This window comes from Pseudomonas sp., from assembly GCF_051660785.1.
Taxonomy (GTDB): domain Bacteria; phylum Pseudomonadota; class Gammaproteobacteria; order Pseudomonadales; family Pseudomonadaceae; genus Aquipseudomonas.
Map to the genome: position 1 here is coordinate 1 of NZ_JBOFQE010000056.1, position 56,754 is coordinate 56,754.

The 56,754-nt window shown below is 60.6% G+C and carries 51 protein-coding genes and 3 pseudogenes (1 of these 54 only partly in view); 32 read left to right on the forward strand and 22 right to left on the reverse strand.

The window, feature by feature from the left end:
• A pseudogene (locus ACRC4F_RS13210) lies at positions 1–184 on the forward strand (hypothetical protein); the annotation flags it as partial.
• 196 nt (positions 185–380) lie between these two features.
• Here the strand turns inward: ACRC4F_RS13210 and ACRC4F_RS13215 are convergent.
• Together ACRC4F_RS13215 and ACRC4F_RS13220 are read right to left on the reverse strand one after the other, a co-directional pair.
• Positions 381–1,874, reverse strand: coding sequence for a CoA-acylating methylmalonate-semialdehyde dehydrogenase (locus tag ACRC4F_RS13215; protein WP_438659693.1), 1,494 nt, complete (start codon positions 1,872–1,874; stop codon positions 381–383).
• 64 nt (positions 1,875–1,938) lie between these two features.
• Positions 1,939–3,288, reverse strand: coding sequence for an aspartate aminotransferase family protein (locus ACRC4F_RS13220; protein ID WP_438659694.1), 1,350 nt, complete (start codon positions 3,286–3,288; stop codon positions 1,939–1,941).
• A 124-nt stretch (positions 3,289–3,412) separates the two neighbouring features.
• Between ACRC4F_RS13220 and ACRC4F_RS13225 the strand changes: the two genes are divergently transcribed.
• From ACRC4F_RS13225 to ACRC4F_RS13250, 6 genes are all read left to right on the forward strand, one after another.
• Complete coding sequence (locus tag ACRC4F_RS13225) at positions 3,413–4,333, forward strand: LysR family transcriptional regulator (protein ID WP_008006295.1); 921 nt, start codon at positions 3,413–3,415, stop codon at positions 4,331–4,333.
• Positions 4,334–4,476: 143 nt separating this feature from the next.
• Positions 4,477–5,127 carry a TetR/AcrR family transcriptional regulator gene (locus ACRC4F_RS13230; RefSeq protein ID WP_438659695.1) on the forward strand — a complete coding sequence of 217 codons (651 nt, stop codon included), beginning with the start codon at positions 4,477–4,479 and terminating at the stop codon, positions 5,125–5,127.
• Between the two features lie 7 nt (positions 5,128–5,134).
• Positions 5,135–5,716 carry an IMPACT family protein gene (locus tag ACRC4F_RS13235; protein WP_438659696.1) on the forward strand — a complete coding sequence of 194 codons (582 nt, stop codon included), beginning with the start codon at positions 5,135–5,137 and terminating at the stop codon, positions 5,714–5,716.
• Positions 5,717–6,247: 531 nt separating this feature from the next.
• On the forward strand, positions 6,248–7,813 hold the full coding sequence (locus ACRC4F_RS13240) for an ABC transporter ATP-binding protein (RefSeq protein WP_438659697.1): 1,566 nt from the start codon (positions 6,248–6,250) through the stop codon (positions 7,811–7,813).
• An 11-nt stretch (positions 7,814–7,824) separates the two neighbouring features.
• Positions 7,825–8,931: an ABC transporter permease gene (locus ACRC4F_RS13245; protein WP_438659698.1), complete on the forward strand. Its 1,107-nt coding sequence runs from the start codon at positions 7,825–7,827 to the stop codon at positions 8,929–8,931.
• Complete coding sequence (locus ACRC4F_RS13250) at positions 8,931–9,857, forward strand: ABC transporter permease (RefSeq protein ID WP_438659699.1); 927 nt, start codon at positions 8,931–8,933, stop codon at positions 9,855–9,857. The genes ACRC4F_RS13245 and ACRC4F_RS13250 overlap by 1 nt, the downstream gene beginning before the upstream one ends.
• A gap of 44 nt (positions 9,858–9,901) precedes the next feature.
• Here the strand turns inward: ACRC4F_RS13250 and ACRC4F_RS13255 are convergent, their stop codons facing one another.
• Positions 9,902–10,336 carry a hypothetical protein gene (locus tag ACRC4F_RS13255; protein WP_438659700.1) on the reverse strand — a complete coding sequence of 145 codons (435 nt, stop codon included), beginning with the start codon at positions 10,334–10,336 and terminating at the stop codon, positions 9,902–9,904.
• Between the two features lie 83 nt (positions 10,337–10,419).
• Here ACRC4F_RS13255 and ACRC4F_RS13260 point away from each other — a divergent pair, with 83 nt between their 5' ends.
• The 3 genes from ACRC4F_RS13260 (at position 10,420) to ACRC4F_RS13270 (ending at position 13,046) form a co-directional block, all read left to right on the forward strand.
• Complete coding sequence (locus ACRC4F_RS13260) at positions 10,420–10,770, forward strand: MerR family transcriptional regulator (protein ID WP_438659797.1); 351 nt, start codon at positions 10,420–10,422, stop codon at positions 10,768–10,770.
• 25 nt (positions 10,771–10,795) lie between these two features.
• Positions 10,796–11,482, forward strand: a complete 687-nt coding sequence (locus tag ACRC4F_RS13265; protein WP_438659701.1) for an SDR family oxidoreductase — start codon at positions 10,796–10,798, stop codon at positions 11,480–11,482.
• A 205-nt stretch (positions 11,483–11,687) separates the two neighbouring features.
• Positions 11,688–13,046 (forward strand): 8-oxoguanine deaminase, encoded by a 1,359-nt coding sequence (locus ACRC4F_RS13270; protein ID WP_438659702.1) that lies wholly within the window; start codon positions 11,688–11,690, stop codon positions 13,044–13,046.
• Between the two features lie 127 nt (positions 13,047–13,173).
• Here the strand turns inward: ACRC4F_RS13270 and ACRC4F_RS13275 are convergent, their stop codons facing one another.
• The gene (locus ACRC4F_RS13275; protein ID WP_438659703.1) at positions 13,174–14,262 is read right to left on the reverse strand and encodes a calcium:proton antiporter; all 1,089 of its coding nucleotides are present in this window, start codon (positions 14,260–14,262) and stop codon (positions 13,174–13,176) included.
• A gap of 295 nt (positions 14,263–14,557) precedes the next feature.
• Between ACRC4F_RS13275 and ACRC4F_RS13280 the strand changes: the two genes are divergently transcribed.
• From ACRC4F_RS13280 to ACRC4F_RS13290, 3 genes are all read left to right on the forward strand, one after another.
• Entirely contained in the window at positions 14,558–15,640 is a 1,083-nt protein-coding gene (locus ACRC4F_RS13280) for a BMP family ABC transporter substrate-binding protein (protein WP_438659704.1), read from the forward strand.
• Positions 15,641–15,802: 162 nt separating this feature from the next.
• Positions 15,803–16,768, forward strand: a complete 966-nt coding sequence (locus tag ACRC4F_RS13285) for a 2-oxoglutarate and iron-dependent oxygenase domain-containing protein (RefSeq protein ID WP_438659705.1) — start codon at positions 15,803–15,805, stop codon at positions 16,766–16,768.
• A 79-nt stretch (positions 16,769–16,847) separates the two neighbouring features.
• Complete coding sequence (locus ACRC4F_RS13290; protein WP_438659706.1) at positions 16,848–17,801, forward strand: adenosine deaminase; 954 nt, start codon at positions 16,848–16,850, stop codon at positions 17,799–17,801.
• Positions 17,802–17,958: 157 nt separating this feature from the next.
• Here the strand turns inward: ACRC4F_RS13290 and ACRC4F_RS13295 are convergent, their stop codons facing one another.
• Together ACRC4F_RS13295 and ACRC4F_RS13300 are read right to left on the reverse strand one after the other, a co-directional pair.
• The gene (locus ACRC4F_RS13295) at positions 17,959–18,693 is read right to left on the reverse strand and encodes an ArsR/SmtB family transcription factor (protein WP_438659707.1); all 735 of its coding nucleotides are present in this window, start codon (positions 18,691–18,693) and stop codon (positions 17,959–17,961) included.
• 317 nt (positions 18,694–19,010) lie between these two features.
• Positions 19,011–19,940 carry a LysR family transcriptional regulator gene (locus ACRC4F_RS13300; protein ID WP_438659708.1) on the reverse strand — a complete coding sequence of 310 codons (930 nt, stop codon included), beginning with the start codon at positions 19,938–19,940 and terminating at the stop codon, positions 19,011–19,013.
• A 118-nt stretch (positions 19,941–20,058) separates the two neighbouring features.
• On the opposite strand from ACRC4F_RS13300, the gene ACRC4F_RS13305 reads away from it, so the two are divergent.
• From ACRC4F_RS13305 to ACRC4F_RS13315, 3 genes are all read left to right on the forward strand, one after another.
• A complete protein-coding gene (locus tag ACRC4F_RS13305) occupies positions 20,059–20,352 on the forward strand; it encodes a putative quinol monooxygenase (RefSeq protein WP_438659709.1) in 294 nt (97 codons plus the stop codon).
• Between the two features lie 32 nt (positions 20,353–20,384).
• Positions 20,385–21,398, forward strand: coding sequence for a zinc-binding alcohol dehydrogenase family protein (locus ACRC4F_RS13310; RefSeq protein WP_438659710.1), 1,014 nt, complete (start codon positions 20,385–20,387; stop codon positions 21,396–21,398).
• Between the two features lie 150 nt (positions 21,399–21,548).
• Positions 21,549–21,719, forward strand: coding sequence for a hypothetical protein (locus ACRC4F_RS13315; RefSeq protein ID WP_438659711.1), 171 nt, complete (start codon positions 21,549–21,551; stop codon positions 21,717–21,719).
• 8 nt (positions 21,720–21,727) lie between these two features.
• Here the strand turns inward: ACRC4F_RS13315 and ACRC4F_RS13320 are convergent, their stop codons facing one another.
• Complete coding sequence (locus tag ACRC4F_RS13320; RefSeq protein WP_438659712.1) at positions 21,728–22,924, reverse strand: multidrug effflux MFS transporter; 1,197 nt, start codon at positions 22,922–22,924, stop codon at positions 21,728–21,730.
• Between the two features lie 219 nt (positions 22,925–23,143).
• Entirely contained in the window at positions 23,144–23,341 is a 198-nt protein-coding gene (locus tag ACRC4F_RS13325) for a cation transporter (protein ID WP_438659713.1), read from the reverse strand.
• Positions 23,342–23,488: 147 nt separating this feature from the next.
• Here ACRC4F_RS13325 and ACRC4F_RS13330 point away from each other — a divergent pair, with 147 nt between their 5' ends.
• From ACRC4F_RS13330 to cueR, 3 genes are all read left to right on the forward strand, one after another.
• Entirely contained in the window at positions 23,489–23,872 is a 384-nt protein-coding gene (locus ACRC4F_RS13330; RefSeq protein WP_074873510.1) for a hypothetical protein, read from the forward strand.
• Positions 23,873–24,137: 265 nt separating this feature from the next.
• Positions 24,138–26,531 (forward strand): heavy metal translocating P-type ATPase, encoded by a 2,394-nt coding sequence (locus ACRC4F_RS13335; protein WP_438659714.1) that lies wholly within the window; start codon positions 24,138–24,140, stop codon positions 26,529–26,531.
• A complete protein-coding gene (gene cueR / locus ACRC4F_RS13340; protein ID WP_438659715.1) occupies positions 26,528–26,941 on the forward strand; it encodes a Cu(I)-responsive transcriptional regulator in 414 nt (137 codons plus the stop codon). The genes ACRC4F_RS13335 and cueR overlap by 4 nt, the downstream gene beginning before the upstream one ends.
• On the opposite strand, the gene ACRC4F_RS13345 is transcribed toward cueR, so the two are convergent.
• Complete coding sequence (locus ACRC4F_RS13345; protein WP_438659716.1) at positions 26,895–28,112, reverse strand: MFS transporter; 1,218 nt, start codon at positions 28,110–28,112, stop codon at positions 26,895–26,897. The genes cueR and ACRC4F_RS13345 overlap by 47 nt on opposite strands.
• A 220-nt stretch (positions 28,113–28,332) precedes the next feature.
• Positions 28,333–29,226, reverse strand: coding sequence for a PA4780 family RIO1-like protein kinase (locus ACRC4F_RS13350; protein ID WP_438659717.1), 894 nt, complete (start codon positions 29,224–29,226; stop codon positions 28,333–28,335).
• A 447-nt stretch (positions 29,227–29,673) separates the two neighbouring features.
• Between ACRC4F_RS13350 and ACRC4F_RS13355 the strand changes: the two are divergent.
• A pseudogene (locus ACRC4F_RS13355) lies at positions 29,674–30,762 on the forward strand (cache domain-containing protein); the annotation flags it as partial.
• 129 nt (positions 30,763–30,891) lie between these two features.
• Complete coding sequence (locus tag ACRC4F_RS13360) at positions 30,892–31,620, forward strand: methyl-accepting chemotaxis protein (protein ID WP_438659798.1); 729 nt, start codon at positions 30,892–30,894, stop codon at positions 31,618–31,620.
• 205 nt (positions 31,621–31,825) lie between these two features.
• Here ACRC4F_RS13360 and ACRC4F_RS13365 read toward each other — a convergent pair whose 3' ends face one another.
• Positions 31,826–32,617: an AraC family transcriptional regulator gene (locus tag ACRC4F_RS13365; RefSeq protein WP_438659718.1), complete on the reverse strand. Its 792-nt coding sequence runs from the start codon at positions 32,615–32,617 to the stop codon at positions 31,826–31,828.
• 84 nt (positions 32,618–32,701) lie between these two features.
• On the opposite strand from ACRC4F_RS13365, the gene ACRC4F_RS13370 reads away from it, so the two are divergent.
• Complete coding sequence (locus ACRC4F_RS13370; protein ID WP_438659719.1) at positions 32,702–33,730, forward strand: bile acid:sodium symporter family protein; 1,029 nt, start codon at positions 32,702–32,704, stop codon at positions 33,728–33,730.
• Here ACRC4F_RS13370 and ACRC4F_RS13375 read toward each other — a convergent pair.
• The gene (locus ACRC4F_RS13375) at positions 33,717–34,994 is read right to left on the reverse strand and encodes an acetyl-CoA C-acetyltransferase (RefSeq protein WP_438659720.1); all 1,278 of its coding nucleotides are present in this window, start codon (positions 34,992–34,994) and stop codon (positions 33,717–33,719) included. The two genes, ACRC4F_RS13370 and ACRC4F_RS13375, sit on opposite strands and share 14 nt — an antisense overlap.
• 282 nt (positions 34,995–35,276) lie before the next feature.
• Here ACRC4F_RS13375 and ACRC4F_RS13380 point away from each other — a divergent pair, with 282 nt between their 5' ends.
• Positions 35,277–36,629: a 3-oxoacyl-ACP reductase gene (locus tag ACRC4F_RS13380; RefSeq protein ID WP_438659721.1), complete on the forward strand. Its 1,353-nt coding sequence runs from the start codon at positions 35,277–35,279 to the stop codon at positions 36,627–36,629.
• Positions 36,630–36,631: 2 nt separating this feature from the next.
• Positions 36,632–37,486, forward strand: coding sequence for a MaoC family dehydratase (locus ACRC4F_RS13385; RefSeq protein WP_438659722.1), 855 nt, complete (start codon positions 36,632–36,634; stop codon positions 37,484–37,486).
• Between the two features lie 206 nt (positions 37,487–37,692).
• Here ACRC4F_RS13385 and ACRC4F_RS13390 read toward each other — a convergent pair whose 3' ends face one another.
• Genes ACRC4F_RS13390 through ACRC4F_RS13405 form a run of 4 tightly spaced genes read right to left on the reverse strand, consistent with a single transcriptional unit; the run spans position 37,693 to position 40,004 of the window.
• Positions 37,693–38,250 (reverse strand): DUF4136 domain-containing protein, encoded by a 558-nt coding sequence (locus ACRC4F_RS13390; protein WP_438659723.1) that lies wholly within the window; start codon positions 38,248–38,250, stop codon positions 37,693–37,695.
• Between the two features lie 54 nt (positions 38,251–38,304).
• The gene (locus ACRC4F_RS13395; RefSeq protein WP_438659724.1) at positions 38,305–38,940 is read right to left on the reverse strand and encodes a DUF4136 domain-containing protein; all 636 of its coding nucleotides are present in this window, start codon (positions 38,938–38,940) and stop codon (positions 38,305–38,307) included.
• 12 nt (positions 38,941–38,952) lie between these two features.
• Positions 38,953–39,702: a methyltransferase domain-containing protein gene (locus ACRC4F_RS13400; RefSeq protein WP_438659725.1), complete on the reverse strand. Its 750-nt coding sequence runs from the start codon at positions 39,700–39,702 to the stop codon at positions 38,953–38,955.
• A complete protein-coding gene (locus tag ACRC4F_RS13405; RefSeq protein ID WP_438659726.1) occupies positions 39,702–40,004 on the reverse strand; it encodes a MazG-like family protein in 303 nt (100 codons plus the stop codon). Before ACRC4F_RS13405 ends, ACRC4F_RS13400 begins: the two co-directional genes overlap by 1 nt.
• Before the next feature lie 260 nt (positions 40,005–40,264).
• Between ACRC4F_RS13405 and ACRC4F_RS13410 the strand changes: the two genes are divergently transcribed.
• Both ACRC4F_RS13410 and ACRC4F_RS13415 read left to right on the forward strand, forming a co-directional pair.
• Positions 40,265–40,558, forward strand: a complete 294-nt coding sequence (locus ACRC4F_RS13410) for a hypothetical protein (RefSeq protein WP_010463857.1) — start codon at positions 40,265–40,267, stop codon at positions 40,556–40,558.
• 251 nt (positions 40,559–40,809) lie between these two features.
• Complete coding sequence (locus ACRC4F_RS13415) at positions 40,810–42,159, forward strand: MATE family efflux transporter (protein WP_438659727.1); 1,350 nt, start codon at positions 40,810–40,812, stop codon at positions 42,157–42,159.
• A 47-nt stretch (positions 42,160–42,206) separates the two neighbouring features.
• Here the strand turns inward: ACRC4F_RS13415 and ACRC4F_RS13420 are convergent, their stop codons facing one another.
• The 6 genes from ACRC4F_RS13420 to ACRC4F_RS13445 form a co-directional block, all read right to left on the reverse strand.
• Entirely contained in the window at positions 42,207–43,004 is a 798-nt protein-coding gene (locus tag ACRC4F_RS13420; RefSeq protein ID WP_438659728.1) for a DUF4123 domain-containing protein, read from the reverse strand.
• On the reverse strand, positions 43,001–44,323 hold the full coding sequence (locus ACRC4F_RS13425; protein WP_438659729.1) for a contractile injection system protein, VgrG/Pvc8 family: 1,323 nt from the start codon (positions 44,321–44,323) through the stop codon (positions 43,001–43,003). Before ACRC4F_RS13425 ends, ACRC4F_RS13420 begins: the two co-directional genes overlap by 4 nt.
• Before the next feature lie 233 nt (positions 44,324–44,556).
• Complete coding sequence (gene speA / locus ACRC4F_RS13430; RefSeq protein ID WP_438659730.1) at positions 44,557–46,470, reverse strand: arginine decarboxylase; 1,914 nt, start codon at positions 46,468–46,470, stop codon at positions 44,557–44,559.
• Positions 46,471–46,693: 223 nt separating this feature from the next.
• Positions 46,694–47,065, reverse strand: coding sequence for a translation initiation factor Sui1 (locus ACRC4F_RS13435; protein WP_010463867.1), 372 nt, complete (start codon positions 47,063–47,065; stop codon positions 46,694–46,696).
• A gap of 178 nt (positions 47,066–47,243) precedes the next feature.
• Positions 47,244–47,801 (reverse strand): NUDIX hydrolase, encoded by a 558-nt coding sequence (locus ACRC4F_RS13440; RefSeq protein ID WP_438659731.1) that lies wholly within the window; start codon positions 47,799–47,801, stop codon positions 47,244–47,246.
• A 3-nt stretch (positions 47,802–47,804) separates the two neighbouring features.
• Positions 47,805–48,872 carry a DUF2333 family protein gene (locus tag ACRC4F_RS13445; protein WP_438659732.1) on the reverse strand — a complete coding sequence of 356 codons (1,068 nt, stop codon included), beginning with the start codon at positions 48,870–48,872 and terminating at the stop codon, positions 47,805–47,807.
• Positions 48,873–49,308: 436 nt separating this feature from the next.
• Here ACRC4F_RS13445 and gcbA point away from each other — a divergent pair, with 436 nt between their 5' ends.
• From gcbA to accC, 6 genes and pseudogenes are all read left to right on the forward strand, one after another.
• The gene (gene gcbA, locus ACRC4F_RS13450) at positions 49,309–50,979 is read left to right on the forward strand and encodes a diguanylate cyclase GcbA (RefSeq protein ID WP_438659733.1); all 1,671 of its coding nucleotides are present in this window, start codon (positions 49,309–49,311) and stop codon (positions 50,977–50,979) included.
• Positions 50,980–52,471: 1,492 nt separating this feature from the next.
• Positions 52,472–52,978 (forward strand): annotated as a pseudogene (locus ACRC4F_RS13455) (methyl-accepting chemotaxis protein); the annotation flags it as partial.
• A 162-nt stretch (positions 52,979–53,140) separates the two neighbouring features.
• On the forward strand, positions 53,141–54,892 hold the full coding sequence (locus ACRC4F_RS13460) for a protein-disulfide reductase DsbD (RefSeq protein WP_438659734.1): 1,752 nt from the start codon (positions 53,141–53,143) through the stop codon (positions 54,890–54,892).
• Between the two features lie 131 nt (positions 54,893–55,023).
• A complete protein-coding gene (gene aroQ / locus ACRC4F_RS13465) occupies positions 55,024–55,476 on the forward strand; it encodes a type II 3-dehydroquinate dehydratase (protein WP_438659735.1) in 453 nt (150 codons plus the stop codon).
• Positions 55,477–55,524: 48 nt separating this feature from the next.
• The gene (gene accB, locus ACRC4F_RS13470; RefSeq protein ID WP_121733746.1) at positions 55,525–55,986 is read left to right on the forward strand and encodes an acetyl-CoA carboxylase biotin carboxyl carrier protein; all 462 of its coding nucleotides are present in this window, start codon (positions 55,525–55,527) and stop codon (positions 55,984–55,986) included.
• 17 nt (positions 55,987–56,003) lie between these two features.
• Positions 56,004–56,754 carry the 5' portion of an acetyl-CoA carboxylase biotin carboxylase subunit gene (gene accC / locus ACRC4F_RS13475; RefSeq protein WP_010463885.1) on the forward strand. The gene runs 608 nt beyond the window's last position, so 751 of the gene's 1,359 nt are visible here — the first part of the coding sequence; the start codon lies at positions 56,004–56,006; its stop codon lies off the right edge, out of view.

The window sequence follows — 56,754 nt, forward strand, 5'->3', positions numbered from 1 at the left end:
CAAAGTTTCCTTTGCAACTTCAACCACTTGCGCTTCCGATCTCTCGTTAGCGGGAGGCGAATTCTACAGCGTTACTCGCTGCTGTCAACACCTCTTTTTCTCCGCTTTCGACCGAGAAGATCGAACCGTCAATCAAGCCACACAACCCCGCCTGATCAACTCCTTCTGGGCTTCGATGACCTGAAGCAACTCGCTGTCGAAAACTGCGTAACTCTTTGTTTACCAAGGAGTTTTCCGTTTCGACTGCGCCGGAAGTGGGGCGAATTATAGACTTCCAGAATCTGCCGTCAACACCTATTTTCACAATTCTGTCATATAGGTCAAAAATCCCGAAAACAAGAAGGCCGAGCCCCACGGAGCTCGGCCTTCTTCCCTTCTGCTTACAAGCTAGGGAATGCGAATTGCGACGCTTCATGGCTCGCACGCTGTGGCCAGCGCTGGGTAATGGCCTTGCGACGAGTATAGAAACGCACACCGTCCGGACCATAAGCATGCAGATCGCCAAACAGCGAGCGCTTCCAGCCACCGAAACTGTGATAAGCCACCGGCACCGGCAACGGCACGTTGACGCCGACCATACCGACTTCAATCTCGTCACAGAACAACCGCGCCGCTTCCCCGTCACGGGTAAAGATGCAGGTGCCGTTGCCATACTCGTGATCGTTGATCAGTTGCATCGCCTCTTCCAGGCTGTTAACCCGGACAACGCACAGCACCGGCCCAAAGATCTCTTCTTTATAGATGCGCATCTCGGGCGTGACGTTATCGAACAGGCAGCCACCCAGGAAGAAGCCTTCCTCATGACCGGCAACGCTCAGGCCACGACCATCCACCACCAAGGACGCACCCGAAGAAACGCCGTCTTCTATATAGCCACTGACTTTGTCGCGAGCCTGACCGGAAACCAACGGCCCCATGTCCAGACCGCAAGTTGTCCCGGCACCGATTTTCAGCGCCTTGATTTGCGGTACCAACTTGGCCACCAGCGCATCCGCCACCTGATCGCCCACACACACGGCCACCGAGATCGCCATGCAACGCTCACCACAAGAACCGTAGGCCGCGCCCATCAGTGCGCTGACGGCGTTATCCAGATCCGCATCCGGCATCAACACCGCATGGTTCTTCGCCCCGCCCAATGCCTGAACGCGTTTGCCGCGCTTGGTGCCTTCGGCATAGATGTATTCTGCAATCGGCGTCGAACCCACGAAACTCAGCGCCTTGACTTCCGGCGCTTCGATCAGTGCGTCCACCGCAGCCTTGTCGCCATGCACCACACTCAGTACACCTTTAGGCAGACCGGCTTCCAGCAACAATTGAGCAATCAGCAACGTCGAGCTTGGATCACGCTCGGACGGTTTGAGGATGAAGCAGTTACCGCAGACGATTGCCAGCGGATACATCCACAGCGGCACCATCGCCGGGAAGTTGAACGGCGTAATACCGGCCACCACACCCAACGGCTGGAAGTCTGACCAGGCATCAATATTCGGGCCAACGTTACGGCTGTATTCGCCTTTGAGAATTTCCGGCGCCGCGCACGCAAACTCGACGTTCTCGATGCCGCGCTTCAACTCGCCTGCCGCATCTTCCAGAGTCTTGCCATGTTCTTCACTGATCAACTGAGCGATACGCGCTTCGTTCTGCTCCAGCAGTTGCTTGAAGCGAAACATCACCTGCGCACGCTTGGCCGGCGGAGTATTGCGCCAGGCCGGGAACGCGGCCTTGGCCGAGTCGATAGCTTTCTGAATGGTTTCGCGGCTGGCCAACGGCAGCTTGTGGATAGCCTGGCCAGTGGACGGGTTGAACACGTCAGCCGTGCGACCATCTTCGGTCACCAGTTCGCCATTGATCAAATGCGGGATAAGGCTCATGCGGGGCTCCTGAAAAGTTGTCCACAGGCACGCTATAAAGGGTGCCTCTATATAGAAGGGAAAATCAGTCGATCTTGTTCAGCACTTCGCCGACCGCATCGAACAGACGATCAAGGTCTTGCGGCTTGCTGTTGAAGGTTGGGCCGAACTGCAGGGTGTCGCCGCCAAAGCGTACGTAGAACCCGGCTTTCCACAGCGCCATGCCCGCTTCGAACGGACGCACAATGGCGTCGCCGTCACGTGGTGCGATCTGGATCGCGCCGGCCAGACCGTAGTTACGAATGTCGATAATGTTTTTCGAGCCCTTCATGCCGTGCAGCGCATTTTCGAAATGCGGCGCGACTTCAGCCACGCTCTGCACCAGGTTTTCCTTTTGCAGAAGGTCGAGTGCGGCCAGGCCGGCGGCGCAAGCAACAGGGTGCGCGGAGTAGGTGTAACCGTGCGGGAACTCGACCGCGTACTCCGGCGTCGCCTGGTTCATGAAGGTTTGATAGATCTCGGAGCTGGCAATCACCGCGCCCATCGGGATCGCGCCGTTGGTGACTTGCTTGGCGATGCACATCAGGTCCGGGGTCACGCCAAAGCTGTCGGCGCCGAACATCGAGCCGGTACGGCCGAATCCGGTGATCACTTCGTCGAACACCAGCAGGATGTTGTGCTGATCACAGATCTCGCGCAGACGCTTCAGGTAACCCTGCGGCGGAACCAGCACGCCAGCGGAACCGGCCATTGGCTCGACAAATACAGCGGCAATGTTCGATGCGTCATGCAGTTCGATCAACTTGAGCAGCTCATCGGCCAGGGCGATACCGCCCTCTGTCGGCATGCCACGGGAGTAGGCATTGCTCGCCAGCAACGTGTGCGGCAAGTGATCGACGTCCATCATCGCCTGACCGAACATTTTACGGTTGCCGTTCACACCGCCAAGGCTGGTGCCGGCGATGTTCACACCGTGATAACCACGGGCACGGCCAATCATTTTGGTCTTGGTGGCCTGGCCTTTCAGACGCCAGTAAGCACGAACCATCTTCACTGCCGTGTCAGCGCACTCGGAACCCGAGTCGGTGAAGAACACGTGGTTCAGATTGCCCGGGGTCAGGTCAGTGATTTTCTCGGCCAGTTGAAACGACAAAGGATGGCCGTACTGGAAACCTGGCGAGTAATCGAGCGTGCCGAGTTGCTTGGCAACCGCTTCCTGGATTTCCTTGCGAGTGTGCCCGGCGCCACAGGTCCACAGACCCGACAGCGAATCGTAGACCTTGCGACCCTTGTCGTCCGTCAACCAGCTTCCTTGCGCCGCCACAATCAGTCGCGGATCGCGCTGGAAATTGCGGTTCGCAGTGTAGGGCATCCAGTGGGCATCGAGCTTGAGCTGGCTGGCCAGGGAAGTCGGGGCGTTTTCGGGCAAGTTCATGGGCAAAACCTCGCAGGGCAATAAGCGGCATAGAGATCAAAAGCGTTCTTGCAGCTAAATTGCCACGAGGATAAAGTCGGTGAAATCCAACTCTTCTAACGTTCAGTCAGGCCACCACTAAACTATGAGTAGCCGTCGCCCCGATCCACTCGCGCAAGTCAGCGACTTTGATATCCGCCTGCTTCGTATTTTCCGCAGCGTGGTGGAATGCGGCGGCTTCTCCGCGGCGGAATCGGTATTGGGAATCGGTCGCTCGGCCATTAGCCAACAGATGAGCGATCTGGAACAACGCCTCGGCCTGCGTTTATGCCAACGCGGTCGCGCCGGGTTTTCCCTGACCGAAGAAGGTCGCGAGGTTTACCAATCGGCGTTGCAGCTATTAAGTGCGCTGGAAAGCTTCCGCACCGAGGTCAACGGTCTGCACCAGCATCTGCGCGGTGAATTGACCATCGGCCTCACCGACAACCTCGTCACCCTGCCCCACATGCGCATCACCCACGCCTTGGCACAATTGAAGGAACGCGGGCCTGACGTGCAGATTCAGATTCGCATGATCGCGCCCAATGAAGTCGAACAAGGCGTGCTCGACGGTCGCTTGCACGTCGGCGTGGTACCGCAGGCCAGCGCGCTGTCCGGGCTGGAATATCAGCCGCTCTACAGCGAACGTTCGCTGCTGTATTGCGCGGTCGGCCATCCCTTGTTTTATGTCGACGATAAACAACTGGACGACGAGCGCCTCAACAGTCAGGACGCCATCGCGCCGACCTTCCGTTTGCCGGCCGAAATCCAGGCGCATTACCAGGCGCTCAATTGCACGGCCAGTGCCTCGGACCGGGAGGGCATGGCGTTCCTGATCCTCACCGGGCGCTACATCGGCTACCTGCCGGACCACTACGCCAGCCTCTGGGTGCAGCAAGGTCGATTGCGCGCGCTAAAACCCAAGGCGCGTTTTTATGACCTGAGCCTCGCATCGGTCACACGCAAGGGTCGTCGCCCGCATCTGGTGCTGGAAAGCTTCCTCGAAAGCCTGGCCGCGACCCGTTGAACAACCGAAGAAACTGTGGGAGCAGGCTCGCTCCCACAGGGGTTTTTGGTGTTCAGGTTTTATCGCGTCGGGACTTGTCTGGAGCCTGTGGGTGCGCTATCAACGCACTTGGTTGCACCCACCCATCCTGTCCGGAAGTGCCTATGACCTTTGAAGTCCCCGCTCACGGCGGCAAACCTGCCAGCCGCATTCGTCAGAAGAACGAAGAGACCATCATCAAAGCCGCCGAAGACGAGTTCGCCCGTCACGGATTCAAAGGCACCAGCATGAACACCATTGCCCTGAATGCCGGGTTGCCCAAGGCAAACCTGCATTACTACTTCACCAACAAACTCGGTTTGTACGTGGCGGTGTTGAGCAACATCATCGAGTTGTGGGACAGCACCTTCAACACCCTGACCGCCGAGGATGATCCGGCCGAAGCACTGGCGCGTTACATCCGCGCCAAAATGGAATTCTCCCGTCGCCAGCCGCAAGCCTCACGCATCTTCGCCATGGAAGTGATCAGTGGCGGCGAGTGCCTGACCGAGTATTTCAACCAGGACTATCGCGCCTGGTTCCAGGGCCGTGCGGCAGTGTTTCAGGCTTGGATCGATGCCGGCAAGATGGACCCGGTCGACCCGGTGAATCTGATTTTTCTGCTGTGGGGCAGCACCCAGCACTATGCCGATTTTGCCACACAGATCTGCCGTGTCAGCGGCCGCACCAAGCTGACCAAGCAAGACATGGAAGACGCCGGCAACAACCTGATCCGCATCATCCTCAAAGGCTGCGGCCTGACGCCAGCTATCTAAGACTCCTATGCCTTTTACCCTAAGCGGCTTTTGCGAATACCGCGAAGAGATTCGCAAAAGTCGTTTCATCACTTTCGCCGCGCCGATCTCCAGCCCAGCTGAAGCCCAGGCGTTCATCGATCAGCACAGCGACTTGAATGCCTCGCACAACTGCTGGGCCTGGAAGCTCGGCGATCAATACCGCAGCAATGACGATGGCGAACCGGGCGGCACCGCAGGTCGACCGATTCTGGCGGCCATCGAAGCGCAGGATTGCGATCAGGTCGCGGTGCTGGTTATTCGCTGGTATGGCGGCATTCAACTGGGCACCGGCGGCCTCGCCCGGGCCTACGGCGGCGGCGCGAACAAGTGCCTGCAAGGCGCGGCGAAAGTTGAACTGATCAGCCGGGTGCCGGTGAGTTGTGCCTGTGCATTTGGCGAGTTGGCCCTGGTGAAACTGCGCGTCGCGGAATCGGGCGGCCTAGTGGTGGAAGAAACGTTCACCGCCAATGGCGTGGAGTTGCAATTGGCGATCGGCAAAGAGCAGATCACTGCCTTGCAAACGCAACTGGCAGACTTGAGTCGCGGGCGCATTGTGTTGCAGCACTGATCGCACCAACAACGTTCACTGGCCTTTCGCAGGGCCCGTTCATTTGCCCACATCTGCTGTGCACCCGGCTGTGGATAACCTGCGCATATCCTGCTGTAACCCTTCTGTCATGCGGCTTTGCGGGCTTTGCTCATTTTTCGTCCAATCTTCTCCAAGAAACTTTAATTCCACTGAAAAACAATTAGTTAGAGTCGGTTATCACCTTTAGAAGATAGCCGCACAGTGCTTATGCCCATGCTTTCAGCTTGCGCACAAATACTGTGGAACAACCTGTGGATAACCCGTTCATGGCTGGCGCAGCCCTATACCCGGCAAAGGTTGCCGCGAGTTGCTCGTTTTTTGACCAACTCCCAACGAGCAAAATAAGAGCCTGATCAAAGGCTTTGCCCCCAAGTAGTGCCTGATCGGCTTTCAAAAATGGCGAGGCCCTGTCTCCAATGCCTTTGCTACCAAGGATTTTCGGTTTTCCTGACTCAATGGCCAGGAAATTGCTTTATCCACAGGCATAACTCCTGTCGATCCGAGTCAGTCATGCCCAACCCCGTGCCGATCCCCGATCAAACACCCCGCCTGCAACTGCGCAAAATCAGCAAACGTTATCCCGGCTGCCTGGCCAACGACGCCATCGACTTGAACATTGCTCCCGGTGAAATCCACGCCCTGCTCGGCGAAAACGGCGCGGGCAAAAGTACGTTGATGAAAATCATCTACGGCGTCACCCACGCCGACTCAGGCGAGATGATCTGGCAAGGCCAGCGCGTGAACATGCGCAATCCGGCACAGGCTCGCGCATTGGGGATCGGCATGGTGTTCCAGCATTTCTCGCTGTTCGAAACCCTCAGCGTGGCGCAGAACATTGCCCTGGCGATGGGGGCTGCGGCCGGTACGCCGAAACAGCTTGAGCCAAAGATTCGTGAAGTCTCCCGGCGCTACGGCATGGCGCTGGAACCGGAGCGACTTGTCCACAGCCTGTCGATCGGCGAGCGACAACGGGTGGAAATCATTCGCTGCCTGATGCAGGACATTCGCTTGTTGATACTCGATGAGCCGACTTCGGTGCTGACCCCGCAGGAGGCCGACGACCTCTTCGTCACCCTGCGCCGACTCGCGGCCGAGGGCTGCAGCATTCTGTTTATAAGCCACAAACTCGGTGAAGTGCGTGCGTTGTGCCACAGCGCCACGGTGCTGCGCGGCGGTCGAGTGGCCGGGCATTGCGTGCCGGCCGAGTGTTCTGATCAGCAATTGGCAAAGCTGATGGTGGGTGAAGCGGCTGAACTGATTACTGATTATCCGAAAGTGATTGGCGGCGATGCATGTTTGAACGTGAACGGCTTGTCGTGGCACAACCCCGACCCGTTCGGCTGCTCCCTGACGGACATTGACCTAGAAGTGCGCAGCGGCGAAATCGTCGGTATCGCCGGCGTTGCAGGCAATGGTCAGGATGAGTTGCTGGCCCTGCTAAGCGGCGAAGAGCGGCTGGCCCGAAACGATAACGCGACGATTCGTTTCGGCGGGCAACCGGTCGCCGATTTGCGCCCCGACGCACGACGCAAACTTGGTCTCGCCTTCGTTCCCGCCGAGCGGCTGGGCCACGGTGCAGTGCCCGAATTGAGCCTCGCCGACAACGCCCTCCTGACTGCGTTTCAACAAGGACTGGTCAGCAATGGGCTTATCCAGCGCGCCAAGGTCGAGACGTTGGCGCAAGACATCATCCGCCGCTTTGGTGTGAAGACGCCCGACACTCAAGCGTCTGCCCGCAGCCTGTCCGGCGGCAATTTGCAGAAATTCATCCTCGGCCGCGAGATCCTCCAGCAACCGAAATTGCTGGTGGCCGCGCACCCGACCTGGGGCGTGGACGTCGGCGCCGCCGCGACCATTCACCGCGCGCTGATTGCCTTGCGCGATGCCGGCGCGGCGATTCTGGTGATCAGCGAAGACCTCGACGAATTGTTCCAGATCAGCGACCGGCTCGGCGCCTTGTGCAGCGGACGCCTATCGCCGCTCAGCGCCACGGTCGACACGCGTCTGATCGATGTCGGCGGCTGGATGGCCGGCCAGTTCGACGCCCCTCAACCACTCGCATCCGCAACGGTTTAACGGAGTTTCACATGCTGCTTTCTCTCGAACCCCGTGGCCAGCAATCGCGCCTGATGCTGTGGTGCTCGCCGTTGCTGGCGGCGGTCCTGACATTGGGCTGCGGCTCACTGCTGTTTATCGCCTTGGGCCATGATCCGCTGCTCACCCTGCACACCTTGCTGATCGCACCGGTCAGCGATTTGTATGGCGTCTCCGAACTGTTGGTCAAAGCCCTGCCGATTTTGCTTTGCGCGCTGGGGTTGGCCGTGGCGTATCAGGCGCGGATCTGGAACATCGGCGCCGAAGGCCAGTTGCTGCTTGGCGCCCTGGCCGGCAGTGCACTGGCGGTGAACATCATCGACATGCAAAGTCGCTGGGCGCTGACGCTGATCCTGCTCGTCGGCACCTTCGCCGGAGCTGCGTGGGCCGGGCTGACGGCGTGGTTGCGCACGCGCTTCAACGCCAACGAAATTCTCACCAGCATCATGCTCAATTACATCGCGCTGAACCTGCTGCTGTTCTGCGTGCATGGGCCGCTGAAGGACCCTGCCGGGTTCAACTTTCCAGAGTCGGCGATGTTCGGCGATGCCAGTCGTTTGCCGCTGCTGATGGAGGACGGCCGGGTTCACGCCGGGGTGTATTTCGCCCTGCTTGCGTTGGTGGCGGTCTGGGTTTTATTGCAGAAAAGCTTTGTCGGCTTCCAGATCAAAGTCCTCGGCCTGGACAAGCGTGCGGCGGGCTTCGTCGGGTTTCGCGAGAAACAGCTGATCTGGCTGGCGCTGCTGATCAGCGGCGGATTAGCTGGGCTGGCCGGTGTTTGTGAAGTCACCGGACCGATCGGCCAATTGGTGCCGCAAGTCTCGCCGGGGTATGGCTATGCCGCGATCACTGTGGCGTTTCTCGGGCGACTCAACCCCATCGGCATTCTGTTTTCCAGCCTGCTGATGGCGTTGCTGTACATCGGCGGCGAGAACGCGCAGATGAGCATGAATCTTCCGCAGGCGATCACCCAATTGTTCCAGGGAATGATGCTGTTTTTCCTGCTGGCCAGTGACGTACTGATTCTCTACCGGCCGCGCTTGAACCTGCGCTGGACTCGCCGCGCGCAAGCCACCGCCGTACACGCAGGAGCGCTTTGATGGATATCGATCTGCTGAGCAATATTTTTTTCGCCATGGTTCGTTGCGGCACGCCTTTGCTGCTGGTGGCTTTGGGGGAACTGATCTGCGAGAAAAGCGGCGTCCTCAATCTGGGCCAGGAAGGCATGATGCTGTTTGGCGCGGTGATCGGTTTTATCGTCGCGCTGAACAGCGGCAACCTGTGGCTCGGCGTGTTGCTGGCGATGCTCGCCGGGATGCTGTTGTCGTCGTTGTTTGCGCTGGTGGCCCTGGTGTTCAACGCCAATCAGGTGGCCACCGGGCTGGCGCTGACGATTTTCGGCGTGGGCCTGTCGACGTTTGTCGGCGCGGTGTGGGTCGGTAAACCGCTGGCGGGTTTTGAGCCGGTGGCGATTCCCTGGTTGAGTGAGATTCCGCTGATCGGGCGGATGCTGTTTGCGCAGGATCTGCTGGTGTATCTGTCGTTCGCACTGTTTGCGCTGGTGGCGTGGGTGAGCCTGAAAAGTCGTGTCGGGTTGATCATTCAGGCCGTTGGGGAAAGCCCCGATGCCGCCAGTGCGATGGGCTTGCCGGTGTTGCGTGTGCGCACGTTGGCGGTGCTTTTTGGAGGGGCGATGGCCGGTCTGGCCGGGGCGTATTTGTCCCTGGCTTACACGCCGATGTGGGCGGAAAACATGAGCGCCGGCCGTGGCTGGATTGCCTTGGCGCTGGTGGTGTTTGCCAGTTGGCGGGTGTGGCGATTGTTGCTGGGCGCGTACCTGTTCGGGCTCGCCAGCATCCTGCACCTGGTGGCGCAGGGGTTGGGGCTGGCGATTCCGTCGAGCCTGCTGGCGATGTTGCCGTATGTCGCGACGATTGTGGTGTTGGTGCTGTTGTCGCGGGATGCACTGCGCACACGGTTGTATGCGCCGGTGTCGTTGGGACAGCCGTGGCGAGCTGGGCATTAGCGGTCGTCTGCACTGGCATCATCCCGAGCAGGCTCGGTCCCACATTAGACCGCGTTCCCCTGTGGGAGCGATCCTGCTCGCGATGACTGCCTGACAGGCAACACCTGAACCACGCCCCACGCCAATTCAAAGACCAGGAAAATCACCAACAATGAACTGGCGCCGTGGAGCAAGGCATAGAGCTGCCAAGTAGAGAACAGGAATCTGCCGACTGCGTCATACCGCCCAAACACCTGCTGCGGATCCCGAATCCGCAGCACCGCCCAGACACACACAATCGACCCCAGCAGATTTGCCATCAGCATGTGCATCGGCTCGAACGGCGGCAACTCTCCAGGCAAATCGAAAGCCCGGCTCACACTCATCAACACCCCATGCAACGCCGCAAAACTCCACGGCGTGATAAACGCCGCCGTCACGATCAAGTCGTACCAGGCGCTGCCCCGCACCAACCGGCGATATTGCGTTGAAGTCCACATCGGCCTTGCTCCGTAAATTCAGGGAGCAACAAGGCTAAAGCCTGGAGTATGCTCCAGGGTCAAGCCCCTCTCGAGACGTCATGATGCGCATCGGTGAATTAGCCCAGGCCAGCGCGGTCAGCCGCGACACACTGCGTTTTTACGAGCAGCGCGGACTGATCGCCGCGCAACGCAGTGCCAACGGCTATCGCGACTACCCGCCAGACATGGTGCAACTGGTGCTGTACATCAAGACGGCTCAGCGGTTGGGCTTTACGCTCGGCGAGATCGGCAACAGCGTCGCCGCGATATGGCAATCGCCCGACCCTGACACCGCCGTCACGCAATTGCTGCAAGACAAGCTCAAGCTGATTGAAACCCGTATGGACGAACTCGGTGCATTGCGCCACGAGTTGCAACAACGGCTCGGGCAACGCTGTCCACTGCGTCCATGATCCTCATTTATCAAGGAAGCTACTCATGTCCAAGGCAAAAACCGCACTCATCATCGGTGCCTCCCGGGGCCTGGGCCTCGGCCTGGTGAAAACCCTGCTGGCCGACGGCTGGCAAGTCACCGCCACCGTGCGCAACCCGCAGAACGCCGAGGCGCTGCAAGCGTTGGGCAAGGTGCGGATCGAAAAACTCGACATGGACGATCAGCAGGCCGTCATCGCCCTGAGCCAACAGCTCAAGGGTGAAGTGTTCGACCTGCTATTCGTGAATGCCGGGGTCAAGGGGCCGGAAGTGCAGACGCCGGGGGGCGCGACACTGGCCGAGGTCGGTCAGTTGTTCTTCACCAACGCCGTGGCGCCGATCAACCTGACGCAGCGTTTTGCCGGGCAGATTCGCCCGGACACCGGCGTACTGGCGTTCATGAGTTCGGTACTCGGGAGCGTGACCATGCCGGACGCGCCGGAGCTGGCGTTGTACAAGGCCAGCAAAGCGGCGCTGAACTCCATGACCAACAGCTTCGTCACTCAATTGGGCGAACAGAAACTGACCGTGCTGTCGTTGCATCCGGGTTGGGTGAAGACCGACATGGGCGGTGAAGGCGCTGATATCGATGTGGAAACCAGCACGCGCGGGTTGGTTGATCAGGTGAATGCTTATGTCGGCAAGGGTGGGCATCACTTCGTGAATTACAGAGGCGAAACCATTCCCTGGTAAACACCACTGTCCCTGTGGGAGTGAGCCTGCTCCCACAGGGTTTCATTTCATATTGGGATCTGTACCGTCTGGTCGGGCCGGGCTTGCTCACAGTCCGGTTTTGTTCGAAACTCCGCACCTCGCCCCCGCGGCGACCCTGGATCAGCAGACAGGGTAATCACTGAGCTGGCTAACCTGAACCCAACTTTCAGAGGAGCCGGCCAACATGCCTGCGACCCGTACCTGGTTAAAAAATCCCCTCGCGATCTTTACTGCCAATGGCCTCGATGCCCGTGGCGGTCTGGTTGTGCAAGACGGTGTGATCGTCGAAGTGCTCGCCGCTGGCCAGCAACCGTCCGCGCCCTGTGGACACGTCTTCGATGCCCGCGAGCATGTGATTCTGCCGGGGCTGATCAACACCCATCACCACTTCTATCAGACCCTGACCCGCGCCTGGGCACCGGTGGTCAATCAGCCGTTGTTCCCGTGGCTGAAAACCCTCTACCCGGTCTGGGCACGCCTCACGCCTGAAAAACTCGCCCTCGCCACCAAAGTCGCTTTGGCCGAATTGCTGCTGTCCGGCTGCACCACCGCCGCTGATCACCATTACCTGTTTCCCGAAGGTCTGGAAAACGCGATCGACGTGCAAGTCGAGAGCGTCCGCGAACTGGGCATGCGCGCCATGCTGACACGTGGTTCCATGAGCCTGGGCGAAAAGGACGGCGGACTGCCACCACAGCAGACCGTGCAGGAAGGCGAAGTGATCCTCGCTGACAGCCAGCGCTTGATCGCCGAGTACCACGAGCGTGGCGATGGCGCGCAAATCCAGATCGCCCTGGCGCCGTGCTCGCCGTTTTCGGTGACGCCGGAAATCATGTCCGCCAGCGCCGAACTGGCGAACAAACTCGACGTACGCCTGCACACGCACCTGGCCGAAACCCTCGACGAAGAAGACTTCTGCCTGCAACGCTTCGGCTTGCGCACTGTGGATTATCTGGACAGCGTCGGCTGGCTCGGCCCGCGTACCTGGCTGGCCCACGGCATCCACTTCAACCCGGATGAAATCGCGCGCCTCGGCGCTGCGGGCACCGGGATTTGCCATTGCCCGAGTTCGAACATGCGCCTGGCCTCGGGCATTTGCCCGACGCTGGACCTGACCGCTGCCGGCGCGTTGCTCGGCTTGGGCGTGGACGGTTCGGCGTCCAACGATGCGTCGAACATGATGCTCGAAACCCGTCAGGCGCTTTACATTCAGCGGCTGCGTTATGGCGCGGAGAAGATCACCCCGGAACTGGTTTTGGGCTGGGCGACCAAGGGCTCGGCCAGTTTGCTGGGCCGTACCGACATCGGCGAACTGGCAGTGGGCAAGCAGGCGGATCTGGCGTTGTTCAAGCTGGATGAGCTGCGTTTCTCCGGCAGCCATGATCCGGTGTCGGCGTTGCTGCTGTGCGGCGCGGATCGGGCGGATCGGGTGATGATCGGTGGCAAGTGGCGGGTAATTGATGGGCAGGTCGATGGGCTAGACCTCAAAGGGTTGATTGCCGATCACAGCCAGGCGGCTCGACAACTGATCGCCGGTACCTGACACAACACAAATCAAAAACTGTGGGAGCGAGCCTGCTCGCGATAGCGGTGTGCCAGACTCTATCAATGTTGACTGACACTCCGTCATCGCGAGCAGGCTCGCTCCCACAATTTGTTTTGTGGTGTGTTCAAAGGCCCAACAGCGACAACATGATAAACGTCGCAAACAACACAAAATGGGTCATGCCTTCGATCGCATTGGTTTCGCCGTCGTTGAGGTTGATCGCGCTGACGATCAGCGTCAGGAAGATCATCACCGTTTGCACCGGGGTCATCGCCATCTGGAACGGCTGGCCGGTGTAGAGCGCCATCGCTTCCATCACCGGCACCGTCAGGATCACCGTCGACAGTGACGCGCCCATGGCGATGTTGACCACCGACTGCATGCGATTGGCCAAGGCCGCGCGTAACGCGGTCAGAATCTCCGGCGCAGCGGAAATGGCCGCCACCAGAATCGCCGTGATCACCGGCGGTGCACCCGTGCCTTCCAGGCCCAGATCAAGGGTCTTGGACATCACTTCGGCCAAGGCGCCAATGACCACCACACCGAACACCAACGTGCCGATACTCAGCGCCAGATTGACCGGTTCAGGTTCTTCCTCCGGGACTTTCCTGCGACGTTTTTCCGGGTAGCTGTAACTGAAGAAATAACTGTGCGGCCCGACCTGCATACGCAGGAACAGGGCGTAGAGCACGACCATCGCGCCGATGGTGAATGCCGAATACAGCTTCCAGTTGGCCTCGGGGATGAACTCCGGCACCACCATGGAAACGCCCATGGCGGTGAGGATCATCACGCTGTAGCTGCGGGCCGAGTCATCGTTGTAAGACTGTTCGCCATGCTTGATCCCGCCCATCAACGCGGCCAGGCCGAGGATGCCGTTGATGTCGAGCATCACCGCCGAATAAATCGTGTCGCGCACCAGCGTGGGTGAGGCTTCGTTGCTCATCATGATCGCCAGGATCACCACTTCCACCAGCACCGCGGCCAAGGTCAGGATCATCGTGCCGTAAGGGTCACCGACTTTTTCGGCGAGCAGTTCAGCGTGATGGGCGACGCGCATGGAGGCGGCGACGATGAACGCGATCAACACCAGGCCGGCGGTCAGCGCGACGGGTTGGCCGCTGTGCAGCATCCAGTGTTCCAGCGGGTAGGCGATGAAGGCGGCAATCAGGGCCAGCAGCAGAAACTTTTCTTGCTTGAGGAGTGTGAGCATCGCGGGCCTTTTTGCCGAGTGGAGCGAATTGAGTGATGAGCTACTGACTGCGGGGCGGCGCTAACGTTTCGTTACACCTTAGCGCACCAGTGGATGGCGGCTGTGCTCGGCGATGCACTTTTATCGACCTTACCGGCCTTATCGCGAGCAGGCTCACTCCCACATTGGAATGCGGTCTTCTGTAGGAGCGAGCCTGATCGCGATGGCCTCGACACGGTTCCGGCTTGTTTGTTGTCCTGTTGGTCAGCAATTTGCATTGCCCCTGCCAACCTCACAACAACAGGGAGTCGAATTCATGCACAAACGTCCGTTGAAGAAGCTGCTTTGCGCCGTCGCCGCGGCCATCGGTCTGAGCGCGAGCCTGACCGCCAGTGCCGCCGACCCGCTGAAAGTCGGCTTCGTCTACATCGGTCCGATTGGTGACCACGGCTGGACGTATCAGCATGAACAGGGGCGCAAGGCGCTGGCCGAGAAGTTCGGCAACCAGATCACCACCAATTACGTAGAGAACGTCGCTGAAGGGGCGGATGCCGAGCGGGTGATCCGCAACATGGCCAAGGACAACTACGACCTGATCTTCACCACGTCTTTCGGCTACATGAACCCGACCCTGAAAGTCGCCAAGCAATTTCCCAAGGTGACTTTCGAACACGCCACCGGCTACAAGCAGGACAAGAACCTCGGCACCTACCTGGCGCGCACCTATGAAGGTCGCTACGTCGGCGGGTTCCTTGCGGCGAAGATGACCAAAAGCAAAAAGATCGGTTACGTCGCGTCCTTCCCGATCCCGGAAGTGATCCGCGACATCAACGCCATTCAACTGGCCCTGAACAAATACAACCCCGGCACCGAGATCAAGGTGGTGTGGGTCAACTCGTGGTTCGATCCGGGCAAGGAAGCCGACGCAGCCAACGCGCTGATAGACCAGGGCGTCGATGTGGTGTTCCAGCACACCGACAGCCCGGCGCCGATTCAGGCGGCTGAACGTCGTGGCGTGTACGCCGTCGGCTACGCTTCGGACATGGCGCACTTCGGGCCGAAAGCGGTGCTGACTTCGATCGTCAATGACTGGGCCCCGCATTACATTCAGGCGACCCAAAGCGTGCTCGACCACGCGTGGAAGTCGCAGGATTATTGGGGCGGGTTGAAAGAAGGCACGGTTGAACTGCCAATCAGCGACCTGGTGCCAGCGGCGGTGAAAACCGAAGCCGAGCAGATCATCGCAGACATCAAGAGCGGCACCTTCCACCCGTTCACCGGGCCGATCAAGGATCAGGCCGGCACCGAGAAAATCGCGGCAGGCGCGACGGCCAGCAATGCGGAACTGGCGTCGATGAACTACTACGTTGAAGGCATGAAGGCCGACATCCCCAAGTAATCTTCTTCATTTGAAACACAGTATCTGTGGGAGCGAGCCTGCTCGCGATGTCGGTGTGTCAGTCAATATCTTAGTCAACTGAGAGACTGCAATCGCGAGCAGGCTCGCTCCCACAATGGATCTCCACTGTTCCTAAGCCAGTGGCACTTTCAGGACAGCAGCATGAACCAACTCCCGATCATCGACATCGCCCCGCTCTACAGCGACGACCAAACCACCTGGCAATCCGTCGCCAAGCAAATCGACCTTGCCTGCCGCGAATGGGGCTTTTTCTATATCAAGGGTCACCCGATCTCCGCGTCGCGCATCAACGCCGTACTCGACCACGCCCAGCGCTTCTTCGCCCTGCCTGCCGCCGAAAAACTCAAGATCGACATTACCCAGACCCGCCATCACCGCGGCTACGGCGCCATCGCCACCGAGCAACTCGACCCGAGCAAACCCAGCGACCTGAAAGAAACCTTCGACATGGGCCTGCACCTGCCGGCCGACCATCCTGAGGTGCTGGCTGAAAAACCGTTGCGCGGTCCCAACCGCCATCCATCAATCCCGGGATGGGAAGCGTTGATGGAGCAACACTACGTCGACATGCAGGCACTTGCGCAAACCCTGTTGCGTGCCATGACCCTGGCGCTGAACATCGAGCGCGACTTCTTCGACACCCGATTCGTTGAGCCGGTCAGCGTACTGCGGATGATTCACTACCCGCCGCGCCACACCGCCAGTTCCGAAGAGCAACAAGGCGCCGGCGCCCACACCGATTACGGCTGCATCACCCTGTTGTACCAGGACGCCGCCGGCGGCCTGCAAGTGCGCAACGTCAAAGGCGAGTGGATCGACGCGCCGCCGATCGAAGGCACGTTCGTGGTGAACCTCGGCGACATGATGGCGCGCTGGAGCAACGACCGTTACCTGTCGACACCGCACCGGGTGATCAGCCCGCTGGGCGTCGATCGTTATTCGATGCCGTTCTTCGCCGAACCCCACCCCGACACGCCCATTGAATGCCTGCCCGGTTGCCAGGACGAATCGCACCCGGCGAAGTACCCGGCCACCACCTGCGCCGAATTCCTGCTCTCGCGCTTCGCCGAGACCTACGCCTATCGACGGGAACAGCCCGCGGTGTGAACCGGCTGGTCAGGTTTTGCTAATTGTTTCTACTGGCATCTGTAGAATGCTCGCCATCTGCACCTGATGAGAAAAGACTATGTACGACTGGCTGAACGCCCTGCCCAAGGCAGAACTGCACCTGCACCTCGAGGGTTCGCTGGAGCCTGAGTTGCTGTTCGCCCTGGCCGAACGCAACAAGATCGCCCTGCCGTGGAGCGATGTCGAAACCCTGCGCAAGGCCTACGCCTTCAACAACCTGCAAGAGTTTCTCGACCTGTATTACCAGGGCGCCGACGTGCTGCGCACCTCGCAGGATTTCTACGACCTGACCTGGGCCTACCTGTTGCGTTGCAAGGCGCAGAACGTGATTCACACCGAACCGTTCTTCGACCCGCAGACCCACACCGACCGTGGCATCCCTTTCGAAGTGGTGCTCAACGGCATCGCCGCCGCACTGAAGGATGGCGAGCAGCAACTGGGCATCACCAGCGGTTTGATCCTGAGCTTCCTGCGACACTTGAGCGAAGAAGAAGCCGAAAAAACCCTCGACCAGGCGCTGCCGTTCCGCGAGGCGTTTGTGGCCGTGGGCCTGGACAGTTCGGAAATGGGTCATCCGCCGAGCAAGTTCCAGCGCGTGTTCGACCGTGCCCGTCACGAAGGTTTCCTGACCGTCGCCCACGCCGGTGAAGAAGGCCCGCCCGAGTACATCTGGGAAGCCCTCGACCTGCTGAAAATCCAGCGCATCGACCATGGCGTTCGCGCCATCGAAGACGAGCGTTTGATGCAGCGGATCATCGACGAGCAGATCCCGCTGACCGTGTGCCCGTTGTCCAACACCAAGCTCTGCGTGTTCGACCACATGTCTCAGCACAACATCCTCGACATGCTTGAGCGTGGCGTGAAAGTGACTGTGAACTCGGATGACCCGGCGTACTTCGGCGGGTATGTGACCGAGAACTTCCACGCGCTGTACACCGATCTGGGCATGACCCAGGATCAGGCCAGGCGACTGGCGCAAAACAGCCTGGATGCCAGATTGGTCAAACCATAAGCCTCACCGCAAAACCCTTGTGGGAGCGAGCCTGCTCGCGATTGCAGTCTGTCAGTCGACTTAGATATTAACTGACACACCGCCATCGCCGGCAAGCCGGTCTCGCTCCCACAGGTACGGTGCTCAGCCGGCTGCCGGGCTAGTTTATCAAATAGCGCTAAAGCGCCATTTCCAGCTCGGTTTCCCTGGCGAAACGATTGATCTCTCGCTGTCCCGCGGCCGTGATCTGCAAGGCGCGCGAATCGCTGGGCAGACTCAACCAGCCAGATTGCATGAACAGCTGCAACAACGCAGCACCCAGCGAACCGCCCATGTGCGGTCGTCTTTCGCTCCAGTCGGGACACGCGCACGCCACTCTGCTGTTGCGATGGGCCAGGGCCTGGATGAATACCCCTCGCGAGGCCAGTTGCGTGGAACCCTTGTGGGTGATCATGACACGCTGTTCAAACTGCTCGATCCAGCCAGAATCCAGCAACCGCTGGTAAAGATCGGCGGCCAGAGTGCCTCCCAGATGGTCATCGCAAAGCCTGGCCCGCAATAACGACGAAGGCGCCGTCTGAGGTTTGGCAATGGGGCTGGTGCGTTTGAAAACGTCCGGGACTTCCAGCGGTGTGCTGGCCAGCGTCGCACTGGCCAACGCTTCGATTGCCGCACCCACCTCAGGTGCAGCCAGGCGGAAAAAGCGTTTGCGTCCGCGGATTTCGACTTTCAACAGACCTCCGGCGGACAAACGCCCCAGGTGTGCACTGGCCGAAGACGGAGACAGGCCGGCCAATAGCGCCAGCTCTTCGGTCTGCCGCGCCGAGCCGTCCATCAAGGCCCACATCATTGCGCTGCGCTTGGGGTCAGCCAGCAACGTGGCGATCTGGCTGATGCAAGGTGCATGTTCCATGTATTCACTCCCTGTTGAATCGTTTCGTCTGCTGCTCAGAGACATCTTGACCAGTAATGTGTCGTCGGCCAAGACGCGGAAACCGCCATAAGCCGAGCAAAGCCACCCATACACCTGCGCCTTTGCTTCGCAGGTATCGCGAAGGTCGGGGGCCTGGTCGAGAGGCCGGGTCGACTTGAACGCGGACTCGCCATCGCGAGATCGACGGTGCGTACATGAGGCGGGCGCTAGTATAAGCGGGTTAACCGCCGGTTCCTGCCCCTGGGAAAGCGCGGGTGGTGATAGTTCCTGACAGAAATTTCGCTATTTGCCTGCGACTAATGATCGATGCTCGATATCCTCGGAAATTGACTGCCTAAATGAGCGCATCGGCTGGCAAGCATTTCCCGCAGAAGGTTCACCGGCTTACTCAATTGTGCGCGATGGGCGCACAGCAAATTCAGCGGTGCGCGCTCACAGAGCAGCTCCGGCATCAGCACTTTCAACCGGCCGGCAAGCACATCGGCGGCGACATCGAGCCAGGACTTGTATGCAATCCCGGCCCCTGCCACTGCCCACAGCCGCACGACATCGGCGTCATCACTGAAACGGTCGCCGCTGACGGTCAGGCCGACTTCGCGTTTGCCGTCGTGGAAACTCCAGTGGTCATGGACCCGGCTGCCGAGCATGAACAACAGACAGTTGTGCTGTGCCAATTGCTCCAGATGCCGCGGCTCGCCATGTTTGGCCAGGTAACTCGGCGCAGCGCAGAGCACACGACGGTTTTGCGGGGCGATGGGCAGCGCCACCAGGCTTGAGTCTTCCGGCTCGCCGTAACGCAGGGCAATGTCCACCGGTTGGCGGAACAGATCGGCAATGCGATCGCCCAGCAACAGACGAACAGTCAGTTGGGGATGCTCGCGCTGGAATTCGTCGAGCCATGGCAGCAACAGGTTGCGACCAAAGTCCGAGGGCGCCGATAACTGCAAGATCCCGCTGACCTGATCCTGTCCGCTGGCCAGCAAACGTCGACCTTCATCGAGATTGCTCAGGGCGGCACGGGCATATTCCAGAAAACCCTCGCCTTCGGCGGTCAGGCGCAAACTGCGGGTGGAACGCGCCAGCAAACGCGCGCCGAGTTGCTGTTCGATGCGCTTCAACGCCGCACTGGCTACCGCCGCGGACATGTCCATCACCCGCGCCGCCGCCGACAGACTGCCCAGGTCCGCAGCCCGGACGAACACCTGCAAGTCATCGAAACGCAGCATTTCCAGCCTCGATTATCAAAAAAATATTGAAAGAGACTGCTCTTTTAGCGGGTTTTATCTTGCAGAGAAATAGCCAATCATCTGTCCCATCCAAATCATCCCGCTTCCGGAGTCGACCATGTCCCAGCCTTTCACCGCCATTGCCACCCTGATTGCCAAAGCCGGTCAGCAAGACGCCCTCGAACAACACCTGCGTGCGTTGGTGGAACCGACCCGCGCCGAGGCCGGCTGCGGCCAATACGACCTGCACCAGGACCTCGCCAACCCGCTGGCTTTCTACATGATTGAACACTGGAGCAGCGACGAAGCCCTGCAAGCCCATGACGCCAGCGCCCATGTCCAGAACTTCCGCGCCAAGGCCGGCGACTTCCTCGAGCACTTCGAACTCAAGCGCCTGCGCACCGTGGCTTGATCCCTTTTTCAATTACTGTTCAGGAGCCCTACATGAAAGCCATCGCCTACTACGCCTCGTTGCCGATCAGCGACGCCCACTCCCTGCAAGACGTCGAACTGCCAGAACCGGTCGCCGGTCCGCGCGATCTGCTGGTGGAAGTCAAAGCCATCTCGGTGAACCCGGTCGACACCAAGGTCCGTCAGAACGTCCAGCCTGAAGGCGGCGCGGCGAAAGTGCTGGGTTGGGACGTGGCCGGTGTGGTTAAGGCCGTCGGCAGTGAAGTCACTCTGTTCAAGGCGGGCGACAAAGTGTTTTACGCGGGCTCCATCGCCCGTGCGGGGGGCAATAGCGAATTGCACGTGGTGGACGAACGCATCGTTGGCCATATGCCGAAAACCCTCGGTTTCGCCGAAGCCGCTGCGCTGCCGCTGACCGCCATCACGGCCTGGGAATTGCTCTTCGAACGCCTGCAAGTGCGCGAAGGCAAAGCCGATGAAGGCCAAAGCCTGCTGATCGTCGGCGCAGCTGGCGGCGTGGGTTCGATCCTCACGCAACTGGCCAGCCAGCTCACCGGGCTGAACGTCATCGGCACCGCTTCCCGTGCGCAAACCCAGAGTTGGGTACGCGAGTTGGGCGCCGACCTGGTGATCGATCACAGCCAGCCGCTGAGTGAAGAACTCAAGCGTGCAGGGATCGAGCAGGTGACTCATGTCGCCAGCCTGACCCAGACCGATCATCACCTTGATCAATTGGTCGAGGCGTTGGCGCCGCAAGGCAAACTGGCGCTGATCGATGATCCGAAGGCGCTAGACGTGACCAAGCTCAAACGCAAGAGCCTGTCGCTGCACTGGGAATTCATGTACACCCGCTCGCTGTTCGAGACGGCGGACATGATCGAGCAGCACAAACTGCTCAACCGCGTGGCCGCGCTGATTGACGCCGGGACGCTGAAGACCACGGTCGGCGAGCACTTCGGGACCATCAACGCGGCTAACCTGCGGCGTGCCCATGAACTGCTGGAAAGCGGCAAGTCCAAGGGCAAGATCGTGCTCGAAGGGTTCTGAAACAAGCTGAAACAGGTGTCGTCCTTCTGGACGACACCGTCAGTCCGAGAGTTGACCCTTGTCACAATTGCGATCGTATTCAGGTCTACAATCGAAACCTCTGCGATGCATTCTTTTACGTAACATCTTTTAAGAGAGGAGAGTTCAGCAATGAAGATCCTGATAAAAGAAGTGGCTAAATCACAGTGGCAGGTCCGTCTGGACCAACACGCCGTCACCTTCCGCAGCGAAGCCGAAGCTCGCGCCTTCACTCGAACCCTTGAAGCACGCTTGCTTGCGCCTCATCAATTTCCCGACCAGCAGCAACGCGCCGCTGGCTGAGCCCGCCCTCAGACCTGGGCTTGCGCCAATGCCCGGGCATTTTGCAAACGCCGGGTGAGCATCGCCGCGCTCACCACCAGAATTCCGCACAGGCTGATGACCATCGCCATCGGCACGGCACTGCCATCGTGTAAAACTCCGACCAACGCTGCCGCGCCGGCAGCGACGCTGAATTGCAGGCAACCGAGCATCGCCGACGCACTGCCGGCGCGTGCGCCCTGCCCGTTCATGGCGCAGGCCGAGGCATTGGGGAGGATGCAACCGAGGCTGGCGATGCAGATAAACAGCGGAATCAGCAGCGGCCATAACTCTTCGGTATGCATCGCACTGACGGCGAGCAGTGTCAGCCCGGCACCCAGATAGATCCACACCGTACGAACCAGCAGGAATGCCGGGCCACGCTTGGCCAGCAGTCGCGCGTTGACCTGCGCCACCAGAATGAAGCCCGCCGCGTTGGTCCCGAACAACCAGCCGAAATGCTCCGCCGGAACGCCGTAGAGTTTGATAAAGACGAAGGGTGAACCGGCGATGTAGGCAAACATCCCGGCAATGGCGATACCGCCGGTCAAGGCGTGGCCGAGGTAGACCGGATCCGCCAACAGCCGTCCGTACTGACGCAACGCGCCCGACAACGGCTGACGCGGCACATGGGCCGGCAGGCTTTCCGGCAGGCCGATCGCCACCGCCAAGCCCGCCAGGGCACTGAAACCGGTCAGCACCAGAAAGATCGATTGCCAGCCGGTGGTGTTGACCAGCAGCCCACCCAGCATCGGCGCGAGAATCGGTGCCAGGCCCATCACCAGCATCAGCTGCGAAAAGACTTTCGCCGAACCCACCGCGTCGCATTTGTCACTGACCACCGCCCGGGCGATCACCATCCCTGCACAACCACCAAGTGCCTGAATGAACCGCGCACCGATCAACCATTCCAGATTCGGCGCAAACGCGCAGGCCAGGGAGGCGGCGGTGAACAAGCCAACGCCCGTCAGCAAGGGAATCCGTCGCCCGAAGCGGTCCGCCACCGGGCCGTACGCCAGTTGACCGAGGGACAGGCCAAGGAAATACGCGGCGAGCGTCAGCTGGACGTGTTGCTCATCGGTGCCGAACGCGAGCGCCATCGCCGGGAATGCCGGCAGATAGAAATCGATCGCCAGCGGGCCGAAAGCGCTCAGGGCGCCAAGAATCAAAATGGTACGGAAGTTCATCAGGCATCCAGTTGGGCATGGGGCGGCAGCCCGACAGTCTAGCCGCGCAGCGACGCCTTGAACATTCCGTTAGGTCGCTAACTATTAAATACCACTGGATAAACATAAAACCTGTAGGAGCGAGCCTGCTCGCGATAGCGGAGTGTCAGCCAACATCAATGCTGAATGATGAACCGCTTCGCGAGCAGGCTCGCTACTACAGGGGATTTGTGCTTGGTCTCAGGCAAGTTTTACGTCGTAGCCTTCTTCAGTGATCGCAGCGATCACTTGCTCGGTCGTCAGCGCGCTTTCAACCCCGACTTCCTTTGCCGCCAGATCAACCCGCACGCTGGCCGCGGGATCCTTGGCTTGCAGCGCCTGAGTAATGGCTTTGACGCAGTGACCGCAGGACATGCCTTGAACGTTGAACACTTGCATGGTGTGGCTCCTTTTGTGAGGTTGCGAGCAGTCTCGAGCTTGCCACCATGGCAAGGTCAAGTTCTGCAGAAATCTGCCGGGCTGGCAATCGGCGGCGCGCTCGGCCAAGCTGCGAGCATCAATGACTCGATTTCAGGAGATTCAGCCATGCGCTGGTCAGCTCTCAGCCTGTTTGGCTTCCTCAGCCTGTTTGCCGCGACACCTTCAGTTCAAGCCGCCGGGGAGGACTATGGCGTACTGATCATTTCCCGCGAGCGCCTGGAAGTCGCGACCTCCTGCGAGATCGGCGTGTACATACAGGACCAACTGTCGGCGCGGCTGTTCCAGGAACAAAGCACTTCGTTCAACCTGCCGCCGGGCAATGTGTCCCTGCGCCTCAAACTGTTGCCGGGCCAGGCACCGGGTTGCAACCCGGGCATGCTCGCACCGGGTTCGCAGAACATCACGCTCAAGGCCGGGGACGTGTTGAAATTCCGGATTGCGATGACGCAGGAAGGGATGTACCTCAAGCCCACAGCCCTCGACTACTGACCCAGATCCCTGTGGGAGTGAGCTTTTATGGCGAGGGGATTTATCCCCTTTGGGTGGCGAAGCCGCCCCAAAATCTGCAACCGCTACGTATCAGTTACACCGAGTGCACTGGTGTACGACTGCTTCGCAGTCGAACGGGGATAAATCCCCTCGCCACAAAAGCTCGCTCCCACATTTTGGTCTGCTGCGATTTGTAGACTGGTGCTTGACCTTGCCAGCATGGCAAGGTTGATCCTGTAGGCATCTTCTACAGGGAGCGCGACCGATGTCCGAATCCACCACTTTCGATCTGCCGATTGCCGGCATGACCTGCGCCAGTTGCGCCGGGCGTGTCGAGCGTGCCTTGAGTAAAGTCATCGGCGCCTCTGCCGTTAGCGTCAACCTTGCCACCGAGCAGGCGCGGGTCCAGGCGCCGAGCGATAGTTTGCCGGCCTTGATGGACGCGGTGCAGCAGGCCGGTTACAGCGTGCCGCAGCAAAGTCTGGAATTGAGCATCGACGGCATGACCTGCGCATCCTGCGTCGGCCGCGTCGAACGCGCACTGGGCAAAGTGCCCGGAGTGAAGAGTGTCAGCGTCAACCTCGCCAACGAACGCGCCCATCTTGAACTGCTCGGACAAATCGATACGCAAACCCTGATCGCCGCTGTGACCAAGGCCGGTTACAGCGCCAGCGTCCGGGAACTCGAACACCCGCAAACCGATCAGCAACAACAGCGCCTGCACCGTGAGCGTTGGGCGTTGATCATGGCGATCGCCCTTGCCTTGCCGCTGGTGTTGCCGATGCTGCTGCAACCGTTTGGCGTGCACTGGATGCTCCCGGCCTGGGCGCAATTCGCGCTGGCCACGCCGGTGCAGTTCATTTTTGGCGCACGTTTTTATGTGGCCGCCTGGAAAGCCGTGCGCGCCGGATCCGGAAATATGGACTTGCTGGTCGCCCTGGGCACCAGCGCCGGATACGGCTTGAGTCTTTATGAATGGGCCACGGCGGCCGGGCGCATGCCGCATTTGTATTTCGAAGCCTCGGCGGTGGTGATTGCCCTGGTGTTGCTGGGCAAATACCTGGAAAGCCGCGCCAAACGCCAGACCGCCAGCGCCATCCGCGCCCTCGAAGCCTTGCGCCCGGAACGCGCCATTCAGGTGATCGACGGCCGCGAGCAGGACGTCGCCATCAGCGCCTTGCGCCTCAATGATTTGGTCATGGTCAAACCCGGTGAGCGCTTCCCGGTGGACGGTGAAGTAGTCGAAGGCCAGAGTCACGCCGACGAAGCGCTGATCAGCGGCGAAAGCCTGCCGGTGCCCAAACAACTCGGGGACAAAGTTACTGGCGGCGCGATCAATGGTGAAGGTCGGTTGCTGGTTCGCACCCAGGCCCTGGGCGCAGAAACCGTGCTGGCGCGAATCATCCGACTGGTCGAAGACGCCCAGGCCGCCAAGGCACCGATCCAGAAGCTGGTGGATAAAGTCAGCCAGGTGTTTGTGCCGACCGTTCTGTTGATCGCGTTGGCGACGTTGATCGGCTGGTGGTTGTACGGCGCGCCGATGGAAACCGCGTTGATCAACGCCGTTGCCGTGCTGGTCATCGCTTGTCCTTGTGCATTGGGTCTGGCCACGCCGACCGCGATCATGGCCGGCACCGGCGTCGCCGCCCGCTACGGGATTTTGATCAAGGACGCCGAGGCACTGGAACGTGCCCATGAAGTCAGCGCCGTGGTGTTCGACAAGACCGGCACACTGACCTCGGGCGCACCGCGAATCGCTCATTTAAGTGCCATCAACGGTGACGAAGCCGCCCTGCTGCAAATGGCCGGCGCTCTGCAACGCGGCAGCGAACACCCGCTGGCCAAGGCCGTTCTGGACGTTTGCGCCGAACGCGATTTGACCGTGGCGGATGTGAGCGACAGCCAATCGCTGACCGGACGAGGCATCGCCGGTACGCTCGACGGTCGTCGTCTGGCGTTGGGGAATCGCAGGCTGCTGGAAGAAAGTGGTTTGAGCGCAGGCCCGTTGGCTGACTCCGCAACCGCATGGGAAACCGAAGGCCGCACCCTCTCCTGGCTGATCGAGCAAAGCCCCGCGCCAACCGTACTGGGTCTGTTCGCGTTCGGTGACACGCTTAAACCCGGCGCTCTGCACGCGGTGCAACAGCTCAGCGCACGCAACATCAGCAGCCACCTGCTGACCGGCGACAACCGTGGCAGCGCCAAAGTGGTTGCACAAGCCCTGGGCATTACCGATGTCCGCGCCGAAGTCTTGCCGGCAGACAAAGCCGCCACCGTCGCCGAACTGAAGAAGACCGGCGTGGTGGCGATGGTCGGTGACGGCATCAACGACGCCCCGGCCCTGGCGGCCGCCGACATCGGCATCGCCATGGGCGGTGGCACCGACGTAGCCATGCACGCGGCCGGGATCACCCTGATGCGCGGCGATCCACGGCTGGTGCCCGCCGCGCTGGACATCAGCCGCAAGACCTACGCAAAGATTCGGCAAAACCTGTTCTGGGCGTTCGTCTATAACCTGATCGGCATTCCGCTGGCCGCGTTCGGCTTCCTCAATCCGGTGCTGGCCGGCGCGGCGATGGCGTTGTCGAGCGTCAGCGTGGTGAGCAATGCGCTACTGTTGAAAACCTGGAAACCCAAGGATCTGGAGGACAACCGATGAACATCGGCCAAGCAGCCCGGCATAGCGGCCTAAGCGCGAAGATGATCCGTTATTACGAGTCCATAAACTTGCTCAAGGCCGCCCATCGCACCGACAGCGGCTACCGCGTTTATGGCGACGACGACCTGCACACGCTGGCGTTCATCAAGCGCTCCCGGGACCTGGGGTTTTCACTCGAGGAGGTCGGCAAACTGCTGACCCTCTGGCAGGACCGCCAGCGGGCCAGCGCCGACGTGAAGGCCCTGGCCCGCCAGCACATCGACGAACTGAACCAGAAAATCCGCGAACTCGGTCAGTTGCGCGACACCCTGCAGGACCTGGTCGAACACTGTCAGGGCGACCATCGCCCCGACTGCCCGATCCTCAAGAACCTGGAGTCGGGCTGCTGCGCGCAACCCGTCCGCCCTTGATCGCGAATACCTTCACCACCAGCAACGTTGTGAGGGGAATGCCATGGAACAGCAGCACCACGGCCCCCGGCGCCCACCACGAATAGAACGGCGCGGCGATCAACATGCCGACGCCGAAGCCGGTCATTTGCAGCAGCGTCAGCAAGCTGAAGATCGGCAGGCGCAGGCTGTCCGGTTCACGTTGCAGACGCGACATCAGGCCGACCTCGGAGAAGCCGTCACCCAGTCCCGCCGGTAACGAAAATAACAGCAAACCGTAGAGGGTCTGCTGCTGAAACATCAGGATGAAGCCGCAGGACATCAGTAACACGCCATAGAAAAATCGTCGTTCCAGGTTCGTATTGTCCGAACCTTTGAGGCGACTGGCGATGCGCGCGCCGATTAGTTTTCCGCAGGCCCAGACCGCCAGCATCAGGCCGAGCGTGGTGCTGGCGGATTCAGGAGTCAGCAGTCTGGAAATGATCGGGAAGCCAACGTTGTGCGCGGCGCTGCCCAGCGTGTCGGCCATGGTGACGGCGAGCATTGCGGCGACCACGGGTGTGCTGCGCAGGCCTTGGCGCAAGGCATGCCACTCACCACGCGCCGGGGTTGGTTCGGTAGTGGGAGCCGGTCTTGAAAACCGCAACGGCAGGATAAATAACGCGGCCAGCAGATAAGTGACCACGTTCAATGCAAACACTGTTTCAAAGCCAAAAGCAGCCACCAACAGCCCCGCCACCAGGCTTCCGCCGACCATGGCAGCGGACGAGGCCGAAGTGATCCAGGCGTTGGTCTTGAGCAGATGCTCGCCTTCGATCAGGTGCGGTAACTGGCTGTTGAGCCCTATGGCGAACATTGAGTTGCCGAATCCAAGGCCGAACGCGATCAACGGTAATAGCAGTGCTTGCTGGGCGACCGGCAGCACCAGCAGCAGGCCCAGCAGCCCGGCGCGCAGCAGATCAAAGGCAATCAGCGGCATGCGCCCGGCCCAGCGACGATAGAACGACGTGCCGATCAGACTGGCAAACACCCCACCGCCCACGCGGCTGGCGAGGAATATCCCGACGCTCATGGCGCTGTTGCTGAGGAGGTAGACGTACGTGGCCAGGGCGACCATGTTGAGGAAGGCACCGAAGTCCGAGACCAGACGGGCGGCGATGATCAACTGGGCGTTGCGGGTGCAGGTGTTCACATTCAGTCCTTGAGTGTGGGATACGGCAGGGTACAAAAATCCAGTCACACCGGAAATCCACTGTAGGAGCGAGCCTGCTCGCGATAGCGGTGTGTCAGTTACATTGATGTCGACTGATACACCGCTATCGCGAGCAGGCTCACTCCTACATTTGATCTTCAGTGTCTGGAGATTACCTTCTACAAAAAACCCGGCCGAAGCCGGGTTTTTCGTTATCCGATCACTGCATCCACGGTGGAGGCGGTTCTTCGGTTTTGCCCGGTGGCGCGTCATCTGCCGCGCGCACCGCTTGTTTGCGCTCTTCATCAAGGCGTGCCGCCTCGATCTCGCGCATGATCCCGCCCACGTCAGCCAACTCTTCCGGCTCGTCGAACTCGCCGGTCAACGCACTGGCCGGGTGCAAGGTGCCGGCTTCATACAACGCCCACATTTCCTTGGCGTACTTGGTCTTTTTCAACTCCGGCGCAAACCGCCCGAAGTAAGACGCCATGTTGCCCACGTCCCGTTCCAGCATATTGAACGCGTGGTTGTTACCCGCCGCATCCACCGCCTGAGGCAAGTCGATGATGACCGGGCCGTCCGGCGTCAACAGCACGTTGAACTCGGACAGGTCACCGTGCACCAGACCGGTACACAGCATCAGCACGATCTGCGAAATCAGGAACGCGTGGTATTCGCGCGCCTGGTCCGGCTCCAGCACCACGTCGTTCAGACGCGGGGCGGCATCACCGTACTCGTCGGCCACCAGCTCCATCAGCAGCACGCCTTCAAGGAAGTCGTACGGCTTGGGCACCCGTACACCGGCGCCGGCCAAACGGAACAAAGCCGCCACTTCGGCGTTCTGCCAGGCGTCTTCGGTTTCTTTCTTGCCGAATTTCGAGCCTTTGGCCATCGCTCGAGCCTGACGGCTGTTGCGCACCTTGCGGCCTTCCTGATACTCGGCCGCCTGGCGGAAACTGCGTTTATTCGCCTCCTTGTAGACCTTCGCGCAACGTAACTCGTTGCCGCAGCGCACCACATAAACAGCTGCTTCTTTACCACTCATGAGTGGGCGCAGCACCTCGTCGACCAGACCGTCCTCGATCAGGGGTTCAATGCGTTTTGGAGTCTTCATCAGCTTTTATTGTGGGTCCTTTATTACCAAACACGCGAAAGTCATTCGTTATACGGCAATCCACTCGTTCGGGGGAGGGGTTGCCGACCTATGAACGTCGTGATGCACACAATGTGCCGGATTATTCGGTCATCCATCGCCGGTCATCATCGGCCGCCCGAGATCATAGCTGAGCCTGCGCCACTTGTTGGCGAAGGGGTGTGAGGGCATTTACGACAGAAGCTGACACCTGAATTCACACCCTTCGTAGGATTTTTCTCGACAGGCCTCAATTTCCCCCTCAATCAGCCGAAGTCCTCAGTGACAGAGTGATTTGTCCGACAATCGTTCCGACCACAAAAACGATGGCGCGCTCAAGGATCCGGGTTGATCACATACGTTTACGGCTGCCAATAATCCGCGAGTCATCTGCACTGCGTGGGCCTACAAGAAAAATCTGGAGCGCGGATGAACATCAAACAGAAGTTGACCTGGGCGTTTGCAATCATCGCCTGCCTGCCCGTGGTGCTGGTCGCCACACTCGTTGTGCTGAACTTGCGCAGTGATGCCAAGGATGAATTCGTCGACAACAGCGGTCGCGAAATCCGGCAGGTCAGCAATGCCATGCAACTGTTCTTCGACGGCATCAGCCAGAACGTCGAATACCTGGCCAGGCAACCGCTGATCACGAACTCCGACGACAGCCTCAAGACCTACATGAAAGCCGACGCCGCCAGCGTTCCCCAAGGCGAGGCGGACAAAAAAGTCTTCGGCTTCCTGCAGGACCTGGGCAACGCCCATCCGTCCTACGCCTACGCCATCCTCGGCACGGCGGCCGGCGGTTACGTGTCGTGGCCGGACGATGCCAAGCTGGCCAACTACGACCCGCGCCAGCGTCCGTGGTACAAGGCGGCCCAGGCCAAACCGGGCAAGCCGTTCCGTACCGAGGCCTATTACTGGGCCGAAAATGATACGTCCTACGTCAGCACCGTACGCACCATCGACAACAAGCTGGGCACCAACGGCGGCGTGGTCAGCATCGACGTGTCGCTCAAACAGCTCACCGAGCTGGTCAAACAGATCAAGCTCGGCGAAACCGGCTACCTGATGCTGTTGGAGAACTCCGGCACGGTACTGGTCGATCCGAAACAACCGGAACACAACTTCAAGGCCCTGAGCAGTTTGGGTGAGGGTTATGCGCAACTGGCCAAGGCCGGCAAAGGCCTGGTCGAAGTCGAACTCAACGGCGAACGCTATATGGCCAACGTCTGGCCGTCCGAGCAACTGGGCTGGACCTTCATCGGCCTGATCAAGCAGAGCGACGTGATGAGCACTGCGACCCAACTGACCTGGCTGATCGCGATCATCGCCGCCGTGCTGGCCGTGATCTTCGCCGTTGTCGGCGCCAGTTTCGCCAGCGTCATCGTGCGCCCGATCCGCAGCGTGGCCGATGGCCTGGAAGGCATTGCCCAAGGTGAAGGCGACCTGACCAAGAACCTGGAAATCCGTGGCAGCGACGAAACCGCGCAGCTGGCCAACTGGTTCAACCAGTTTCTGACGGCGATTCGCAACCTGATCCAAAGCATCGGCGGCGCCGCGACCAAAATCCTCGCCACCTCCAAGAGCTCGACCCAGGTTTCCAGCGACATGGCTGAAGCCGCCGGGCGCCAGCGTGAAGCGGTGGACATGGTGTCCACGGCGTTCCACGAAATGGTCGCCACCGCCAACGAAGTCGCGCGCTCTTGCAGCCAGGCGGCGGAATCCGCCGACAGTGGCCAGCGTCAGGCGAGGCAAGGTCAGCAACAGATTGATGCGGCCGTGACCAGCGTTGATCGCCTGAGCCAGGAAATCGAACAGTCGGCGCAGTCGATGCAACAACTCGAACGCGACAGTAACGACATTCAGTCGATCCTCGGGACCATTCGTTCGATCGCCGAACAGACCAACCTGTTGGCACTGAACGCAGCCATTGAGGCCGCTCGAGCCGGTGAGCAAGGTCGCGGGTTTGCGGTGGTGGCGGATGAAGTCCGGGCGCTGGCCAAACGCACGGCGGATTCCACGGCGGAAATCGATGGTTTGCTGGGCAATCTGGCCAAGCGCACCAGCCAGGTGACTCAGCAGATGCATGCGAGCCTGGAAGTGTCGCAACAATCGGTGACCCGCATCGGCGAAGCGCGCAGCAGTTTCGGGCTGATCCGTGAATCGGTGGATGTGATTCGCGACATGAACACGCAGATCGCCACGGCGGCGGAACAACAGCATCAGGTGGCAGAAGACATCAATCGGCACATCAGCCAGATCCATGGCGATGCGCAGCTGGTGGCGGAACTGGCGAACTCGGCAAGACTGGATTCGCAGAGCCTGGCCGGGTTGTCGAATGAACTGGATGGGTTGGTTCGGCGGTTCAGGACTTGAGAATGGGGGTGGTTTTACATCCACCCCTCACCCTAACCCTCTCCCCAGAGGGGCGAGGGGACTGACCGAGGTGTTTGTGCTGAATACAGCGACCTGAAAATCCCGAGTCGAACTCAGGTCTTGAAAGGCCCCCAATCTGCTCCCTTTCCCCTCTCCCCCGTGGGGAGAGGGATGGGCGGGCGGCGTTCCGATGAGGGGCTGGATCTCACTGCCGAAACAACTCCCCCGGGGTAAACCCGAACAGGCTTTTGAATGCCGCAATAAACGCCGACGTCGAGTCATACCCGCAAGACAGCGCCGCATTGGTCACGCTGTCGCCTTCTTCCAGCAAACTCAGCGACGACAGCAAGCGCATCCGCTGCCGCCACCCGCGAAAACTCAACCCGGTCTCGCGCTGGAACAAGCGCATCAGCGTCTTCTCCGACATCCCCAACCGCTGCGCCCATTCCTGCAACGTCACACTGAGCTCCGGACTTTCGATCAGCTCATTGCACAACCCGAGCAACCGCTGATGCCGCGGCAACGGCAGGGAAAATCCCACCTCCGGCAGATTCGCCAACTGATCCAGCAGTACATTCACCAGCCGCGCTTCCTGGCTGTCGCCCTGTGGATATTCCACCGGCAGCGAGCAAAAACTCTTGATCAGCTCCCGGGCCAGCGGCGTGACTTCCAGCACCCGGCAACGCCCGTCCGCCCATTCGCAGTCTTCGCGGCGCACATAGAGGCTGCGCATCTCGGCGCGCATCGAGGTCACTACCTGATGTTCGAGATCCGCCGGAATCCAGATCCCCCATTGGGGTGGCGCAAAGAAGCTGCCCTCCGCAGTGTGCACGCCGAGAACGCCGCTGATGGCGTAGGAAAACTGCACCCAGTCGTGGCGATGAGGCGGCGTCCACGACCCGGCATTCAAACTCTCCGCCCGCGCGAACAGTGGACGGGGTAACGCTTTGAGTGTCGGAATCGTTCGCTCGAGTGAAAGTTGTCCGTTAGTCGGCATTGATTGGCCTTATGTCGCAAGACGGCAGATAAGGCCGACGTTAGGCTAAGTCATCAATTCTTACAAATGTATTCGGTGCCGCTTATGCATGCCTTCAAACACCTCAAACGCGTGGTCACCGACTGGTTCTTGTGCGGCATGCTGATCGCCACACTGCTGGCGTATTTCTTCCCGGTCTTCGGTGCTACGGGCGGCGGGATGCACGCCGAATACGTGATCAACATCGGCGTGTTCCTGGTGTTCTTCCTGCACGGGGTCAACCTGTCCAGCGAGCAGATCCGCCATGGCCTGAAGAACTGGAAGCTGCACGTGATGGTCCAGTGTTTCACCTTCGCGGTTTTCCCACTGATCTGGTGGCTGAGCGACACGCTGTTGGGTTCACACATTCCGTCGCTGCTGATGCTGGGTTTCCTCTACTTGTGCGCCCTTCCGTCGACCATTTCTTCTTCCGTGGCCCTGACCGGCAGCGCAGGCGGCAACGTGCCGGCGGCGATTCTCAACGCGAGCCTGTCCAGCGTGCTGGGGATTTTCCTGACGCCGTTGCTGGTGAGTCTGGTGGTCGGCAGCGGTGCCGGCGGCATCGATCTGGGTTCAACCCTGCTCGACCTCTGCGCGATGTTGCTGTTGCCGCTGGTGCTCGGCCAACTGTTGCGGCCGTGGTTGGGCAAATTCTTTGCCCGCCACAAGCGCTACACCAACATCGTCGACAAGCTGGTGATCCTGCTGCTGGTGTATTCGGCTTTCTGCAACTCGATGGTCTCGGGCATGTGGCAGCAACAGGGCAACAGCGTGATTCTCACGGCTTTGATCGGCAGTGCGATCCTGCTGGCGATCATCCTGTGGATGACCACCCGCACCGCCCGTGCCTTGAAATTCAGCCCGGCCGATGAGATCGCGGCGGTGTTCTGCGCCAGCAAAAAATCCCTGGCGGCGGGCGCGCCGATGGCGGCGTTGATCTTCGGCGCCAACCCGGGCCTGGGCTTGATTCTGCTGCCGATCATGATCTATCACCCGTTGCAGCTGATCGTCTGCTCGGTGATGGCCGAGAGTTACGCCAACCGCAACCGCGAACGCATCGCGCAGCAGAACGCCGAACTGGTCAGCGCTCGATAATCGCCGTCACACCCTGACCACCGGCGGCGCAGATCGAGATCAACCCTCGGCCCTTGCCGGCCGCGTCGAGCAATTTCGCCAGGTTGGCGACGATGCGCCCACCGGTCGCGGCAAACGGATGCCCGGCCGCCAGTGAACTGCCTTTGACGTTGAGGCGGCTGCGGTCGATGGAGCCCAGCGGCGCATCGAGACCGAGGCGGGTTTTGCAGTACTCCGGATCTTCCCAGGCTTTCAACGTGCACAGCACTTGTGCGGCGAAGGCTTCGTGAATTTCGTAGTAGTCGAAGTCCTGCAAGGTCAGGCCGTTGCGCGCCAGCAAACGCGGCACCGCATACACCGGCGCCATCAACAGCCCTTCGGCACCGTTGACGAAATCCACAGCCGCGGCCTCGCCGTCTCGCAAATACGCGAGGATCGGTAAGCCACGTTCCTTCGCCCATTCTTCACTGCCCAGCAGCACCAGCGACGCGCCATCGGTGAGCGGCGTGGAGTTACCCGCCGTCATCGTGCCCTTGGCGCTTTTCTCGAAGGCCGGTTTCAGCGAGGCGAGTTTTTCCAGGGTCAGGTCCGGGCGCAGGTTGTTGTCGCGGGTCAGGCCGAGGAACGGCGTCATCAGGTCGTTATGCCAGCCCTCGGTGTACGAGGCCGCGAGTTTCTGATGACTCTCCAGCGCCAGTTGATCCTGTTCTTCGCGGGGGATGTTCCAGGTCTGCGCCATCAATTCGCAGTGTTGGCCCATGGACAAACCTGTACGCGGTTCGCCGTTGCGCGGGAATTCCGGGATCAAGTCCCGGGGGCGCAGCTGCAGAAACGTTTTCAGTTTGTCGCCGGTGGTCTTGGCGCGATTGGCTTGCAGCAGCACCCGGCGCAAACCTTCACTGACGCTGATCGGTGCATCCGAGGTGGTGTCGACGCCACCGGCAATGCCGCAGTCGATCTGGCCCAGGGCAATCTTGTTCGCGACCAGCAGCGCCGCTTCAAGACCCGTGCCGCAAGCCTGCTGGATGTCATACGCCGGCGTATAAGGGGACAACCGTGAACCGAGCACACACTCACGCGTCAGGTTCATGTCTCGGGACAGCTTGAGGACCGCCCCCGCGACCACTTCGCCAATGCGCAGGCCATGCAGGTTGTAGCGTTCGATCAGGCCTTCAAGCGCCGCGGTGAGCATCGCCTGGTTACTGGCGGTGGCGTATGGCCCATTGGAGCGGGCGAAGGGAATACGGTTACCGCCAATAATCGCGACGCGGCGCAGCTGAGTCATGAAAAGCTCCTGATGAAATATTCAATTTGAAAACCGATCCCCTGTGGGAGCGAGCCTGCTCGCGATAACGGTATGTCAGTCACATCAATGGCGGCTGATGCACCGCTATCGCGAGCAGGCTCACTCCCACAGGGATTGCATTCCAATTCAGGTCGATGGTCGCCTGAAAGTCCTGCGACGAACTAATCTGCTGAGTTCAAGCGTAGGCCTAATCTCGTGGATCGAACGACTGATTGCCATTCGTGGTCCACACTTTGAACCCCAGCTGCCGGAGTGCGTTCCATGTCTGACCGTTATATCGACTTCGCCAATTCGTCCATCGGCCATCGTCTGGTCGGGGCCATGGGACTGCCGTCTCCGGTGCGCCTGGAGCGTTGGCAAGCAGGCCGGTTGCGGCCTGTCGAAGGAGCGCTGTTGATGGGCGGCGGCCCGCTGACAGAAAAAGTCAGCGCCTTCGCCAACCGCTTGACCGACGCAATCTACAGCTACGGCGCCGAGCCTTCCCTGGCCACCGCGTGGATTCCCGGCCACGGCCCCAAGCTCAAAGCCGTGGTGTTCGATGCCAGTGACCTGGTGCAGACCGATCAGCTCAAACAGCTGCGCGAATTCTTCCAGCCGCTGGTGAAAAACCTCGATCACAATGCGCATCTGGTGATTCTGGGGCGTGCTCCAGAGACACTGAGCGACCCGTTTGCCGCCAGCGCACAGCGTGCGGTGGAAGGTTTCAGTCGCTCGCTGGCCAAGGAGCTGCGCAGTGGCGGCACCCTGCAGCTGATCTATGTCGGTGAAGGTGCCGAGGATCAACTCGAAGGCCCGCTGCGGTTTTTCCTCTCGCCCAAAAGTGCGTTCGTGTCCGGGCAAGTCGTTCGCTTGAAAGCCTGCGCTACGCAGGTGTCGGACTGGACTCGCCCACTGGCCGGACGCAAGGCGCTGGTCACAGGTGCCGCACGCGGCATCGGCGCCTCCATTGCCGAAACCCTGGCCCGTGACGGCGCCGAGGTGATTCTGCTCGACGTGCCACCGGCCAAGACCGACCTCGATGCGCTCGCCGCGCGCCTTGGCGGGCGCAGCATCACCCTGGACATTTGCGCCGAAGATGCCGCCGCGCAGTTGATCGAAGAACTGCCCGACGGCGTCGACATCGTGGTCCACAACGCCGGCATCACCCGCGATAAAACCCTGGCCAACATGACCCCGGAATTCTGGGACGCAGTGCTCGCGGTCAACCTCAACGCGCCGCAAGTGCTGACCAAGGCCCTGCTCGACAGCGGCGCCTTGCATGACAACGGCCGAGTGATTCTGTTGGCGTCCATCAGCGGCATCGCCGGCAATCGCGGGCAGACCAATTACGCGGCGAGCAAGGCCGGGCTGATCGGGCTGGCCCAGGCCTGGGCGCCGCTGCTGGATCAGCGCGGTATCAGCATCAACGCAGTGGCGCCGGGATTCATCGAAACCCAGATGACCGCGCACCTGCCATTCGGCATCCGCGAGGCCGGGCGACGCATGAGTTCGCTGGGCCAGGGTGGCCTGCCACAAGACGTTGCCGAAGCGGTCGCGTGGCTCGCTCAACCGGGGACCGGCGCGTTCACCGGGCAAGCGCTGCGAGTCTGCGGGCAAAGTGTCTTGGGGGCATAACGATGATCACCGATTGGCACACACTCAACCGCGAGCCGAGCCTGACGGGTCTGTACGTGCAGGCGGCGATGCGGCGCAAAATCACCGGCACCACATTGCCCGACACGGGCTTGCGCTGCTGGGTCGAGGTCGATCCCAAACGTCTGGCGGCGTATCGCAAGGTCTGCGGTTTTGCCGACAATGGATTGCTGCCGCCGACTTATCCACACATCCTGGCGTTTGCCTTGCAGATGCAATTGCTCACGGCCAAGGCATTTCCGTTCCCGCTGCTGGGCCTGATTCACCTGAGCAATCGCATTCGCGTATTGCGCCCCATGGGCGGCGTACACCGCGTGCGGGTCAGCGTGCAGGTGCAGAACCTGCAACCGCATGCCAAGGGTGCGACGTTCGATCTGGTGACCACGCTCGACGATCAGTTGGGGCCGTTGTGGGAGGCAGAGAGCCAGATGCTGTGCCGTGGGGTCAAGCTGGAAGGCGAGCCTGTCGAGGAAGTCTTGGCATCGACCCTGGAGATGCTGGAAGTGGCGCGCTGGAATGCACCAACGGACATTGGCCGGCAGTACGCCAAGGTATCCGGCGATTACAACCCGATTCACCTGAGTGCGGCGAGCGCCAAGCTGTTTGGTTTTCCGACAGCCATTGCCCATGGGTTGTGGAACAAGGCCCGAACGTTGGCGGCGCTGAGTGAGCATCTGCCTACGGCGAATGTCGAGATCGCGGTGCAGTTCAAAAAGCCGGTGCGGTTACCGAGCGAGGTGACGTTGCTGTCCAGTGCGGCAGGGTCAAGCGGGGACTTTCAGCTGGTGGGTGCGGAGGATCTGGAGCACATGGTGGGGCATTGGCGGCCGGTTGCCTGATTGATGTCTGGTGCCTGGGACACCGCCATCGCGAGCAGGCTCATTCCACAATGGATCTTCTGCGGACACAAAACAGGTGATCGCCTGAGATCGAATGTGGGGGTGAGCCTGCTCGCGATGGCGATGGTTCAGGCGACATCTGTTTTGACTGAACGACCGTCATCGCGAGCAGGCTCGCTCCCACAGGGGATCGCGTCGTTTGAAGATTAGTGCGGTGGATAGTTGGCGAGGATGCGCCCCACGGTTTCACGTATCGCCGTGCTGCGATCCGACGGATTGGTCGTACGGCTGAGCATTTGCTCATCGCTGCCACGCCACACCAGTTTGCCGTCCTTGCCGTCGAGCAGATCGATCTGGATGGTCGCCACTTTGTAGGTCACATTGCGGGTTTCGTTGTACATCGGCCCGCCCCAATAACCATTCCAGGGATTACCCCAACCGCCGCCATAGTTGGTGGTCACCTGTTGCTGGCGCTCTTCGACGATCAGGTAAGTCTGCACGTTCAAATTACCCTGGCTGCCGGCAGCGGCCGGACGCAGGCCTCGTTGATCCAGCTGATCGGCCACCGATTGGCGGATGCGCTGTTCGGTCAGATCGCTCTTGATCCGTGGGTCATCGGGGCGATATTGCAGGGCAGGTTCTTTCCAGGTCCAGCTGCGATAGGCGGCGAAGTCGCGGCTGGCATCGAAGTCATTATTGACCTGGTTGGCGGCGCAGGCACTGAGCAGCGCGGCCACAGCCAGTAAAGCGAAACGGCGGATCATGATGGTTCTCCGGTTGAAGACATGAACCTTTGAAAGGCCTCTAAACAACAGAAGCTAACTGGGAGGATACGCCGACATGGCCTTTTCTACAGCCTCCCGTATTGCATCGGCACGCTCACTCTGGCTGCCCCGATTACCGGTTTCGGCACTGGCACTCCACACCGGCTGGCCGCTTTGAGCGTCGAACAAATCCACCCGCACAACCACGACCTGTTCCTGATACGTGCGCACGATTGGCACCGTGTTGTACATGCCATAGCCATTGCCATAGCCATTGCCGTAGCGGTTGTAACCACCTCCGTAATAACCCCCGCCGTAATAGCCATAATCGTCCCGAACCTGGCGCAAACGGGTTTCCAGATGCAGATCGGCGCTGACAAACAGGTCGGCCGGGCGGGTGTTGTCATGCAGCGGACGCAAGCCGCGCTGATCGAGCGCGTTGCTGACCGCTTCCGCGACCTGGGCCGAGTCCGCCCAGGCGCTGCCCGGCGGCAATTGACCGTTGAGCCAGGCCCAGCTGCGGTAGCGCCCGTAGTCCCGCGGCGGTGCCGGGTAGGCGCTGCGGTCGAAGGTCGTGGCCGCCTGAGGCGGTGCCGGCGGCAAGGGGTTGGAAGTCGCCACATAAGGGTTACTGCCTTGGCAGGCCGCCAACCCGAGACAGATCACCAGTAACCCTGAACGACTTTTCATGTTGCGCTCCGATCAGACCGGCCGACAGATCCAGTGCAGATAGCGCCCAAGCCCGGCAAAGCTTGGGTGACGACGGTGGGCCAGCTCCATCTCGAGGAGGTCCACAAGTTCGGCGCGGGCCTGGAATTCCACCGGCATGTAGTCGTGAAAAACCCGTACCCCGCTCTGGGTTTCGACCTGCCACAGGCCCTCAAGTTGCGCCGCCAGTTCACGCGGATCAAGGGGCTGCTGCGGGGTCAGGCTCTGCTTCTCGCCGGCCATGTCGTTCTTGCGCATTTTGCGGAAGTGACCCTTGAGCAGGTTGCGGTAGATCAGCGCATCGCGGTTGTAGAAGGCCAGGGACAGCCAGCCGTCCTGCCTGGTCAACTGATGCAGCACGGGCAGGATCGCGTGGGGTTCGGCGAGCCATTCCAGTACCGCATGGCACAGCACCAGGTCGTAAGGTTCGGTGAGCTGACCGAGCAATTCCTGCCACGGTGCCTGGATGAACGTGGCGGTCTGTCCGGCATCGGCGAAGCGCTGGCGAGCGCCTTCGAGCATCGGTTCGGCGGGTTCGGCCAGCGTGACGTCATGACCCCGCTGGGCCAGCCACAACGACATGTGGCCCAGCCCCGCGCCAATATCCAGCACGCGTAGAGGCCGGTCCGGCAGGGTTTCGGCCAGGTCGGCCTGAAGCACTGCGAGACGGATTGCGCCTTTGGCACCGCCGTAGATTTTTTCGGCAAACCGGGTCGCCAATTGATCGAAATGACGATCGCTCATCAGCTGAACCTCTTTTCGCTGTCCGCGAGTTTGTTGCGCACCACTTCATTCATGTCCAACCCCAACTCGCCGCACAGCAGCAGTAGATAGAGCACGATATCGCCAATTTCCTGCCCGGCGTGGGCCAGTTTGTCCGCCGGCAACTGGCGCGACTGGTCTTCGGTCAGCCACTGGAAGATCTCCACCAGCTCGGACATTTCCACGGACGCGGCCATGGCCAGGTTTTTCGGGCTGTGAAATTGCTGCCAGTCATTGCGGTCACGAATGGCGTGCAGGCGTTCGGTCAGTTCAACAAGGTTCATCGGGTTCTCCTGAAGGCGTATAGCTTCGGGGGGATGGCCAGGGATGGCAAGTGGGTGATTTTGTGTGGGAGCGAGCCTGCTCGCGATAGCGGCTTCAAATTCAACATCAATGCTGGCTGACAGACCGCAATCGCGAGCAAGCTCACTCCCACAGGGTCTATGCAACCCTCTATGCTTGTGGGGAACTCGGCACCGTGATCCATGGCCCAAGGCTCAAGTCCGGCAAGCACGCCACCACTTAACATCAGGACGTTCACGACATGCAGGTAGAAAGTTTTTTCGAATGGCTCGGCCAGGCTCTCGGTTCGGTCATCCGGTTTATCGTTGATGGCCTCAGCGGCTTGTTCAACCTGTTGAGCCATGCCGGCAGTAACTTTGTCGAAGGTTTGTCCCGTGCACTGGGCATGGACACTTCGATCATCAGCATCATCGCGCTGATCCTGGGGTTAATGCTGTTGTGGTCGGCGATCAGGGCGTTCATGAATGCGTCGATCATCATGGGGATCATCTGGTTGGTGCTGGGGCTGTGGTTGTTGAGCTGGATAATCCATTGATCCGTAAATCCCCCTCACCCTAACCCTCCCGAAACGTCGGACCGCCCGTAGGGAGAGGGGACTGACCGAGGTGTTCTTTCAAACTACATCGACCTGAAATATCGAGTCGAACTCAAGCTTTGAAAAGCATGGAGATCAGCTCCCTTTCCCCCTCTCCCCCATGGGGAGAGGGTTGGGGTGAGGGGTCGATTTCTGATTCACAGCAAATCCCCAATCAACCGCTACAATGCCCGCTCCCCCAAGGAGCCTGCATGTCCAACCTGATTGCCGACTGGCGCGACCGCCCTACCCATCGCCGGGTCTGGGCGCTGGCTGCGCCGATGATTCTTTCGAACATCTCCGTTCCGCTGGTGGCGCTGGTCGACAGTACCGTCATCGGTCACCTGCCCCACGCCCATCAGTTGGGCGCTGTCGCGGTCGGGGCCAGCCTGTACACCTTTCTGGCCTGGGGCATGGGCTTTCTGCGGATGGGCACGACGGGGTTCGCGGCCCAGGCCGCCGGCCGTGGGGATGGCGCGGCGTTGCGGCAAATTTTGTTGCAGGGCTTGTTGCTGGCGATGGGGCTCGCGATTGTCCTGGGCGCCTTGGGCGTCCCGTTGAGCGGCGTCGCGCTGCACTTCATGCAACCCTCGGCCGAACTCGACCAACTCACCCGCGAATTTTTCCACACACGCCTATTCGGTCTGCCGGCGGCACTGGCCAGTTATGCGCTGGTGGGCTGGTTCCTGGGCACCCAGAACGCCCGGGCGCCGCTGGCTATTCTGTTGAGCACCAACCTGGTGAACATCGCGCTGAACCTGTGGTTCGTCCTCGGACTGGACTGGGGCGTGGTCGGCGCGGCCCGGGCGTCGGTGATCGCCGAATGGACCGGCGCGCTGATCGGCCTGCTGATGACTCGCAAAGCCCTGCGCGCTTATCCCGGGCACATCGCCTGGGCCGCTCTGGCGTTGTGGCATAGCTGGCGGCCACTGCTGGCCGTCAACCGCGACATTTTCATCCGCAGCCTGGCGCTGCAATCGGTATTTTTCCTGATCACCGTACAAGGTGCGCGGCTCGGCGATGCCACCGTCGCCGCCAACGCCTTGTTGCTCAACGGCTTGCTGCTGACCGCCCACGCGCTGGATGGTTTGGCCCATGCCGTGGAAGCCCTGTGCGGGCATGCCATCGGTGCGCGTGATCGAGAAGCGTTGCGTCGCTCATTGGTCGTTGCCTGTGGCTGGTCGTTGCTGGCGAGCCTGGGTTTCGCCGTGCTGTTCGCCTTCGCCGGACACCTGTTCATCGAGATGCAGACCGACATCCAGAGCGTGCGCGATACCGCGTTCATCTACCTGCCCTACCTCGCCGCGCTGCCGCTGATTGCCGTGTGGAGCTACCTGCTCGACGGGCTGTTCATCGGCGCCACGCGTGCCCGGGAAATGCGCAACGGCATGCTGCTGACGGTCATTCTCCTGCTGCCGTTCGCCTGGGCATTGCAGGGTCTGGGCAACCATGGACTGTGGATAACGTTCCTGTTGTTCATGGCACTGCGCAGCCTGACCCTCGGCGCGTTTGCCTGGTTGTTGCGCAAGAACGACGGCTGGTTCACAGGACGGGCCGGCTAAGTCGGAGGGCGCCGGAGAGAGTCGCCCATCAATGTCGAACCCCGGGTTCAGGACTGATCGTTCTGCCACCGGTTGCGCAGGCTATCGAGACGCTCCTGCTGGGTCATTCCGCGCAATGGCTGCAGGGGCGTAGCGTCGGGATACTGCAAGCGCAGCCATATCCAGCCATCGAGCACCGGGCGTTCGCTGAATCCCAGCGCCAGCCCTTCCTGAATAATGGACCACTGGCTGTTGTAGTCGGTCCCTGTGGACCGGCTCCAATGCCAGGCATGCTGCTCGAGCAGACAGGTTTGCAAGGTGTCCCGCTGACGAGGCGTCAGGTTTTCTTCGACGGCCAACGGACTGACGGCAAGCCCCGGATTGGACAACCGCTGCCAGCCCTGACTGCCGATTGCCCGGTCGGCCCAGGTTCCGCCAAACCAGCGCATCTGACTGATCGGACCCAGCCAGCGACTCAGTTCCAGGGCATCGCAGGCGTCGAAAAAGTAACTGGCAGTGTGTGGATTGTAGTAACTCAACAACCCGCGGTGGTGCAGGCCAAAGGTGACCGTGAGCATGCGGCGCAAATGCTCGAGCAGTTGCGCCGACGAAGCTTCACTGACCAGCAACAAACCGCTCCAACTGCGCGGTTCGCGCTGGCATAGATCGGCCAGTGCCGGGCATTCCTTGAGGTCGACCAACAGCGGCCCGTGCTCGCGTAAGGGTTGCAATTCGGTGCCATCGAACAGTCGGAACCAGCGAACCTGCGCAAACTGCTGGCGCAGCACTGCACCGGCCCGGGGCTCCCCCGGTACGTCGAGCAGGAGCCATTGCGCCATGGATTCGGGCGCCTGGGCGACGATCATGCCGCACCGCTCTGGCCAAGCTGCGTCGCTGCCCGGCAGGTGCAGAAGGCTTGCGCGCAATGGTTGAAACTGCCCCCGCCGGGCAACAGACACAGCAGCACTATCGGCTCGCTGGACTGCAACAAGCGCAACAATCCGTCGACGGCAGCGTTGTCATCTATCGCTGCGGCGGGAGGGAGCTCGGGCAAGCCTGACGCTCGGGAGAAAGGTGGGCCAGGCAGAAAACCGCTGATTAAAGGTTGATCCGGATCACCTTCGATAAAGCTCACCAGCACCTGAGTGCCTTCAATCAACGGCATGGCGTGCACATCGCCCAATTCCGCTGCCAACGGCAGCCAGCAATGGCTGGGCGCTGCGCCTTCGCCCTGATAGACCCAGTCAAACTGCACGGCGACGGGTCTGGATGAATCGGGTTGCGCCTCATCGATATCGACCACCCAGGCCCGTTGCAGGCTGTGCATTCGTGGGCTCATGACCGAATGAGGTGCCGCGCAAGGTAACGCCCCGGCAACCGCACGGATCTGGTTGCCATAAGCAAACCCCGGCGTCTGCCCCCCCTGATGCTCGACATGGGTCAGCAACCAGAGACGATTCCAGTCGGCGCACGGATGGCCGCACAACGGAGCATGCTGGCCACTGCGCAGCGTCATCAGGTTCGTCTGGCCTTCGCCAGCCTGCGTGTTGCCTTGAACTTTGAACTGCTGCACGCCGGGCTGTCCGGCGTCGGGCTCAAACAACATCTCGGCTCCCCGCTGAAATTGCCCCTTTCCGTCACCAAAGACCAGGCAGTGCCCGCGCCGACGATGCTCGAAGTGGTAATGAAGCCGTTCCTGGGCACACAGACGCTGGAAAAATTGCAGGTCCGACTCCCGGTACTGCGTGCAGAAATCACGCGGTGGATAATCGCCGGCCAATTCAAAGCGCCGATCCTTGCCGGCAATGCCATGCTCCTTCAGCACCTGCGCGAGGATCTCGGGTACAGACCGGTTGCTGAAGACGCGCTGGCTGAAACGCTGGGCCAGGCAGGCCAGTTTCGGCTTCAGGCGCACACGACAAAGCCTCGGGACAGTGCCATGCCCCGCCTGGGCGAGTTCATGCAACTGTCCGTGAAAACCGGTTCCCGGCGGGCCGAGGTGCAAAAAGGCCGGACGATACAGCAGGCTTGCCAGGTCCAATGTCGGGTCATCGATCAGCAGATCAACGTCGAACACGAACGGTTCGCTGATCGCTTCACTGCCGGTAAAGGCCAAGACCTCAACGGGGTCGGGCAGACCCTCTACATCCAGACGAAATGACGGCTCGTTGACTGGATCGAACATCGGCGATTCTCTACAGGAGGGGCGGCCGGGGATTCTCTCCGAGAGAGTTGGCCGAGTAGAGTGCCGAACTACAACTTAGGAAATGACCTACGCGAAAAGAGGACCACTTCGCATGGATAGCCATGAATGTCGGTCATTTCGGTGGAAAATAGAGAAGCTTCGCACCAGGTCATCTGAAATTTCCGCCGCGTGCGGAACATTTTCAGACAACCTGATGGGAGCGGTGCCTTACCTCAAGAAGACAGGTAAGACGAACGGGTCAGGCCCAGGCGCAGAGCGTCGAGGAACTGGGTACGCTCGGCAGCAGTGATGCGGGCACTTGCGCACTTGTCGCGGTAGTGGGTCATCAGCTCTTCCGGCGACAAGTGCACGTAACGCAGCATGTCTTCGATGGTGTCGTGGGTTTCGATACCGGCGTGGTACACGCTGCCGTCGGCGTTCTGGTAGATGTTCACCGAATCGGTGTCACCAAACAGGTTGTGCATGTCGCCGAGGATTTCCTGGTAGGCACCGACCAGGAAGATACCCAGCAGGTAGTCTTCGCCTTCGTTCAAACCGTGAACCGGCAGGCTGGTTTCGATGCTCTGCTCGTCGACGTATTGCTTGATCTTGCCGTCGGAGTCGCAGGTCAGATCTTGCAGCACGGCGCGGCGCAGCGGCTCTTCGTCGAGACGGTGCAGCGGCAGGATCGGCAGGACCTGGCCGATGGCCCAGGTGTCCGGCAGGCTCTGGAACACCGAGAAGTTGCAGATGTACTTGTCGGCCAACTTGTCGTTGAGTTCGTCGAGCACCTGACGGTGCGAACGCTGACGTGCCTTCAACGAGTTGTGCAGGCGACGGCACACGGCGAAGTAGCATTGCTCGGCCAGGGCTTTTTCCGCCAGGGTCAGCTTGCCGTCGGCGTACTGAGTGGCCACGTCGCTCATGTAGTGCGTGGCGCGCCAGTAGGTTTCGGTGACCATCTCGATGTCGGTCGGGCCCAGCAGATCAACCAGCCACTGCACGGTTTCCGGCAGAGACTCCTTGTTCTCGATCTGCGGCACGTCGTCGTTGTGCTTCTCGACGTCGGTCACCTGCACCACCAGCATGGCGTGGTGAGCAGTCAGCGAGCGGCCGCTTTCGGAGAAGATATTCGGGTGCGGCAGGCTTTGCGCATCGCAGAATTCCTTGAGCATCCCGACCACGACACCGGCGTAATCGTCCATGTCGTAGTTGATCGAACTGGCGTTGCGCGAGTGCGTACCGTCGTAGTCGACGCCCAGACCGCCACCGACGTCGATGTGGTCAACCGGCAAGCCGAGGTTGCGCAGTTCGCCGTAGTAACGAATCGCTTCCTTGAACCCGTGCTGGTAGTCCGCCAGGTTGGCGATCTGCGAGCCCATGTGGAAGTGCAGCAGGCGAATGCCCTGATCCAGGCCGGCCGCGCGGAAACGCTCGACCACCGACAGCAGCTGCGCCGCCGACAGACCAAACTTGGATTTCTCGCCACCCGTATCAGCCCACTTGCTCGAAGCCAGGGACGACAGGCGCACGCGCAGGCCGACTTGAGGCTTGACCTTCAGCGAGGCAGCTTCTTCGATCACCAGGGCGACTTCGGATTCTTTCTCGATCACGATGAACACGTTGTGGCCCAGCTTCTGGCCCATCAGCGCCAGACGGATGAACTCGCGGTCCTTGTAACCGTTGCAAACGATGGTGCCGCCCTTCGGCGCCAGGGCCAGCACAGCCAGCAGCTCAGGCTTGGAGCCCGCTTCCAGGCCGATGGAAACATCCTGGGTAGCGATGATGTTTTCGATCACTGCTTCCTGCTGGTTCACCTTGATCGGGTACAGCGCGGTGTACTTGCTCTGGTATTCCAGGCGCTCGATGTTGGCGTCGAAGGCGCCGGTCAGCTGACGTACGCGGTCTTGCAGAATGTCAGGGAAACGCACCAGCAACGGCAAGGACAGGCCGCTTTTACGCAGCTGGTCGACTTGCTCGAAGAGGTCGATAGGCGAACTGGTCGGACCGTTCGGACGAACTTCGACGCGACCGGCGTCATTGATCGCGAAGTACCCGGCCCCCCAATGGCGAATCCCGTAAACACTGCGGCTGTCCGCAACTGTCCATTGGCTGCCATCGTCTTTGCGTGTGCGTCGTACGGACATTGAAGTCCCCTATAAAGAAGTCATAGAGCGTCGCCTGGGTTCAGGCCGGCGCAGTCTAAAGAATGAAAATGACGATTAGCCTGCATGCAAGGGCCATAGACCTCACATTCAGCGCTGAGTTTAGAAACCGGTCAGAACAGGCTCTGTGAAAACCATGTAGACGACGCCAGGCCAGAGTTGAATCGGGACTGGATCAAGCCGAGGGTGGTTTTCACAGAGGCTGCTAGCCGCCGGACTTCTTCGCTTTGAATCCCAGCTTGATCAGTTCAGCCAAGAGTAGCTCGACATGATCGCCCTGGATTTCGATGATTCCGTCTTTCAACGCTCCCCCGGTCCCACAGCGTTTCTTCAACGTGGTGGCCAGGTCCTTGAGCGCTTCTTCCGCCAACGGCACGCCGGTGATGGTGGTCACCGTCTTGCCGCCACGGCCCTTGCTTTCTCGACGCACGCGAGCGATGCCGTCGCCGGCCGGGATAACGGTCTGTTTGCAGATACAGGCGTCCACCGGTTTACTGCAATCGGGGCAATGACGACCTGCGTCGGTGGAAAATACCAGGCCACCAAGGGCGGCGAAGGATGCGGCTTTTTTGGCCACCGGCAATCCTCTTGGGAGGACAAAGACTGGTCGCGGCAACCCGGGAAGCTGCCATCGACCGCGAAGCCCCACTCAGGCAGGGGCAGCGCTACTGAGCCAGGCAACGCTGGTTCAGTTTGAAAAGGTCGCGCAGTGTAACGGCAAAAAGCCGACTTGCTAAGAGCCAATCGGCGCCAATTTATAGCTCTTTTGCGACGTCCTCGCCACGCGCGCGCAGATAGCGCTTCAACGCGGCCAGAGAGTCCGGGCAATAAGGCTTTTGCTGGATTTCCAGGAGGACCTGATCGATAGGGAGGAAGCGCGCTTCCAGCACCTCTTCCGGCTGCAGGATCAACGGACCGTCCCACACAGCCGAAAAAGCCGAACACCAGAGGCGATTGCCGGTGTCCTCGAAGAAAAAGTGATCATGGGCGGTCAATTCCACACCGCTCACGCCCAGCTCTTCTTCCAGTTCTCGGGCAGCCGATTCGGCATACGTCTCGGTGGCGAGCACCATGCCACCTGCCGCCACGTCCCAGTAACCGGGGTAAATGGCTTTGCTCAGGGTTCGACGGTGAACACACAGTTCACCGGCCGAATTGAACAGCATGATGTAGGTGCCACGCCCGATCAGCCCGCGCTCGCGCAGGTCGGAACGGACCAGGGCGCCGAGCAGGTTGTCCTGCTCGTCGACCCAGGCGATCTGTTCGGCATCCGAGGCTGCGCGGTGGGCAGCCTCATTGGCGGTATCGACCATGACTCAGCCCTGATTGAGCAATTGACGCAGATCGATCACTGCGGCGTTGGCCCGGGAAATGTAGTTGGCCATGACCAGCGAGTGGTTGGCCAGCACGCCGAAGCCGCTGCCATTGAGGATCATCGGGCTCCAGACCGGCTCCTGCGATGCTTCCAGCTCGCGAATGATCTGACGCACGCTGACCGTGGCGTTCTTCTTCGCCAGCACATCGGCGAAGTCGACTTCGATGGCACGCAGCAGGTGGGACAAGGCCCAGGCCTGGCCGCGAGCTTCGTAGAACACGTTGTCGATCTGCATCCACGGGGTTTCGACGATTTCTTCATCGACCTGTGGCACCTGACCCGGCGCCAGCACTTCGGTTTTCAACGCCGTATTGAGTTTGACCCGGCCGACGCTGGCCGACAGCCGTTGCGACAGCGAGCCCAGACGGGTGCCGACATCGCCCAGCCAGTTGTTCAGGTTATCGGCGCGGGCATAGAACAGCGCGCTCTTCTGACTCGGATCGGACAGGCGTGCCTGATAACGGCTCAGGGAATTGATGCCTTCCTGGTATTCGGACTCACTGGACGGCAGCACCCAGCTTTTGTTGTCGAAGTTGAAACGCGGCTCGGCCTTGGCCAGGTCAGCGTCTTCGGTGGACTGCGACTGGGACCGCGCGAAGTCTTTACGCATGGCACGACTCAGGTCGCGGACCTGAACCAGCACGCCATATTCCCAGCTCGGCGTGTTGTCCATCCACAGGCCCGGCGGGAAACGGTCGTTGGAAATATAACCACCTGGTTTGCTCAGCAACGTGCCGGCGACGGTCTTGAGGGTTTCTACCGTGGTGTAGCCGACGACCATCTGCTTGCCTTCTTTCTCGGCAGCCGCCTGAGCATTTTGCTGAACCGGGAACAGCGCAGGTTCCTGACTCCAATACCAGCCCAGCGCAATCGCCACCAGCAGGTAAAGGCCAATCAACGTGGCCAGTGCCCGGCTGAACAGCAGGCCGCCGACGTAACTACGGGTAGCCGATTTCGGTTCAGCGGCACGTTCAGGCGCGCTGCCCGCGCGATTCTTCCAGTCCAGCATGGCGATATCCTTTCAATCACTTGAGTTCATCGGTTCGACCACAACCCTACGCCATCGTGCCTCGTTTGCCACACAATCGCATCGTCGAGGCGCCACTATAAATGAAGCACACACCTTTGTAGCAGCTGGCGCAGCCTGCATTCGGCTCGGGCCGCGTTCGGACGAAGCAGTCGTGAAATCAGGCGATGCGGTGATTCAGGAATACCTCGCGCTCAGGTTTTACGACTGCTGCGTCCGAACGCGGCCCGAGCCGAACGCAGGCTGCGCCAGCTGCTACATGATTGCGCACAGCGGCGAGCCTATGCGACCAGTCAGTCAGAAACTGAATGCTGCCGCTTTGCAGATTATTGACGCACGACGCTCATGGGATTGAAAAGAGGTGCTAGCATAGAGCCACCAGTCGATCTCAGCATGCACCCTAACTAGTAGTCAGGATATGACCGAGCCAGAAGACCCCAGCCGTGAGCGCCTCAAGCACCACTTTGCCCAGCGGGTAATTCATCAGGCACGTCAGATTCTTGAGATATGGCAGCGCCTGCAACGCACTGAGTGGTCCACCACCGACTTGTCCGAACTGAGCGAGGCCAACCTGCGCCTGCTGCGGTTCGCCGAGCGTTTCGAACAACCGGAACACACGCAACTGGCGCGCCACATCGGCCTGTCGCTGGAGGCTGTCGACGCCAATCGGGGACGCCTGAGCAGCGGCCTGATCACCGACCTCAATCGCTTGATGCAGCGCCTGTCGCGCACCGGCCTGCGCCACGGTGATCAACTCGAACAAACTTTCCTGCCGCCTCTACGCAAGCCCATCTACGTGATGCTGCAGGATCACGACCGCGCCGAGCGCCTGGCCAAGCAGCTGGAGTTTTTCGGGCTCAGCGCCCAATCCCTCGACAGCGTGGCGGCGTTTCGCTCTTCGATGGTCGAGCGCCTGCCTGCGGCGATTGTCATGGATGTGGACTTCAGTGGCACCGGCATCGGCCTGAAACTGGCCGCCGAAGCCCAGGTCGGACTGGACGAGCCTTTACCGCTGCTGTTCTTCAGTTTGCATGAAACCGACACCCCGACCCGCCTCGCCGCCGTGCGCGCCGGTGGCCAGGAATTCCTCACCGGCACCCTCGAAGCCTCGAGCCTGCTGGAGAAGATCGAAGTGCTGACCTGTGTCGCCCAGTACGAACCTTATAAAGTGCTGATCATCGACGACTCCCGCGCCCAGGCGCTGCACACCGAGCGCCTGTTGAACAGCGCCGGGATCGTCACGCGCACCTTGATCGATCCGATTCAGGCCATGGCCGAACTGGCGGACTTTCAGCCGGACCTGATCATCCTCGACATGTACATGCCAACCTGCACCGGCACGGAACTGGCCAAGGTTATCCGTCACAACGACCGTTACGTCAGCGTGCCGATCATTTACCTGTCGGCCGAAGATGATCTGGACAAGCAACTCGACGCCATGAGCGAAGGCGGCGACGATTTCCTGACCAAGCCGATCAAGCCGCGGCACCTGATCACCACCGTGCGCAACCGTGCGGCGCGGGCACGCAATCTGAAAGCGCGGATGGTCCGCGACAGCCTGACCGGTCTGTACAACCACACCCATATCCTGCAACTGCTCGAAGACTGCAGTTTCCGCGCTCGCCGCGAGAGCAAGCCGCTGAGTTTTGCGATGCTCGATATCGACCACTTCAAACGGGTCAACGACAGCCACGGCCACCCCATGGGCGACCGGGTGATCAAGAGCCTGGCGCTGTTCCTCAAGCAGCGGCTGCGCAAGACCGACTTCATCGGCCGCTACGGTGGTGAAGAGTTCGCCATCGTCATGCCGGACACCGATCTCGAAGCGGCCCACAGGGTGCTCGATGAAATCCGTCAGCGCTTTGCCGAAATCCACTATCCGGCCCAGCCCCAGGATTTGTGGTGCACCTTCAGCGCCGGAGTGGTGGAGCTGTGCGAACACTCCGACAGCCTGATGATGGCCAGCCAGGCGGACGAAGCGCTGTACCGTGCCAAGGACGGCGGACGCAACCGCGTGCAGGCGGCGCGAACGTCAAAGCAAAGTGCCACTTTTTCATCGGAATGGACCCATTCCGTCATAACCCTGTAACAGAAACGCAATAACTTCAGGCGCTTACCATTCTGCCGTTGGTAGACCCGCGATGCGCCTGAAGCTGCTGACCAATCTCAACACCCTCCTTTTAGTCGCCGTGTGCGTGGCCCTTGGCGCGACGCTCTGGTGGTCGCAAAAAGCCCTCGAACGCCCATATCTGCTAATGGAGCGTTATCTGGGGTTGTCTCAGCAATTTCAGAATGAAGTGGCGCGCAACGTCGAGGATTACCTCGCCAGCGGCGATGCCCTGCGCCTGAGCAGCGCCAGCCAGGCCATTGTTGGTCTGGAAAAGGAACTCGGTGAATTGCCGCCGGCGCTGGCCGACACCTTGCGCCCGAGCCTGTCGAACCTGAATGAATTCAGCAAAACCGACCTGCTGGCCGCCGGCAAACTCGCCGGTGATCCCCAGGCGCTGCTGCTGCAAGCCGAACGCGAACTTGGCGCCAGCCTCGACCAACTCAGCCAATACGCCAGCGGCAAGGCGGCGTACCTCGCGCCTCTGCTCGCCGCGTCCCAACACTTGGGCAAACTGTCGCTGGCCCGGGACAAACTGGTCAGTAGCGGTCGCAGTGAACTGGCCGCCGATGTCGAACGCGAAGTCGCCAGCATCAGCGCACAGTCCGAGCTGATCGGCGCCTTGCCGCTGCTCGGCGTGGCGGCCAGCAGCGAATCCGGCACGGATGATTTCGCGGCGATGATGGGTTTGGAGAACACCGAAAAAGCTGTCGCCGAAGACGCCGGCGTCGGCCTCAAACGGGAACTCAACAGCCTGCTGACGCGCTACCCCGCTGAGCTGGCGCGCACTCGCGACCAGATCCAGAAGCGCACCGACCTCAGCACCGCGACACACCTGAAAATCGCCGACGTGCAGCAGGCCATCGCCGGACTGGAACCGGTGGTCCGTGCCCAGCACGGGCAGATCCAGGGCGAAGTGCGACTGATGCAAGGCGTGATGATCGGCCTGATTCTGCTGATCGCGCTGCTGATCGACACCTTGCAACGAAAACTGGCCCGCACGCTGACCAACCTGGCTCCAGCCCTTTCAACCTGGGCCGAGGGCGACTTCAGCCAGGACATTCAGCTGGGCAAGACCAATCGCGAACTGCACGACATTGAAGCGTCGCTCAATCGCTTGCGCGCGTACCTGGTGGACCTGGTGGGGACCATTCGCCTGAATGCCGAGCAGGTTGCCGGCAGCAGCCGCAGCCTGGCCGAGCTGAGCAACGACCTGCACAGCGGCGCCGAACACCAGGCCGGCGACACCGCGCTGATCCGTGATTCTCTCGGCGAACTGGAAGCCACGATTCAACAGGTCGCCGGCGATGCCAGTCAGGCCGCCGACGCCAGTCGCCATGCCGGATTGGCGGTAGAGCATGGCCAAAAAGTCATCGGCCTGAGCCTCACCGGGCTGCACGCGCTGGTGGGTGAAGTGCAGGGCAATGCGCAGATGATCGAGCACCTGGCTGAAGAGTCGGCAACCATCGGCGGTGTGCTGACGGTGATCCGCTCGATTGCCGACCAGACCAACCTGCTGGCCCTGAACGCCGCGATCGAAGCCGCCCGCGCCGGGGAGATGGGTCGCGGGTTTGCGGTGGTAGCGGAAGAGGTTCGCTCACTGGCGCAACGCACGGCCGGGGCCACGGCAGAGATCCAGACCTTGATCGCCGGCCTGCAAACCGCCGCGCGGCAATCGGTGGAAGGCATGCGTGCCCAGGTCGAACACGCCGAAGCCACGGCCAATCAGGCTCAGGCTGCCGACGGTGCCCTGGATAAAATCGTCGGGGCGATCCAGACCATTTCCGATACCGCCGTGCGCATTGCCGATGTCACGGCGCAGCAGAGTGGCGCCGTCAGTGAGATCCGCGATCACAGCGAACGGATCCATCAATTGGGTGGGGATAACTTGCTGCGTATCGGCGAGGGACGCGTGCAAGGGGAGAATTTGTTGGTGCTGGGTGGGCGACTGCATACCGCCGTTCAGGCTTTCCGCGTCTGACAGACCGCCATCGCGAGCAGGCTCGCTCCCACAGGGGTACGCATTCCAATGTGGGAGCGAGCCTGCTGGCGATAGCGGCAGATCCATCACCGCACAGTTCCCTGCCTGCACACCCCTCGACTGTCCGCTATCATGCCCCCAATTCCGATACGCGAGATTGTCATGCGCCGTTTGCTTTGCCTGCTGCTTTTAGTGCTCGCCCTGCCGGCCACCGCCGCCGGGTTGCTGGAGAGTCGGTCCAGTTCCACCCTGGGCTCGATCAACAACAGCGCCGACTTCCTGCCGGTGCGCGAGGCCTTTCAGCTGAGCCTGGTCGACACCACGCCGCAATCGATCAAGCTGCGTTTTGTCGCGACCGAGGGTTACTACCTCTATCGGCATCGCTTTCAGTTTCACGCCGATCCGGCCGAGGTTGTCCTTGGCGCGGCGCAATTGCCCAAGGGCGAACAAAAGCACGATGAGTACTTTGGCGATGTCGAGGTCTATCACGGCATCCTCGACGTCGAAGTGCCGCGCACCGATCCCCGCGCCTTCACCCTGGCCGTGACTTATCAGGGCTGCGCCGACAAAGGCCTGTGTTATCCCCCCGAAACCGAACGCCTGAACATTGATGGCATCGGCGCCCCGACGCCCGCCAGCGCGCAGAACTGGAGTTGGCGCGAGCTTGCCTTGTTCTTTCTCGCCGGACTGGGCCTGACCTTCACCCCGTGTGTGTTGCCGATGCTGCCGATCCTCTCCGGCGTGGTGTTGCGCGGTCAGGTCGGCGGGTTGCGCGGCTTCAATCTGTCGCTCGCTTACGTGCTGCCAATGGCCATCTGCTTCGCCCTGCTGGGAGCGTTAATGGGGATGTTCGGCGCTCAGCTCAACCTTCAGGCGCGCCTGCAATCGGCGTGGGTGCTGGTGCCGTTCGCGATGTTTTTTGCGCTGTTTGCCCTCGCGATGTTCGGCGTGTTCGAACTCAAGTTGCCGCAAGCCATCAGCAGCCGACTGGACCGCATCGCCGGTCGCACCGAAGGCGGATCGCTGTGGGGCGCCGCGGTGCTGGGCGTTGTGTCCAGCCTGTTGGTGTCGCCTTGCGTCTCGGCACCGCTGGCCGGTGCGTTGCTGTACATCAGCGCCAGCGGCGATGCGCTGGGCGGCGGATTGAAACTGTTTATGCTCGGCCTCGGCATGGGCGCGCCGCTGCTGCTCGTGGCCACCGGTGGCGCAGCCTGGCTGCCGAAAAGCGGGCCGTGGCTGGTCTATGTGAAAAATGCGATTGGCGTGTTGTTGCTGGGCTTGGCCATCGGGCTGGTCAGTCGCGTCTTGCCGGGTCAGATCACCTTGCTGCTGATCGGTTTGCTGGCCGGTGGCGTCGGCTTGTTCATGGGCGCGCTGGAATTCGTCTACAAACCTCCTCGAAAACGCCTCGGTCAATTGCTCGGGATGTTCCTGGTGTTTTATGCACTGGCTTGCTGGTTCGGGGCGTTCAGCGGCCAGACCGACCCGTTCAATCCGATTGGCCAGCCGCGCACGATTGTCGGCAACGAACAGCCGCAAAACACCAGTGCCTGGCAAACCATCAGCACCCCGGCCGACCTGGACCGGGTCCTCGCCGAGGCCAAATCCACCAGCACCCCGCTGCTGCTCGACTGGTACGCGGACTGGTGCATCAGCTGCAAAGTCATCGAACGCGAAGTACTCCACGACGCCACCGTCGTCGAACGCCTGAACGGCTATCGCCTCGTGCGCTTCGATATCACTGCGAGTAATTCCGAGCAACGCGCCCTGCTCGACCGCTACAAACTGTTCGGCCCTCCGGCCCTGATGTTTTTCGGCAAGGACGGCGTCGAACGCGCCGATGTACGAGTGATCGGCGAGATCAACGCGACGGACTTCGCCGAACGTGTTGCCAAAGCAAATGACCGGATTTAATAACCCGGTCACATATTTCGCGCAAACATCGGCCATCGTGCTGGCTATTGCATAGAACTGGACAGTCACAAAGGCTTTGCGGCATAGTCGCCGGGTTCTGACAACTGCACACAGATAACAAGGAACAGCAGATGGCGACGCTATTGGTTCTGCACGGACCCAACCTGAACATGCTCGGCACCCGCGAACCGGGCACCTATGGCGCTACGACACTGGCGCAGATCAACCAGGACCTGGAACGCCGTGCCCGTGAAGCCGGCCACCATTTGCTGTACCTGCAAAGCAACGCCGAGTACGAATTGATTGACCGCATCCACGCTGCGAAAGGCGAAGGTGTGGACTTCATTCTGATCAACCCAGCAGCTTTTACGCACACAAGTGTCGCATTACGTGACGCGCTGCTGGCGGTGAGCATCCCATTCATCGAAGTGCATTTGTCTAACGTGCACAAACGCGAACCTTTCCGCCATCACTCTTACTTCTCCGACGTAGCGGTGGGAGTGATCTGCGGCCTTGGCGCCAGCGGTTACCGACTGGCCCTGGAGGCCGCGCTAGAACAGCTTGAAACACAGGCAACGACTTGAACTACAAGCGTTAAACGCCCCTGACCGACCCTTGGGAGTTGATGATTCATGGATATCCGTAAAGTTAAGAAACTGATCGAATTGCTGGAAGAGTCCGGCATCGACGAGCTCGAGATCAAGGAAGGCGAAGAGTCCGTACGCATCAGCCGTCATAGCAAGACCCCGGCTCAGCAGTACTACGCACCGGCTCCAATGCATGCTCCGGCTCCAGCACCAGCTGCTGCCGCTCCGGTTGCCGCTGCAGCGCCTGCTGCCCCGGCCGCACCAGTGCTGAACGGCACCGTTGCCCGTTCGCCGATGGTCGGCACCTTCTATCGCAAGTCTTCGCCAAGCTCGCCGTCCTTCGTTGAAGTCGGCCAGACCGTGAAGAAAGGCGACACCCTGTGCATCGTCGAAGCCATGAAGATGATGAACCACATCGAAGCTGAAACCAGCGGTGTGATCGAATCCATCCTCGTCGAAGACGGCCAGCCGGTTGAGTACGACCAACCGCTGTTCACCATCGTTTGAACCGCGGAGAAACTTTGATGACTGCGAAGTTGGAAAAAGTTCTGATCGCCAACCGCGGTGAGATTGCCCTGCGGATCCTGCGTGCCTGCAAAGAGATGGGCATCAAGACTGTCGCCGTTTACTCCAAGGCCGACAAAGAGCTGATGCACCTGGGCCTGGCAGACGAATCCGTCTGCATCGGTCCGGCCTCGGCCGCACACTCTTACCTGCACATTCCGGCCATCATCGCCGCGGCCGAAGTGACCGGCGCCACCGCCATTCACCCAGGCTACGGTTTCCTTGCGGAAAACGCTGATTTCGCTGAACAGGTCGAGAACTCCGGCTTCGCGTTCATTGGCCCGAAAGCCGACACCATACGCCTTATGGGCGACAAGGTATCGGCCAAGCACGCCATGATCGCTGCAGGCGTTCCAACCGTTCCGGGTTCCGACGGCCCACTGCCTGAAGACGAAGAAACCGCTCTGCGCATCGGTCGCGAAGTCGGTTACCCGGTGATCATCAAAGCCGCTGGCGGCGGTGGTGGTCGCGGCATGCGCGTTGTGCATAAAGAAGAAGACCTGATCTCCTTTGCAAAACTGACCCGCACCGAAGCTGGCGCGGCGTTCGGCAACCCGATGGTCTATCTGGAAAAATTCCTGACCAACCCACGTCACGTGGAAGTCCAGGTGCTTTCCGACGGCCAGGGCCACGCCATCCATCTGGGCGACCGCGATTGCTCGCTGCAACGTCGTCACCAGAAGGTTCTCGAAGAAGCGCCGGCACCGGGCA

Coding starts and splice junctions, on each gene's coding strand:
- ACRC4F_RS13225 (WP_008006295.1), top strand. CDS start 3,413: ATGAGTAGCCGTCGCCCCGATCCACTCGCGCAAGTCAGCGACTTTGAT.
- ACRC4F_RS13275 (WP_438659703.1), bottom strand. CDS start 14,262: ATGCTCACACTCCTCAAGCAAGAAAAGTTTCTGCTGCTGGCCCTGATT.
- ACRC4F_RS13460 (WP_438659734.1), top strand. CDS start 53,141: ATGCGCCGTTTGCTTTGCCTGCTGCTTTTAGTGCTCGCCCTGCCGGCC.
- ACRC4F_RS13320 (WP_438659712.1), bottom strand. CDS start 22,924: ATGAACTTCCGTACCATTTTGATTCTTGGCGCCCTGAGCGCTTTCGGC.
- ACRC4F_RS13265 (WP_438659701.1), top strand. CDS start 10,796: ATGTCCAAGGCAAAAACCGCACTCATCATCGGTGCCTCCCGGGGCCTG.
- ACRC4F_RS13390 (WP_438659723.1), bottom strand. CDS start 38,250: ATGATCCGCCGTTTCGCTTTACTGGCTGTGGCCGCGCTGCTCAGTGCC.
- ACRC4F_RS13255 (WP_438659700.1), bottom strand. CDS start 10,336: ATGTGGACTTCAACGCAATATCGCCGGTTGGTGCGGGGCAGCGCCTGG.
- ACRC4F_RS13285 (WP_438659705.1), top strand. CDS start 15,803: ATGAACCAACTCCCGATCATCGACATCGCCCCGCTCTACAGCGACGAC.
- ACRC4F_RS13215 (WP_438659693.1), bottom strand. CDS start 1,874: ATGAGCCTTATCCCGCATTTGATCAATGGCGAACTGGTGACCGAAGAT.
- ACRC4F_RS13325 (WP_438659713.1), bottom strand. CDS start 23,341: ATGCAAGTGTTCAACGTTCAAGGCATGTCCTGCGGTCACTGCGTCAAA.
- ACRC4F_RS13420 (WP_438659728.1), bottom strand. CDS start 43,004: ATGATCGTCGCCCAGGCGCCCGAATCCATGGCGCAATGGCTCCTGCTC.
- ACRC4F_RS13300 (WP_438659708.1), bottom strand. CDS start 19,940: ATGCTGCGTTTCGATGACTTGCAGGTGTTCGTCCGGGCTGCGGACCTG.
- ACRC4F_RS13235 (WP_438659696.1), top strand. CDS start 5,135: ATGCCTTTTACCCTAAGCGGCTTTTGCGAATACCGCGAAGAGATTCGC.
- ACRC4F_RS13370 (WP_438659719.1), top strand. CDS start 32,702: ATGCATGCCTTCAAACACCTCAAACGCGTGGTCACCGACTGGTTCTTG.
- ACRC4F_RS13260 (WP_438659797.1), top strand. CDS start 10,420: ATGCGCATCGGTGAATTAGCCCAGGCCAGCGCGGTCAGCCGCGACACA.
- aroQ (WP_438659735.1), top strand. CDS start 55,024: ATGGCGACGCTATTGGTTCTGCACGGACCCAACCTGAACATGCTCGGC.
- ACRC4F_RS13410 (WP_010463857.1), top strand. CDS start 40,265: ATGCAGGTAGAAAGTTTTTTCGAATGGCTCGGCCAGGCTCTCGGTTCG.
- ACRC4F_RS13245 (WP_438659698.1), top strand. CDS start 7,825: ATGCTGCTTTCTCTCGAACCCCGTGGCCAGCAATCGCGCCTGATGCTG.
- speA (WP_438659730.1), bottom strand. CDS start 46,470: ATGTCCGTACGACGCACACGCAAAGACGATGGCAGCCAATGGACAGTT.
- ACRC4F_RS13270 (WP_438659702.1), top strand. CDS start 11,688: ATGCCTGCGACCCGTACCTGGTTAAAAAATCCCCTCGCGATCTTTACT.
- gcbA (WP_438659733.1), top strand. CDS start 49,309: ATGACCGAGCCAGAAGACCCCAGCCGTGAGCGCCTCAAGCACCACTTT.
- ACRC4F_RS13250 (WP_438659699.1), top strand. CDS start 8,931: ATGGATATCGATCTGCTGAGCAATATTTTTTTCGCCATGGTTCGTTGC.
- ACRC4F_RS13220 (WP_438659694.1), bottom strand. CDS start 3,288: ATGAACTTGCCCGAAAACGCCCCGACTTCCCTGGCCAGCCAGCTCAAG.
- ACRC4F_RS13395 (WP_438659724.1), bottom strand. CDS start 38,940: ATGAAAAGTCGTTCAGGGTTACTGGTGATCTGTCTCGGGTTGGCGGCC.
- ACRC4F_RS13400 (WP_438659725.1), bottom strand. CDS start 39,702: ATGAGCGATCGTCATTTCGATCAATTGGCGACCCGGTTTGCCGAAAAA.
- ACRC4F_RS13315 (WP_438659711.1), top strand. CDS start 21,549: ATGAAGATCCTGATAAAAGAAGTGGCTAAATCACAGTGGCAGGTCCGT.
- ACRC4F_RS13360 (WP_438659798.1), top strand. CDS start 30,892: ATGGTGTCCACGGCGTTCCACGAAATGGTCGCCACCGCCAACGAAGTC.
- ACRC4F_RS13295 (WP_438659707.1), bottom strand. CDS start 18,693: ATGGAACATGCACCTTGCATCAGCCAGATCGCCACGTTGCTGGCTGAC.
- ACRC4F_RS13230 (WP_438659695.1), top strand. CDS start 4,477: ATGACCTTTGAAGTCCCCGCTCACGGCGGCAAACCTGCCAGCCGCATT.
- ACRC4F_RS13425 (WP_438659729.1), bottom strand. CDS start 44,323: ATGTTCGATCCAGTCAACGAGCCGTCATTTCGTCTGGATGTAGAGGGT.
- ACRC4F_RS13290 (WP_438659706.1), top strand. CDS start 16,848: ATGTACGACTGGCTGAACGCCCTGCCCAAGGCAGAACTGCACCTGCAC.
- ACRC4F_RS13330 (WP_074873510.1), top strand. CDS start 23,489: ATGCGCTGGTCAGCTCTCAGCCTGTTTGGCTTCCTCAGCCTGTTTGCC.
- cueR (WP_438659715.1), top strand. CDS start 26,528: ATGAACATCGGCCAAGCAGCCCGGCATAGCGGCCTAAGCGCGAAGATG.
- ACRC4F_RS13415 (WP_438659727.1), top strand. CDS start 40,810: ATGTCCAACCTGATTGCCGACTGGCGCGACCGCCCTACCCATCGCCGG.
- ACRC4F_RS13240 (WP_438659697.1), top strand. CDS start 6,248: ATGCCCAACCCCGTGCCGATCCCCGATCAAACACCCCGCCTGCAACTG.
- ACRC4F_RS13405 (WP_438659726.1), bottom strand. CDS start 40,004: ATGAACCTTGTTGAACTGACCGAACGCCTGCACGCCATTCGTGACCGC.
- ACRC4F_RS13365 (WP_438659718.1), bottom strand. CDS start 32,617: ATGCCGACTAACGGACAACTTTCACTCGAGCGAACGATTCCGACACTC.
- ACRC4F_RS13350 (WP_438659717.1), bottom strand. CDS start 29,226: ATGAAGACTCCAAAACGCATTGAACCCCTGATCGAGGACGGTCTGGTC.
- ACRC4F_RS13380 (WP_438659721.1), top strand. CDS start 35,277: ATGTCTGACCGTTATATCGACTTCGCCAATTCGTCCATCGGCCATCGT.
- ACRC4F_RS13440 (WP_438659731.1), bottom strand. CDS start 47,801: ATGGTCGATACCGCCAATGAGGCTGCCCACCGCGCAGCCTCGGATGCC.
- ACRC4F_RS13310 (WP_438659710.1), top strand. CDS start 20,385: ATGAAAGCCATCGCCTACTACGCCTCGTTGCCGATCAGCGACGCCCAC.
- ACRC4F_RS13445 (WP_438659732.1), bottom strand. CDS start 48,872: ATGCTGGACTGGAAGAATCGCGCGGGCAGCGCGCCTGAACGTGCCGCT.
- ACRC4F_RS13280 (WP_438659704.1), top strand. CDS start 14,558: ATGCACAAACGTCCGTTGAAGAAGCTGCTTTGCGCCGTCGCCGCGGCC.
- ACRC4F_RS13305 (WP_438659709.1), top strand. CDS start 20,059: ATGTCCCAGCCTTTCACCGCCATTGCCACCCTGATTGCCAAAGCCGGT.
- ACRC4F_RS13385 (WP_438659722.1), top strand. CDS start 36,632: ATGATCACCGATTGGCACACACTCAACCGCGAGCCGAGCCTGACGGGT.
- ACRC4F_RS13335 (WP_438659714.1), top strand. CDS start 24,138: ATGTCCGAATCCACCACTTTCGATCTGCCGATTGCCGGCATGACCTGC.
- accB (WP_121733746.1), top strand. CDS start 55,525: ATGGATATCCGTAAAGTTAAGAAACTGATCGAATTGCTGGAAGAGTCC.
- ACRC4F_RS13375 (WP_438659720.1), bottom strand. CDS start 34,994: ATGACTCAGCTGCGCCGCGTCGCGATTATTGGCGGTAACCGTATTCCC.